The sequence below is a fragment of the Kitasatospora sp. NPDC094015 genome (assembly GCF_040304075.1).
Lineage (GTDB): Bacteria > Actinomycetota > Actinomycetes > Streptomycetales > Streptomycetaceae > Kitasatospora.
This window is the reverse complement of the sequence record NZ_JBEOUL010000008.1, coordinates 114,900-172,570: the sequence shown is the minus strand read 5'-3', so window position 1 is coordinate 172,570 and position 57,671 is coordinate 114,900. Positions and strand designations below refer to the sequence as shown.

Genomic DNA, 57,671 nt, shown 5'->3' with positions numbered 1-57,671 from the left:
GGAGTTCCCCGGCCTCGGCCAGGCCGGTCTGCCGTTCCCCGGCAGCCTGAGCACCGGCGGCTTGGGCGGCGCGGGCATGCCGTTCCCGCCCGGTCTGGGCGGCGGGGCGCAGCCCACCGCCACGGGCAGCGGCGAACGCAGCGACGCCAGCGGCCTGCTGGAGCAGAACGCCGAACCCTGGGCCGGCACCTCCGACCTCGGCGACGACCTCGGCAGCCGGCTCGGCACGGTCGCGGGTGGCGAAGGCCTCACCCTGCCCGGCGCGCACGAGCCCTTGGCCGCCGGCTTGGGCGGCGCGGGCATGCCGTTCCCACCTGGTCTGGGCGGCGGGGCGCAGCCCACCGCCACCGGCGGCGGCGAACGCAGCGACGCCAGCGGCCTGCTGGAGCAGAACGCCGAACCCTGGACCGGCACCACCGACACCGGCGACGACCTCGACAGCCGGCTCGGCACCCTCACCGGTGGCGAAGGCCTCACCCTGCCCGGCGCGCACGAGCCCCTGGCCGCCGACCTCGCCGGCGCGGGCATGCCGTTCCCACCTGGCCTGGGCGGCGGGGCGCAGCCCACCGCCACCGGCAACGGCGAACGCAGCGACGCCAGCGGCCTGCTGGAGCAGAACGCCGAACCCTGGACCGCCGAGGCCGACAGCGGGACCTCGGAGGCGGGCACCGCAGCCGGCGGCGAGGGCCTCACGTTGCCCACCGAGCACGAGCCCGCCGCCCTGGACGGTGCCGGCACGCCGTACCTCCCCAGCAGCGGCACCGGCGCGCAGCCCACCGCCACGGGCAGCGGCGAACGCAGCGACGCCAGCGGCCTGCTGGAGGAGAACGCCGAACCGTGGACCGCCGAGGCCGACGGCGGGACCTCGGAGGCGGGCACCGTGACGGGCGGCGAGGGCCTCACCCTGCCCTTCCTCCCTGCCCAGACAGCACCCGCCCAGGCAGCACCCGCGCACGAGCGGGAGCGGGACCGCCGGGAGACCGCCGCCCTCGTCCTGCCGGTCGCGGAGGCGGCGGCCCTCTGGGGCGCGGACGCCGCCGCGGCCGACCCCGGGGACACTCCCGAGGAGGTACCGGCCTCGGGCGGCGAGCCCGAACCGGTCGCCGTCCAGATGGCCGGCCCGGTCGCGGTCCTGCCGGTCGTCGGCGAGGAGGATCCGGGCGCGGCCTGGGACGTCGCGGGCGCCGCCTTCGCGCCGCTGCTCTGGGCGGCCTCGGCCGAGGAGGAGGCGGACGTCACGGCCGAGGGTCCGGCCACCGCGGACGAGGGCACCTGGGGCGCGGCCGCGACGGCGGAGCCCTCGTTCGCCACCTGGCAGCCCAACCGCACCGGCGAGGCCGCCGCCACCCCGGCGTCCGTCGCGCTCGCCGGAGCCGCGCTGGCCTGCTCGACCGAGGACATCGCGCCCGACCCCGAGCCGGAGCCCGCCGAGGCGGAGGAGGAAGCACCCGTACGCGGCGCCGCCGACCTGCTCGTCCAGGAACGCGACCTGTGGGGCGCCTCGGACACCCGCGGGCTCGACGCGTTCAGCTGAACCCCCGACCGACCGTCCGACCGCCTGACCGCCCGCCACCTGACCGCAGCCGGGAGAGGAACCATGAGCTCGACGTACGACCAGGAGATCGAGGAACTCCTCGCCCTCTACCAACGGCAGCGCGCGGGCGCCGCCGAGACGCGCCGACGGATCAACGCGACCACCGGCACCGCGACCGCGCCCCGGCAGTCCGTCAAGGTGACGGTCACCGCCCAGGGGGACGTCACCGGGATCGAGTTCCCCACCGGCGCCTACCGGCGGCTGACCCCGAAGGAGCTGTCGGAGGCCCTGCTGACCACCATCGCCGACGCCCGCCACGACGCGCTGGAGCAGGTCGCCCGGCTGGCCGAGCTCCAACTGCCCACGGGCGGCGACATCACCGCCCTGCTCCGGGGCACCGGCGACCCCGGGGCGCTGCTCCCCGAGGCGCCGGGCATGCCGGACCAGGTCCGGGACTACATCGACAACGGACTCGACGCCGGGAGCGCCCGTGGCTGACCACACCTTCTCCGTCGACCCCGAAGGACTGCGCGAACCGCTCGACCGGGTGCGGGAGATCGCTTCGGACTTCCACGGCATCGGGGCCGGTCTCACCGCCAGGCTCGCGGCCATCGGGCCCTGCTGGGGCGACGACGAGTCCGGCCGGCAGTTCGTCGAGGTCTACCGCGGGCCGCGCGACCAACTCCTGCACGGCTTCTCGTCGATGGCCGAGGTGGTGAAGCAGACGGCCGACGGCATCGACACCATGGCCAAGAACTTCCGCAAGCTGGAGGACCACAACATCGCCCACGCCCAGACCCTGAACGGCGGCGGCCACGCCCCCGCCGTCGGCGGCTCCGAGGCCGGCGGCCACCCGACGAAGCCGGGGAAGCGGTGAGCATCGAACTGCCCCCCGCGCTGTCCTGGGTCGCCTCGCTGGCGGTCGGCTCGCGCTGGCCCAAGGGCGACGAGGACGCGATGGCCGTCCTCGGCCACGCCTGGGAGGACACCGAGCGGCGGCTGCTGGGCACCGTCGAACGTCTCGGCACGGCCGGCAGCGCCGTCCTCCAGCACGTCGGCGGTCAGGTGGCCGACCAGTTCCACCAGTTCGTCCAGAGCCTGCGGAGCAGCATCCCCGAGGTCGCCGACGCCGCGGGCCGGCTCGGTCTCGCCGCACGGAACACCGGGGTCCAGGTCCAGCACGCCAAACTGATGATCCTCGGGCAGCTGGTCTGGCTCGCCAACGAGATCGTGGACCTCTCGTTCTGGGCGCCGGAGGCGATCGCGGCCGCGGTCACCTCCACCCAGGTGGCCGTCCTGATGATCCTGCGCCGGCTGCTGACCTCCATCATCAGCGGCGCGGCCCTGTTGGCCGGCATGGACCTCGGGATCCAGGCGATCCAGCGGCTCATGCACGACCGCACCTCCTGGGACTGGGCCTCGGTGGGCTCCTCGACCGCGAGCGGCGCGGTCGGCGGCGGGGTCGGGGGAATCATCGGCGAGGGCGCACGCGGCCTCGCCAAGGACGCCGCCAACACGGTGATCGGCAAGGGCATCGTCGGCGGGGCCAGCGGCATCGCCGGTGGCACGGTGCTGTCGGCCATCTTCGGCGGCCCCAACGACATCGGCATGGCGGCCGCCGGCGGGGTGGCCGGCGGGGTCCTGGGCGGCAGCGGCAAGCGTCGACGCGGGGGTGGTGCGGCGCCCAAGATCGACGGCGTCGCCGTCCACATCCCGCCGGCCCTCCACCTCCCCCCGGCCGAGGGCGGCACCACGGGCCCGCGCGGCAGCGGCGCGTCGTTCGACGGCAGTGCCGGGGCACCGACGGGCGGTCGTCCGGGCGGCACCGAGGACGCCCCGACCCGGCCGTCCGCCGGACCGGCAGGCGCCTCGGACACCACCGGTGGGGACCTTCCGTCCGAAGCGTCGGCCCCGCCCACCGAGCCGCCGACCGGCTCGGCGGCCCCGGCCGCCCCTGCGGCGCCGTCCGACGGACTGCCGGGCTTCGACACCACCTTCGACACCACGAGCGCCGGCGATCTGCCCGTCACCGGCCCCGCCACCGGGCAGTTCGGCCGCCCCGGAGCCGCCGGCCAAGGTACCGGTGCATCCCGCATCGGCCCGGACGGCGTGGCCCCGCCCGCCCCCGCCCGATCACCCGGCGAACCCTCGGCGGCACCGGCACCGCCCGCTGAGGCCCCGACCAGCACCGGCAACGCGACCGCACCGCCCAGCAGTTCGGCCGAGCCGGCCCGAACCGCACTCCCCGCCGCCGCGCCCGCCGTAGCGCCACCGACCACCCACCTTGCCGACACCCCTGCCCGCACCGAGCAGGGCGCCACGACTCCCCCCACCGCAGCCGCCGACCTGCCACCGACCACCCACCCTGCTGTCCCGGCGAACTCGGCTTCCCCACAGCACAGTTCCGCCGAGGCACCGCAGCCCCCGGTCGCCGCCGCCGCAAACCGGACGAACACCGGCAACCCCACCGCCTCGCAGAACGCACCCGCGGAGCCCGCGCGGGCCGCACCCCCCGCCAATTCGGCCATTCCACAGCGCAGTTCCGCCGGGCCGTCGGACCACCCCATCGCCGCCGCTCCCACCGAACCGGCCCGAACCGCACCCGCCATCACCACCACGGCCGAACAACCACGAACCAACCCGGGCACCACGGTTGCCCCCGCCGAACCCGCCCGGGCCCCGGCCAACTCTGGTACTCCGCAGCGCAGTTCCGCCGGGCCGCCGGACCACCCCATCGCCGCCGCTCCCACCGAACCGGCCCGAACCGCACCCGCCATCACCACGGCTGAACCACCACGGACCAACCCGGGCACCACGGTTGCCCCCGCCCCCGCCGAGCCGGCCCGACCCGCAGCCGCCGCTCCGCCCGCATCAGCCACCCCGCCCCCGGTCGCGCGCCCCGACGAGTCCGCCAACTCGGCTCCTTCCCATCCCATTTCCACCGAGCCTCCACCGCGCCCCGCCTCCGCCCCCGCCTCCCTCCCGGGTACGGCGGACGCCGGCGCGCGCCCCGCCGCAGCGGACACCCAGGCCTCCCGGTCCACACCGCATGAGCCTCCCCAAGGGCCGGGTGGTCCCGAACGACGGCCGGTCGACCGCAATCCGCGGTTCGTCCTCCAGTCCGGCTTCGACCAGCGCCGGTTCACCTTCGGGGGCACACCCTTCACCGATCTGACCGTCCGCGTCGAGTTCCAGGGCGGCGGCCCGAAGGACGTGGCCGAGACGGTCGACCGGCTCCAGCAGGGCATCCAGCAGCACTTCAACGACCCCGGACACCGCCTGCCCAACGGCGATCAGCTGCACGTCACGGTCGAACCCGTCGGCCCGGGAGGCCGGCCGCACGTCACGGTGGACCTGGTCGGGCACGACGGCCCGATGAACCAGTACTCCTGGCCGGTCGGGGCCCGACCGTCCGAGTACGCGCACGAGCTCGCCCACCAGCTGGGACTCCGGGACGAGCATCCGACCCCGTTCAACCCGCACCGCGCGGGCGTCCCCGGCAGCCTGCTCGGTGATCTCCACCAGCCGCCCGGCCATCCCGGCCTCGATCAGGGCGGCCTGCGGGAACGCCACCTGCAGCTCCTCGGTGCACTGACCGACGGCGCCGACAGCCTCTACCGCCCAGGTGTCCGGCCCCCGGGCGACGCTGCGGCCCCGAGCCGAACACCTGGCCGTCCCGACCCCGAGGCTCCGGTACCCACCCCGATCCCGGCGAAGCCCGAGCAACCGGCCGCGTCCCCGGGCACGTCCGTTCCGCCGCCACCCGTACGCCCGGCGCCCGACGGTCGGACCGCCGGGGAGCCTTCCTCCGCCGGAAACGCTCGACGGCCCGTCAGCACCGAGACCGGATGGCAGGACGCCCGGGCATCCGCACGCTGGGCACCTCGCTCGCACACCTGGGTCGACCCGGTGTCCACCCCCGGCCGGACCGAACGCCCCGCGGCCGTGGAGACCGCGCACCCGGCACCGACCGCCCAGGCCCCGGCCTCCCACGCCGCACCGCCGGACCCGAACGCCCGGCAGCAGGAGCAGCAGGAGCAGCAGGAGCAGCAGGACCAGCACCAGCAGGCCCAGCAGCAGCCCACCACCGTCGAGCCCGACACGGCAGCCACCACCCAGACGCCCCCACCCGCCACCACCCACGAACCTGCCACTCAGCAACCCACCACCCACGAACCCACCACTCGCGAACCTGCCGCTCAGGAGCCCGCCACCCACCAACCCGCCGCCGAACAACCTGCCGACCACCCGGCCCCCACCGACCCCGCCGACCCAGCCGCCGCCCCCGCCCAACCGCCCGCGCACGAAGCGCCACCCGCCCACGAGCCGCCCGCCGCCCCGGTCGACGCGCGGCACACGGCCTCCCTCGCCGGCCTGAAGATCACCGACGATCCCGGTCCCGCGGCCGTGCGCGGCCAGATCGAGGACATCCTCGGCGACCGCCGCCACGACACGACGGTCGTCCAGGGGCTCGACTCGCAGCTCACGCCCGGCAACTTCCGCGCCAACCACCCCCAGATGGTCGACGGCGGCTGGCGCTTCCCGATCAGGGTCGGCGGGCGCTGGCACGAGGCGCAGGTCACCGCAGCGCCGGGCGCCTGGCAGCCGGCCGCACACGTCCCCACCAAGGACCAGGCCGAGAAGGAGGGCAAGACCGACATCGAGGTGCCCGCCAAGTCCAGCTTCCAGCCCGAACCCCGCAAGACCCAGGCCTCCCGCACCGAGACCGGACTCAACCTCGCGCCGTCCGTGACCCGGCCGGTCAACCCGCAGCTGTTCGCGACCGGTTCGGCCTCCCTCAGCATCGGCGGGGCGAACCACGAGATCGAGACCACCGTCACCTCGACGACGGAGACGTCCAACAAGGTGACGCTGACCGGCCCGACCGCGCCGCACATCAGCCGCTTCGACTACCACGTCACCGTTCTGGATCCGCACGGACGGCCGCTGGGCCTGCGCGGCCCGTTCGACGGCCAGGTGACCGCCGAGATCCCGCTCCGCGGGACGCCCGGAGGGACCGAGCCACGGGCCTGGAACGGTTGGGACCCGGCGCCGGACGGAGCGGAGCGTCCGGCCGGCGGACCGGCCGCGCACCCGGAGGGGCAGCCGCTCACCGTCACCGGGCTCGGCGACGCCCGGGACGCGGTCTTCGCCGCCCTGCCGGAGGAGCGCCGCCCGGACGCACCCGCGCACCAGCCGATCAACGACTTCTTCGATCCGACCAACGTCGTCAACGAGTTCGAGCACGCGGCGAGTTGGGGCATGACCTCGCCCCCGATCCGGTTCTCCGACGGCAGCACGGGCCATCTGCACCTCACCCTGGAGCCGCGCGGCTCCACCGTGCTGGACACCGTCGAGCACAAGAGCGAGCTCGGTTCCAACACCTCGACCGAGCACAAGGGGAGCCAGGTGAGCAAGGCCTCGCGGAGCGCGGGGGCCAGCGGCGGGGCGGTCGGACAGGTCTGGCGGTCGACGAAACCCGGCGACCACGAGTCACGGTGGCTGGGCGGTTCGCTGGGCTACTCGTACACCTCCAACCGGGACCACGAGGACAAGAGCAACCACACCGTCAAGGTGGCGAGCAGTCAGGAGCACAAGGGCCAGGCCGATCTGGTGGCCACGGACGTGCGCTTCCACGTCAGCGTGACCAAGCAGCACTTCTCGCCGGGCGGCGACGGGTTCCACGACACGCGGCGGACCGAGGTCCCGGTCGCACCACGCGGGGCGCCGGCCGCACACCACGGCGGCGATGTGGTGATCGACGTCGACCCGCACGTCAGCCACCAGGCGATCCGCGTGGTCCCGCATCCCCCGAGCGAGCACACCCCCGCCGACACCCCTGCCGACACCCCCGACGCCTCCGCGCACGCGACCGACGCCTCCGGGCACGCCACCGACCCGGCCGGTCCGTCCGCCCCGGTGATCGCCGAGCCGACCCGACCGGCGCCGCCGGCGCCCCCGGACGCCGCCGGGCTGCGCGACCCGCTGAACAGCCACCGGATCACGTACCGCCACGTGCCGGGTTCGGCCGAGCTGGCGGACCACATCGTCACCCGGCTGCACGAGTCGCACCCCGGGATCCTGCCGCCACCGACCGGCGCGGCCGGGGACGGCCACACCCGGGTCCCCCCGAAGGCGATCGCGAACCTCGCCGACCTGCACCGGCAGATCGGCCCGTCCGCCCTGGCCCGCGGCGGCCCCGAGCTGATCGACGGCAGGTTCCGGATCACGCTGGACAGCTCGCACCTGCCCGGGTTCGGCGGCCGCACCGTCGAGATCCTGGTCAAGGCCGAGCCGGGCGCGGGCGGGCACGAAGGTTCGCAGACCGTCACCACGAAGCACAGCATCAGCCGCACCACCGGCGGGGATCTGGCCGTCACCGGCGGCGGCAAGCACACGGTCTCCGGCAACCTCAACCTCCGGTCCTCGCTCAACGAGCCCGACACCAGGCGCGTCTTCGTCAGCGGCAACCTCGACGGCTCCTCCAGCAGCAGCCACCAGAGCACCACGGCCTCGTCCACCGAGACCAAGCACGAATTCAGCGTGGAGTCGACGGCCGACAACTTCGGCTATCCGGTGACCTTCCACGTGATGGTCGGCCGCGAGGACGGTGACCACCCGACCACGGTGCTGGACACCGGCGCCGGGTCCGCACACGCCGCGCAGACCCGGACGGTGGTCCCGAACAGCGGGCAGCTGATCGTGGAACGGCAGCCGCCCGCGGCGCCGTCCGACAGTCCGCCGCCCGAGCACCCGGCGATCGACCACCTCCCGCAGGCGAACTTCATCCGGGACGTCGACAACCACGCCGAGTTCCGGGCGGGCGCCGAGAACGCGCTGCGCAGCGCGTTCGACCAGGGCCCGCTGCGGCGCGGTCCGGCCGACCTGACCAAGGTGCTGGACGCGCTCGCCGGCCCGGACCAGGTGCGCGGCGCGGTCACCGCGTCGCACAACGGGTGGGCGAACTCCGGCGACGAGCACGTGGGCAGCGGCTCCGGCCAGGGCACCACCGGCCTGTCCACGCGGGCCCGGTTGAGCGACTTCGAGTACCAGGAGACGCTCTCCGGCGAGGGCAAGCTCACCATCGAGAGCACCACCAAGACGTCCACCGCCGCGGAGGACAAGTGGAACCGCGCCGCGAAGGGCGGCGCCGGACCGGATGTCGGCAGGTTCCCCGAGGCTCCCACGAGCACCTTCGCGTCCAGCTACCAGCTCCGAGGCGGCGTCAAGGTCAAGGGTGGCACCACGGCGAGCGGCGGCGACGCGGTCAAGCACGAGATGTCGACCACCGGGTCGATGGCCACCCCCAAGGGCACCTGGCACGTCTACCGGGCGAGGGCGGAGATCACGACCGTCGGACGGGTCACCGACAACGCGGGCAACACCCGGTACGGCGCACCGGAACGGAGCGAGCACACCGTGCAGGTCCTGCTCTCCGACGCGGACGTGCGCGCGCTGGACGGCGGCGCCGAGGAGCCGGATCGGTCCGACGGCCGGACCGCCCCGCTGCTCGACCAGGGCATCGCCGGCGGCGCGTTCGTGCACATCCCGAGCAGTGACGAGATCGTGGCCGAGATCGACCGGCAGCTGCGCGGCCCGCGGCCGCCCGGCGAGATCCCGACGGCGGCGCTGCCCTTCGCCGACTTCTTCTCCCCGCACAACATGTCGGCCCATGGCGACGACCTGATGGTCAAGGGCATGCGCTCCGAGCACGAGGAGGAGGGCCGTGCGGGCCGGGTCACCACCACGGTGCTGGTCCGCGCCGTCCCGGGCGGTGCCTGGCGCTACGACCACCAGCAGTCGGCGGGCGAGATCAGCCGCAAGGTGACGGCCTCGCAGACCGTGACCGGCAGCGCCGGCGACGCGGGCTCGTACGGGGTGGAGGGCAACGTCCGTGCGTCGCTCCGCACCCCCGCGGCCGTCCGGCACCTCAACAACGTGAGCTACAACCCGGGCGGGGGCGTCGAGGGCTCCCAGACCCACTCCGCCAAGTCCGGGATCACCACCGAGGTCAGCCACAAGACCTCCGGCTTCGGCACCAACCACGGCTTCTCCAACGGCGGCGGGTTCGAGGTGTCGGTCAGCCGGCGCACCCACGAGGGGCGGTACGTGAACCTGCCCGCGCCCGCACCGGTCAACCCGACGTGGCGGACCACGGCCTGGGTGCCCGAGCCGCTGACCGGACGGCCCCCGGCGGCGGCCCAGCCACCGCCCGCGCCGCCGCAGCACGCCGCGCCGCAGCCGCCCCAGGCCGCCGGCGGGGCAGCCGGACCGGCGGGCGGCGGCGGGATCGCGCTCGCGCCGATCGGGCCGCACGGCGCCGACGTCAACGCGTGGCGCGGGCAACTCGCGGCCGGCCACGACATGGTCGGCTTCGACAACACCGGCGGGCTGACGGACAACGCCGTCCGGACGCTCACCACACCCCGGCCGTGGGGCGACGGTGTCCTCGGCCGGGCGGGCTCCGCGTTCACCACCGGCGCCGGGGCGGTCGGTTCGGCGATGAGTACGGCGGCGCACGCCGTCACCCCGAAGGCCACGATCGACCTGGCCAACCGGGTGGTCCAGTCCTTCGTCAGCGACCCGCGGCTGCCGGAGGGCAACGTGCTGAAGCAGGAGCAGCAGCAGCACCTGCCGCCGGACGTCAACCAGGCGGTCCGTCAGGTGTTCTCCCCGCAGTCCACCCCGGCCGTCTTCCACCAGCTGAACACCCCGGGATCCGCCTACCGGACCGTCCCGATCGGCGCGGACGGGCGGACCAGCCTGATCGTTACGATGGATCCGACCGGCCCGGCCGAGGAGTTCAGCACCCGCGAGGAGGGCAAGGACGAACTCACCAGCGGCGCGAAAGACGCCTCCAGCACCACGGCGACCGGCGGGTACACCTGGAGCGCCACCCCCGCGGACTTCTCGGTGCTGACCAACGACCCGCTGGTGAACATCCCGATCAACCTCGTCAACCTGGGCGGCCAGGGCACCGGCGACCGCACCACGCCGGTGACCCTCCCGCCCGGTGTCCCGAGCCGAGGCCTGCCGCTGCCCGAGGTCCCGCACGGCAAGGTGCCGACCGAGGCGGGGAAGGCCGAGCTCAAGGGCCCGCAGGCACTCATGCGCCAGCCGGTCCGGATCACCACGCAGAAGGCCGACCAGGACGGCCCGTACGGCGAGGCCGTCCCGACCGACGGCAACCTGTACTACTGGGCGGAGAAGCCCCCGGCGGCCGCCGACCCCCCGGCCGCCGAACCGGCCGCGGCACCGGCTGCGGCACCGGCTGCGGCACCGGCTGCGGCACCGGCTGCGGCACCGATGCCGATCAACTCCCCTGCCAACAGCCCCGGTTCCGACACGACGCCGGCGCCCGCACCACCCGCAGCCGCAGCACCCGCGCCACCTGCTGCCGCGAGCGCAGCCGCACCCGCAGCCGTAGCCGCAGCCGCCGCACCGAAGCCCGTCATCACCCTCGACACCTCACCGCACCCCGGCCCCCCGCCCCTGGCTCCCGCCGGGCCACGGCCGACCTCCGACGCGGCTTCCGAGGTCTCCAGCCTGCACGGCTCCGTGCTGTCGGACCTCGCCGGCCTGTCCCCGGTCTCCCCCGTCTCCCCGGTCTCGCCGTCCTCCCCCCACCTGCCCGGCGGCGGCTCGGTCCTCGCCGACCTCGCCGTTCCCGTTCCCGCCCCGTCCGCTCCGGCCGCCCCGGCTGCACCGGCTGCACCGCCCCCACCCCGCCCCGCCGGCCCCGCACCGGCGAGCACCCAAGCGACCACCGCCGCCGACGCGCCGCCCGACGCACCGATCCTCTCCGGATCGGGCGACCTCACCCTCGCCCCGGTGCCGGTCGCCCCGGTCCTGCTCGCCGGCCCGCTCGCCGCCGGCCCGGTCGGCACGCTGCCCGTACTCGCACCGCCGGGCGGCACGGCGGACCCCAACCGGGCAGCTCCCGCGCCCGTTCGGGCATCCGCGGACCCGGCAACCGAACAGGATGTCTCACAAACAGTCAAACACCGGTAAGAACTTCGAAAGATCCGGGCACGCCGCACGCCTCACCCAGCCGGTATAAATCTCGAAAAGACCACAAACGGGCCGGTCGAAGCCCGAACGGTCGGCTACGGAAATGGAGTTGAGGGGCCGTGATGCGCGGGGAAGAGCGGAAGCACCGGATCCTCTCACTGGCGCGCCAGCAGGGCCGGATCGAGGTCACCCGCATCGCGGACGACCTCGGTGTGGCGCAGGAAACCGTCCGCCGGGACCTGCGCGTCCTGGAGGACCGGGGCCTGCTCCACCGCACCCACGGCGGCGCGTACCCGGTCGAGAGCGCGGGGTTCGAGACCGACCTCGCGCGCCGCACCACCCTCAACGTCGACCAGAAGCGCCGGATCGCTGCCACCGCCGCCACCTTGCTCGGCGAGGCGGAGACGGTGTTCATCGACGAGGGCTACACCCCGCAGCTCCTGGCATCCCTGCTGCCGACCGACCGGCCGCTGACCGTGGTGACCGCCTCGCTGAGCACGGCCGCCGCGGTGGCGGACTCGTCCAACCTGACGGTCCTGCTCCTCGGCGGCCGGGTCCGCTCCCGCACGCTCGCCACGGTCGGCTCGTGGACCTGCACCATGCTGAGCGGGTTCGTGATCGACCTGGCGTTCATCGGCGCCAACGGCATCTCCCGGGAGATGGGCCTGACCACCCCGGATCCGGTCGTGGCCGACGTCAAGGCCAAGGCCCTCCAGGTCTCCCGCCGGCGGGTGTTCATGGGCGTGCACACCAAGTTCGGTGCCAGCAGCTTCTGCCGGTTCGCCGAGGTCGGCGACTTCGAGGCGATCGTCGCCGACACCGGCCTGCCCGCCGTCGAGGCCCACCGCTACGCCCAACTCGGCCCCAAGGTCATCCGGGTCTGACGCCCGCGCCACCCCCACCCATCCACCGAACCCCCACCGCTGCCGCGCGCCCACCGCCGGCCGGCCGACCGGCCGTGCCCGCATCCGCGCGGACGGAACAGCCCTGCCCGAACAGAGGAGCACCCATGAATCCCCAACGCCCGCTCGCGATCGGCGCCGCCCTGCTGGTCGCCCTCGGCCTCACCTCGTGCGGCGGCGCCGGCGGAGGTGGCGGCGCCCACTCGATCAACGTGCTGATGGTGAACAACCCGCAGATGGCCGACCTGCAGAAGTTGACGGCCGACCACTTCACCAAGGACACCGGCATCACGGTCAACTTCACGGTGCTGCCGGAGAACGACGTCCGCCACAAGATCACGCAGGACTTCTCCAGCCAGTCCGGCCAGTACGACGTGGCGACCATCAGCAACTACGAGACGCCGATCTTCACCAAGAACGGGTGGCTGGCACCGCTGACGCCGTACGCGGACGCCGACGCCTCCTTCGACCAGAACGACGTGCTGCCCACCATCCGCACCTCGCTCACGGTGGACGGCCGGATGTACGCCGAGCCCTTCTACGGCGAGTCCTCGTTCCTGATGTACCGCAAGGACGTGTTCGCGGCGGCGCAATTGACCATGCCCGACCGGCCCACCTGGCAGCAGGTCGCCGACCTGGCCGCGCGGGCGGACGGCGCCGCGCCGGGCATGAAGGGCATCTGCCTGCGGGGCCAGCCCGGTTGGGGCGAGCTCACGGCGCCGCTCACCACGGTGGTGAACACCATGGGCGGCACCTGGTTCGACAAGGACTGGCACGCCCAACTGACCGGCCCCGCCTTCCGGAAGGCCACCGCGTTCTACGTCGACCTGGTCCGCGCGCACGGCGAGGCGGGCGCGCCCGAGGCCGGCTTCACCGAGTGCCTCAACGACCTGGAGCAGGGCAAGACCGCCATGTGGTACGACGCGACCTCGGCCGCCGGCGCCCTGGAGGCAGCGGGTTCGCCGGTCGCCGGGAAGATCGGCTACGTGCCGGCCCCGGTGGAGCAGACGGCCGGTTCCGGCTGGCTCTACACCTGGGCCTGGGGTCTGCAGAAGGCGAGCCGGCACCAGGACGACGCCTGGAAGTTCATCTCCTGGGCCTCCGGCAAGCAGTACGAGCAACTGGTCGGCACCGAGTTGGGCTGGTCCCGGGTGCCCGCGGGCAAGCGGACCTCGACCTACGCCGTCCCGCAGTACCTGGAGTCGGCCGCCGCCTTCGCCAAGCCCACCCTCGCCGCCCTGCAGTCCGCCGACCCGGCCAACCCCGGCGTCCAGCCGCGGCCCGCGCCGGGGATCCAGTTCGTCGGCATCCCCGAGTTCGAGGACCTGGGGACCCAGGTGTCCCAGCAGATCAGCGCCGCCATCGCCGGCCGGGTCAGCGTGGACGAGGCGCTGAGCAGCGGTCAGGCCCTCGCCGAGAAGGCCGCCGCCGCGCACGCGAAGTGACACGCGCCCACCGTCCCCACCGACCCATCAGGGAAACCGAAATGAGCACAGCCTCCTTAACAGATCCCGTACCGGCCGCCGCGGCCGGTCGCGACCGCGCCGGGCCGACCGGCCGCCACCTGCGCGGCGCCTGGGCGCGCCGGGCCCCACTGCTCCCCGCCCTGGTCTTCATGATCGTGGTCACCCAACTGCCGTTCGTCGGCACGCTGGTGATCTCCTTCCTGCACTGGAACGCCCTCGACCCGGCCGGCCGCGGCTTCGGCGGTCTCGCCAACTACGCCCACGCGCTGGGCGATCCGGCACTGCGCGCGTCCCTGCTGACGACCGTCGAGCTGACGGTCACGGTGGTGGCCGTCAGCCTCCTGCTCGGGCTCGGCACCGCGCTGCTGCTCGACCGCCGCTTCCCCGGCCGCGGCCTGGTGCGGACGATGCTGATCACCCCGTTCCTGGTGGTGCCGGCCGCCTCGGCGCTGCTGTGGAAGCACGCGCTGTACAACGCCTCGTACGGGCTGCTCGACGGCCTGCTCACGGCGTTCGGCGGCAGCGGCGCCCCGCAGCCGGACTGGCTCTCCGCCGTCCCGCTGCTGGCGGTGGAGGCGTCGCTGGTGTGGCAGTGGACACCGTTCATGATGCTGATCGTGCTCGCCGGGCTGCAGAGCCGGCCGCTGGACGCCGTCGAGGCGGCCCGGGTCGACGGCGCCGACGCCTGGCAGATCTTCCGCCACCTCACCCTGCCGCACCTGCGCCGCTACCTGGAGCTGGCCGCGCTGCTCGGGAGCATCTACGTGGTGCAGAACTTCGACGCCGTCTTCACCCTCACCTCCGGCAGCCTGGGCACCGCCAACCTGCCGTACACCGTGTACCGGACGTTCTACGAGGGTCACGACTACGGCCAGGCCTCGGCGGAGGGCGTCATCGTGGTCGTGCTGACCACGGCCATCGCCACGCTCGCGCTGCGCACCGTCCTCGCCCTGTTCCGGGAGGAGACCCGGTGACCACCCCGACCCGCACCCGCCCTGCCCGTACCCGCCCTGCCCGCATCACCCGCCGTACCACCCGCCGCACCGACGGCCTGCTCGGCCTGGTCGCCTGGCTGGTCGGCCTGCTCTTCCTGCTCCCGTTCGCCTGGATGGTGCTCACCTCGCTGCACGGCGAGGCGGACGCCGCGACCAACCCGCCGCGCCCGCTCGCCCCGCTGACCCTGCAGGGCTACCGCGAGTTCTTCGGCGCCGGGACGGGCGTCAGTCCGTGGCCCCCGCTGCTCAACTCGCTGACCGCGAGCGTGCTGTCCACCTGCCTGGTGCTGGCGCTGGCCGTCCCGGCGGCGTACGCGCTGTCCGTGCGGCCGGTCCGGCGGTGGACCGATGCGATGTTCTTCTTCCTCAGCACCAAGATGCTCCCGGCGGTGGCCGGCCTGCTGCCGGTGTACCTGATCGCGCAGAACACCGGCCTGCTGGACAACATCTGGCTGCTCGTCGTCCTGTACACCTCGATGAACCTGCCGATCGCGGTGTGGATGATGCGGTCGTTCCTGGCCGAGGTGCCGGTGGAGATCCTGGAGGCGGCCGCGATCGACGGCGCCGGCCTCCCGGTGGTGCTGCTGCGGGTGCTGGGGCCGGTGGCCGCGCCCGGCATCGCCGCGACCGCGCTCATCTCCTTCATCTTCAGCTGGAACGAGCTGCTGTTCGCCCGGGTCCTGACCGGCGTGGTCGCCGGCACCGCCCCCGTCTTCCTCGCCGGCTTCGTGACCAGCCAGGGCCTCTTCCTGGCCAAGGTCTGCGCGGCCGCCGTCTGTGTCTCCCTGCCGGTGCTCGTCGCCGGATTCGCCGCCCAGGACAAGCTGGTCCAGGGCCTCTCCCTCGGAGCCGTCAAGTGAAGGCAGTCGTCATCTCCTCCCCCGGCGTGCTCGGCATCGAGACCGTGGACGACCCGACCCCCGGCCCCGGTGAGGTGGTGGTCGAGGTCGCGGCCTGCGGCCTGTGCGGGACCGATCTGCACATCCTGGAGGGCGAGTTCGCGCCCAGCCTGCCGCTGGTGCCGGGCCACGAGTTCGCCGGCGAGGTGGTCGCGCTCGGCGCCGGGGTCAGCGGGCTCGTGGTGGGCGACCGGGTCGCCGTCGACCCCTCGCTGTACTGCCACGAGTGCCACTACTGCCGGCTCGGCCGGGACAACCTCTGCGAGCGCTACGCCGCCATCGGCGTCACCGCGCCGGGCGCGGCGGCGCAGTACGCCCTCGCCCCCGCCGCCAACTGCGTCCGGCTGCCCGAGCACGTCGACGTCCGGGACGCCGCGCTGATCGAACCGCTGTCCTGCGCGGTACGCGGCTACGACGTGCTGCGCACCCGGATCGGGGCCAGCGTGCTCGTATACGGCTCCGGCACGATGGGCCTGATGATGCTGGAGCTCGCCAAGCGCACCGGGGCCGCCTCCGTCGACGTGGTCGACGTCAACGCGGAGCGGCTGGCCACGGCCGGCCGGCTGGGGTGCAGCCGTACGGCGGCGCGGGCCGAGGAGTTCGACCAACCGCGCGGCTGGGACGTGGTCATCGACGCCACCGGCAACGAGCAGGCGATCCAGGACGCGCTCGGCCGGGTCGGCCGGGGCGGCACGTTCCTGCAGTTCGGGGTCGCCCCGTACGCGGCGCGGGCGGTGATCGAGCCGTACCGGATCTACAACCAGGAGATCACCATCACCGGCTCGATGGCCGTGCTGCACAGCTTCGAGCGGGCGGCCGCGCTGTTCGCCACCGGGGTCCTGGACCCGGGCGTCTTCATCAGCGACCGGTTCCCGCTCGTCGACTACGGCACCGCGCTCGACCGCTTCCGGGCCGGCCTGGGCCGCAAGATCCTGGTGGCCCCGTGAGCGGCCGCACCCGCGCCGAGCCGGGCCCGGAGGTCCTGGTGGTGGGCGAGGCGGTGGCCGACCTGGTCGACTCCCCGGAGGGCCGGCGCGTGCACCCCGGCGGCAGCCCCGCCAACACCGCGCTGGGCCTGGCCCGGCTCGGCCACCGGGTCCGGCTGCTCACCCGGCTCGGCGACGACGGGTACGGGGCCACCATCCGCGACCACCTCGGCAGCGCGGGCGTGACCCTGGCCGACGGCTCGGCCGGCGCCCGCCGGACCTCCACCGCCACGGCCGTCCTCGACCGCGAGGGCCGGGCGAGCTACACCTTCGACGTCCACTGGGACCTCCCCGCGCGGAGCGTCTCCCGGATCGCCGCCGAGCGGGCCGGGCGGGCGTTCGGACACCTGCACACCGGGTCCGTGGCGGCGCTGCTCGAACCGGGCGCCGCGCGCGTGCTGGCCCTGGTCCGCGGCGCGCCGCCGGAGGTCACCGTCTCCTACGACCCCAACCTGCGGCCCGCCCTGCTGGGCGACCCGGCGCGGTACCGGGCCCGGGTCGAGGGGCTGGTGGCGCTGAGCGACCTGGTCAAGGTCAGCGACGAGGACCTGGCGCACCTGTACCCGGGAGCCGACGCCCACGAGGTCGCCGCCGGCTGGGCGGCCCGCGGCCCGTCCCTGGTGGTGCTGACCCGGGGAGCACGCGGGGCGACCGCGTACTGGCGGCACGGCCGGCACGAGGTGGCCGCCGCCCCGGTCGAGGTGGCGGACACCATCGGGGCCGGCGACGCCTTCATGTCCGCCCTGGTCGGCGGGCTGCTGACGGGCGGGCTGCTGGGCGCGGGGCAGGCCGCGCTGGTCCGCGCGACGAGCGGACGCCGGCCGGTGGCGGCCCTGGTGGCCGCCCTGGAGAGCGCCGCCCGCGCGGCGGCGTTCACCTGCGCCCGGTTCGGCGCGGACCCGCCGACCGTCACCCAGCTGGCCGCGTTCGCGGCCTGAACCGGCGGCGCGGGCCGGGAGTGCGCCCCGCCTGCGCCGCGCCCGGGCGGCGTCACCCGCCCGGGCGCGGCGGACAGGGTGATCCGGCCGCGCGCCGCCTGGCGCGCGCGCCCCCGCTCGCTACTGTGCTGCCCATGCCCACCCCCCACCCCCAGCGCGGCCCGAGCGCGCGGCGGCTCGCCGACCGCCTGACCGCCCAGTACCGCATCCCGATCGAGCCGCAGTACGACCCGGGCAGCCGCCGCTGGACGCTCCGCTGGTACGACGGCCCGCCGGTGTCCGCGGTGCGCGCCGCGCTCGGGAAGCTCGGCACCGAGGCGGCCCGGATGCTGGTGCGCCGCGACCTCACCACCCGCGCGCTCGCCCTGGCCGCGATCCGCGAGACCCGGGCGGGTGCCATGCACCGCTGGGTCGGCAGCTGGGGCCAGCGCTACCACCTGGAGCAGATCCTGGCCGACCGGCCGTTCCCCGACCGCACGGACGGCCCGCGCGAGGCCGCGATGCTGGAGCGCCTGCTCCAGGCCGCCACCGACGCGCACGGCCGCTGGCCGCACCCCGACGAGAACAAGGCCTTCGAGCTGGTGGCCAGGAACGGCGTCGCCTGGCTGCTCCCCGACGACCGGCTGGCCGGCCCCGAGGACCGCCAGGGGATCGCGCTCAGCCCGCTGGAGTACCTGACCGCCCGGTACGCCGCCGGCGTGCACCGCACGGCCTGGGAGACCGCGCTGGCCACCATGCCGCTGCGGGCCGCGGTGATCGCCGCCCGGGACGACACCGCCGCCACCCCGGACGCGGCCCGCGCCGCGCTGACCCTGCTGCCCGACCTGCGCACGGAGCTCACCGCCGACCTCGACCGCACCCAGGACCGGCTGAACCGGGTGGCCGCACCCGTCTGACCGGCGCCGGGCCCCGTCCCGTCCCGTTCCTAGAGCTCCGCGTCGCGGGCCAGCAGCGCGGCCTGGACCCGGTTGTCGCAGTCCAGCTTGGCGAGGATCCGGCTGACGTAGGTCTTCACGGTGGCCTCGCTCATGTGCAGCCGGGCGCCGGCGTCCGCGTTCGACAACCCCTCGCCGAGCAGCTCCACCACCTGGCGCTCCCGCTCGGAGAGCACGGCCAGCCGGCGCCGGGCGGCCTCGCCGCGGGTACCGGCCGGGCCGGCCGCCAGGCTGTCGACGATGTGCCGGGTGGCCGCCGGCGACAGGAAGGCGTGGCCGGTGGCGGCCGCCCGGACGGCCTGGATCAGCTCCGCGGGCGCGGTGTCCTTGAGCAGGAAGCCCGCCCCGCCGGCGCTGATCGCCCGCAGCACGTTCTCCCGCTCGCCGAAGGTGGTGAGCACCAGCGCCCGGGTGCCGGGGGCCACCCGCGGCAGCTCCGCGAGCGCGCTCAGCCCGTCCAGCACCGGCATCTGGATGTCCAGCAGCACGACGTCCACCGCGTGCGTGCGGGCCAGGTCGAGGGCCTGCCGGCCGTCGGCGGCCTCGGCCACCACCTCGATGTCCTCGGCCGAGCCGAGGATGAGGCGGATACCGGCCCGGATGAGCGGCTCGTCGTCGGCCACCAGCACCCTGATCACTGCGATCTCCCGTACGCCCCGGAACGCTGTCGCCTACACCTTCGCACGGTAGTGCTGCTTGTCGATCAGCAGGCCGTCCCGGAAGCAGAACCGGACCACGTCCTGGGTGTCGAGGCCGGAGTCGTCCTCGGTGCTGAACCAGCGGCACTGCGCGCCCTCCGGGACCGGCGGCCCGCTGTCCTTGAACCCGTTGGTCAGCCAGTCGCTGCCGGCCGGCAGCCGGTCGAGCGCCTCCGCCTCGGGGGTGCCCACCGGGATCGACTCGTACTGCGGGACGGGCACGGTGGACCGCTCCACGGAGTCGATCAGCGCCGCGCCGCCCCAGCCGATCACGACCACCGAGAGCAGCAGCACCGCCGTCGCCGTCACCGCGCACCCGAGCGCCGGGCCGCGCCGGGCGGCCGGCAGCGGCTCGGCCGGCGGCAGCCACGGGTCCACCGCCCCGACCGGCGCCCGGCCGCCGACGTACGGGAGCAGGCCCGCCAGCCGGTAGCCGCCGCCGGGGGTCGGGCCGGCGTGCACGATCCCGCCGAGCAGCCGGGCCCGCTCGCCCAGGCCGGTGAGGCCCTGCCCGCCGCTGACCGCGGCCGGGGACGGCGCGCCGGCCGGCCCGTTGACCACCTCGACCACCAGGGTGTCCGGCTCGTACCGCAGGGTGACGGTGATCGGGGCACCGGGTGCGTGCTTGTGGGCGTTGGTCAGGCCCTCCTGCACGATCCGGTACGCGGCGTGGCCGGCGGCGGCGCCGAGCGCGCGCGGCTCGCCCTCGCGGTGCAGGGTGACGGCCGTCCCGGCCGCCCGGGAGGCGTCGGTGAGGCGCTCCAGCGCGTCCAGCCCGCCCGCCTCCGGCAGCGAGTCGTCCCGGAGCAGGCCGACCACCTCGCGCAGCTCCCGCATCGCACCGGTGGCGGCCTGGCGCAGCACGCCGACCGCCTCCCGCTGGCCGCCGGTCAGCGTCCGGTCCACCTCCAGGGCGCCGGTGTGCACGGCGATCAGGGCGAGCTGGTGGCCGAGGCTGTCGTGCATGTCCTGGGCGATCCGGTGGCGCTCGCGCAGCCGGGCCTGGTGGGCGACCATGTGGCGCTCGCGCATCAGCTGCTCGTTGCGCTCGCGCAGCGCGCCCAGCAGGGTCATCCGCTGCGCCAGGTAGCGGCTGAACACCGCGGGCAGGACGGCCAGCATCAGGAAGCCGACCAGCACCAGCGCGGCCTGGGCCAGCAGCGGGAGGCCGTCGATGCCCAGCAGGACGGTGAGACCGCCCAGCACGGCGAGGGAGCCGGCGAAGTACGCGGTCAGCGGGCCCGGACGCACGATCCGCCGGCCGGCCGACCAGCCGGCGATCACCAGGCTGGGGACGAACCCGGCCGGCCCCGCGAGCCCGGCGGCCGACAGCAGCAGCACCGGGCCGGGCAGGCCGCGGCGCAGCACGTACAGCACGCCGGCGCCGAGCCCGGCGGCCAGTGCGAGCAGCGGTCGGGTGCCGTCCAGTCCGGTCAGCCCGGCGGCGACCACGGCGAGCGCGAGCGCGGCGACCCCCTCGCGGACCAGCACCCGGCGCGGCCACGGGCCGGGCAGGGCGCGGCGCAGCAGGGCCGCCGGGGTGGGCAGGGCGGCGAGGATCGGGGCCGGGAGCTTCGGTGTCACGGGGAGCGAGGGTAACGGGCTGCCCGGGACGGGCGCAGTCCCGTTTGGTCGCGACCGGCCACGACGAAAGTCGCGCGCGGCCGGCGCCGGGGGTGGCTCAGTCCCGGCTGGCGAGCAGCAGTGCGACGTCGTCGGCGCGGTGGGTGGTGCGGCGGGCGTCGGCGACCAGCCGCTCGGCCAGTGCGTCCAGGCTGCCGTCGGTGTTGTGCGCGAGCATGGTGCGCAGCCGGTCGATGCCGTCGCCGATCGGGGCGCCGGGCACCTCGACCAGGCCGTCGGTGTAGAGCGCGAGGATGGCGCCGGCCGGGATCCGGAAGTCGGTCACCGGGAAGCCGACGTCACTGTCGATGCCGAGCAGGGGGCCGCCCTCCAGCTCCATCAGCTCGGTGCGGCCGTCGGTGTGGCGCAGCAGCGGCGGCAGGTGGCCGGCCCGGGCGCCGCGGCCGTGCCCGTCGGCCGGATCGATCCGCAGCAGGCAGCAGCTGGCGAGCAGGCCGGCGTCGAGGTCGAGCAGCAGCTGGTTGGTCCGGCAGAGCACCTCGTCGGGTTCGGCGCCGCCGCTGGCGAAGGCCCGGACGGCGCTGCGCAGCTGGCCCATGGTGGCGGCGGCGCCGACGTTGTGGCCCTCGACGTCGCCGATCACCAGGTAGAGGCCGAGCGGGGTGCTCACCGCGTCGTACCAGTCACCGCCGATCTCCATGCCCTGGGTGCCGGCCAGGTAGCGGGTGGCGGTGGTCAGGCCGGGCACGGCCGGCAGCCGGTGCGGCAGGAGGGCCTGCTGGAGGCCGCGGGCGAGGGCGAACTCGGCGTCGTAGAGCCGGGCGCGTTCGAGCGCCTGGGCGATCAGGCCGCCGAGGGCGGTGAGCACCGAGCGTTCCTCGGTGGTGAACATCCGGCGGTGGTCGAAGCCGAGGATGGCGCTGCCGACGGGGTGGCCGGAGGCGATCAGCGGGAGGAACGCCCAGGCGCGCATCTCGTCCCTGGGGATGCCGGGGTAGGCGGCCACCAGTTCGTCCGGGGACTCGAAGAAGATCGGGGCGCCGCTGCTGAAGACCTCGGTGCCGGGGAGCCTGGCCCGGATCGGGATGCCTTCGAAGGAGTCCAGGAAGCCGGCCGGGTAGCCGTTCTGCGCGACCAGGTGCATCCGGCCGCTGCGGGCCAGGTAGAGGGCGAGCTCCTGGCCGCCGAAGCCGGGCAGGATCTCGTTGATCACGCAGTCGGCGACCTCGCGCACGGTGACCGCCTCGGTGAGCGCGCTGGCCAGCTGGAGCAGGTGGTAGAACGCGCCGGGGCGGGGCGGGGTGGCGGGCGGGGCCTCGGGCAGCGCGTCGAGGTGCTCGCCGCTCGGCGCGGCGGGCACCACCCGGCCGGTGACGCCGTAGGAGTCGGGGTAGAGCGAGAAGGCCAGCCAGTGGTCGGGCGGGCGGCGGGCGAGGAAGGCGGTGGGCTGCTGGGAGACCATCGCGGCCCGGTAGCGGTCCTCGTACACCGGGTCGGCCAGCCAGGCCAGCATCTCCCAGGGGTGGCGTCCGATCAGCTCGGCCCGGCGGGCGCCCAGGTGCAGTTCGGCGCTGCGGTTCAGGTAGGCCACCCGGCCGTCGGGGTGGAGGGCGAAGACACCGTCGCGCAGCCGCTCGACGGCGGCGGCCGCCGCGGAGCCGGCGGTGCTGTCCAGCACGGTGACCACCAGGTGCCGGGAGCCCTCCGGGACGCGGCCGCGCAGCTCGACCGAGCGGTAGCCGCCGCTGTGGTCGCGGACCTGGACCCGGCGGCTGAACGGTTCGCCGCGCAGCACGGCCGCGCGGGCCGCGGCCCGCAGCGGTCGGACGTCCTCCGGTGCCAGCCGCGCGACCAGGGTGGCCCACCGGCCGTCGAACTCGGCCGGGCCGAAGCCGAGGATCTGCGACAGCTCGGCGTCGGCGCGCAGCCGGCCGGTGGCCGGTTCCCAGTCCAGGCTGCCGATCAGGGTCGCCGGGTCGGTCGGCGGCGGCAGCCGCAGCACCTTGGGCTCCGGCCCGGCGGTGACCTCCCCGCCGTGCGCGGCCAGGCCCGAGGCCAGCCGGTTGGCGACGGTCCGCAGCTGGCGCCGCACCCCGGCCGGCGGGCCGCCGACCGAACCGGGCCACAGCAGGGTCAGCGCCCCGAAGCTCTGCCCGCCCGCGGCCAGCGGCACGGAGGCGCTGGCGTACGAGTACGGCATGCCGACCGCCAGACGGGGGAAGCGGCGCATCGTCTCGTCGGCGTCCGCGAGGATCACGGTGCGGCCGGTCCGGTGCGCCTCGGCGGCGGGCAGGGGTGCGCCGAGCGGGATCCGGCGGAAGGCGTCGAAGAGGTCGAGGGGGATGCCGACCACGGTGCTGATCGCCAGCGAGCGGTGGTCCGGGGAGCGCAGGTAGACCAGGCCGCCGTAGGCCGAGGTGCCGCGGACGGCCCGCAGCAGCGAGTCGGCCAGCAGCCGGTCGACCGCCTCCCGCGAGGGCGGGCGGGCGTCTGTTGCCCGGACCGCTCCGGTGTCGGCGGTGGAAGGCAGCGGGCCGTGCTGGTCCGCCGGCACACCCTGTCGCATGTTCTTCTCTGTACGCCGCGCCGAGGGGGGGTGTCAAACGGGAGGCCCTCCCGGAGCGGGACGCCGGGGGCGGCAGGCCGGTGCGGCGCTCGGCGGTACGGGCCGGTGCCGGCGGCGCGGGCGGGCGCCCGCAGGGGTCCCCGCCCGGCCGCCGTCGGCTCCGCAGGTCAGGGGGCGCCGGCGGCGAAGGCCTTGGCGGCCGCCAGGTCGGCGCCGTTCTGCTCGTGGACGGCCTCGAGGTACTGGTAGGCGTCGGCGCCGACCGGCATCCGCAGCGGGGTCCGGTCGGCGGCGACGATCCGCAGCACCAGGGCGGCGAAGTCCTCGGGGCGGCCCAGCTCGGGGTTGTCGGTCATGCCGCGCACGCCGTCGCGGGTGAAGTCCACGGCGGCGCCGCGGTAGGCGGGCAGGCGGCGGGCCGGCTCCGCGGCGGAGCTGCCGTAGCGGGTGGCGAAGCCGCCGGGCTCCATGGTGGTGACCTTGATCCCGAACGGCTCGACCTCGGGGGCCAGCGCCAGCGCCATGCCCTCCAGGGCGTGCTTGCCGGCCACGTAGGCGCCCATGCCGGGGAAGGAGAGCCGCCCGGCGATCGAGGAGACGTTGACGATGTGGCCGCCGCGCCGGGCCCGCATCCCGGGCAGCACCAGGCGGGTCAGCCGCCAGGGTGCCACCGCGAGCACCTCCAGCTGCTCGCGCAGCTCCTCGTCGGAGACCTCCTCCACCGCGCCCAGCAGCCCGGTGGCGGCGTTGTTGACCAGGACGTCGATGCCGCCGAGGCGGTCCTCCGCGATCCGCACCGCCTCGGCGCACTGCTCGGGGTCGCGGATGTCGAGGGCCGCGACGGTGACCCGGTCGGGGTGTGCGGCCACCAGCGCGTCCAGGGTCTCCGGCTTGCGCGCGGTCGCCAGCACGGTGTCACCGGCCGCCGCCACCGCCCGGGCCAGCGCGGCCCCGAGGCCGGACGAGCAGCCCGTCACCAGCCACCGTCGAGTCATGGTCTCTCCCCCTGTCGATCCATCTGTCGATCCGTCCGTCGTGATCAGGCCACCACGGTAGGGAGCGCGGGCCGGTCGGCGCAGGGTCTCGCGCACACCGCCGGGGCGCACGGTCGCGTACCGGCGCACTCGGCCCGGCGCACGCGCGGGGACGGCCCTCAGCCGGGCGGGGACGGGCGGCCGGTCCGCCATCCGGGCCACATGGGATCGGCAGCCGGTTGGCCGGTCGTCGCCCGGGAAATCATCGGCTGGTATGACAAGCAGATCATCCGTCAGATGCTCTCGGGTTGTGCTCCCCTGGGTCGCGCTGGTCCTCGCCGCCGGGGCGTGCGCCGCCCCGCCCGGCGCCGCACCGGCCGCCCCGCCCGAGCGGACCAGGAGCGGGGAGCCGGTGCCACCGCTCGCCCGCCCCGCGGCGCTCCCCGGCCGGGCGGTGCAGGAGGAGGACGACGCCCAGGCCGCCCGCGCCCGCCGGGCGACCGTCCAGCAGCAGGCCCTGGCCACCGCGCAGCGCTGGGGGCTCGCGGCCCTGCCGCTGGCGGCCCCGCCCCCGCCCGCGACCAAGCCGGAGCTGGTCGCCGGCTACCACGTGAAGACCGCCGCGGGGCTGCCTCCAGTCGTCCTGCGGGTCCCGACGGACCGGCCGGTGGTCTTCCTCACCATCGACGACGGCGCCGAGAAGGACCCCGAACTGGTCCGGATGCTGGCGGATCTGAAGGTCCCGGTCAGCGTCTTCCTCTCGGACTACCTGGCGCGTTCCGACTACGACTACTTCCGCGGCCTGCAGGCGCTCGGCATCAGCATCAACAACCACACCATCAACCACCCGGACCTGCGCCGGCTCGACGACGAGCAGCAGCGGCAGGAGATCTGCGGCCAGCAGGACCGGCTGGAGCGCGAGACCGGCACCCGCCCCACCCTGTTCCGGCCGCCGTTCGGCGAGTACACCGAGGCCAGCCTGCGGGTGGCGGCGAGCTGCGGGATCACCGCGGCCCCGCTGTGGAACGAGGAGGCCTTCCCCGACCGGATCGACTACCGGTACGAGGACCACCAGCTGCACGCGGGCGACATCATCCTCACCCACTTCCGCGGCGCCGCCGAGTGGCAGGGCACGATGGCCCAGATGCTCCGCCGGGTGATCGACACCGCCACCGCGCAGGGCTTCGCGCTGGCCCGCCTGGACGACTACCTGTGAGGTGACCGGCGCCGGGGCGGTCCAGCATCCGAACCGCCCCTGCCGCCCGGCCGTCCGGCGTGATCGACTGGTGCCTCCCCCACGCAAGGAGGCACCGGTGCTCCCCTCCGTCGACGGTCTGGTGTTCGCCCCGGTCGGCCGCGCCGACCACGGCGAGGTGGACACCGCGACCCGGTTCGCCTACCGCGAGCAGGACGGCCTGGTCTGGGCCGCGTACGCGGGCGGCGCCATCGTGCACGGGCGGCTGGTCGGCACCCGCGCGGGCGACACCCTCGACTTCCGCTACGTGCAGCTCAGCCAGGGCGGCGAGACCAGCAGCGGACACTGCGTCAGCGTGCTGTCCCGGCTGGCCGACGGCCGGCTGCGGATGGACGAGTCCTGGCGCTGGGAGTCCCGCCCGGGCAGCGGCACCAGCGCCGTCGAGGAGGTGCTGCCGCGGCCCGGGCGGGCGGGCGGCAGTACTGGTTGACCCGTCGGTAACTTCCTCCCTATGCTCGGCAGTCGCCGCGCGGTGTCACCGTCCGGACACCGCACGTACCGGCCCCGCCGGGCCCCGGAAGGACCTCCGATCAGCGTCCCGCCCGCGCCACGGACCGTCAGCCGCCGCCGGCTGCTCACCTACCTGGTCGCCGCACCCGCGCTTGCCGTCGGCACCCGGCTGGCCACCGATGTGCAGCCCGCCGAGGCGCTCCCGGGCGTCCCCGACGTGCTGGACCTCGGCGAGGCGCTGATCCTCGCCGGGCTGCCGACCGCGCACCTGCTGGTGCTGGAGGTCACCGAGGCCGGCCGGGTGGTGCTGGAGCTGCCCCGCGCGGAGGTCGGCCAGGGGCTGACCACCGCGATCGCGATGCTGGTCGCCGAGGAGCTGGACGCCCGCCTGGGCGATGTCGACGTCCCGCTCTCCAAGGCCCGGCCCGAGCTGCTGTTCAACCAGCTGACCGGCGCCTCCAACTCGGTCCGCTCGCTCTACGACCCGGTCCGGGCCGCCGCCGCGGCCGCCCGCGCCCGGCTGGTCACCGCCGCCGCCCACCGCTGGGGCCTGGCCGCCGGCACGCTGCGCACCGAGGACAGCGCGGTGCTCGCCCCCGACGGGCGCAGCGCCTCCTACGCCTCGCTGGCCGTCGCCGCCGCCGGGGTGCTGGTGCCCGAGGTGTCCACCGCCCCGAAGCCGGCCGACCAGCACCGGCTGGTCGGCCGCCCGACCGGGCGGATCGACGCCCGCGACATCGTCACCGGCAAGGCCCGGTACGCGGGCGACCTGGACGTGCCCGGCGCCGTACCCACCGTGATCGCCCGGCCGCCCACCATCAACGGCACCGTGGGCTCGTACGACGCCTCGGCCGCGCTGGCGATGCCGGGCGTGCTCGGCGCGGTGCGGGTGCCGAGCGGGATCGCGGTGCTCGCCGAGACCTTCGACCAGGCGCTCAAGGCCAAGGCGGCGCTGCGGATCGACTGGCGGCCCGGGCCGGTGGCCGCGCTCGGCGACCGGGAGATCAGGGCGAAGCTGAAGGCCGCCCAGCCGCCGTTCCTGGTGCCGCCGCTGCTCAGCCTGACGGTCGACGCCGAGTTCGACTTCGCGTTCGTCAGCCATGCGCCGATGGAGGTGCTGACGGCGATCGCGGACGTCCGGGCCGACCGCGCCGAGCTGTGGTTCGCCGCGCAGTCCCCGATCGTCGCCCAGCAGACCATCGCCGCCGAACTCGGCCTGCCGCAGGACGCGGTGACGGTGCACGTGGTGCGGGCCGGCGGCTCGTTCGGGCGGCGGCTGTTCTTCGACTGCGCCCTGGAGGCCGCCCAGGTCTCGAAGGCCACGGGCCGGCCGGTCAAGCTGATGTGGACCCGCAACGACGACACCCGGCACGGGCGGATGCGACCGGCCAGCCACCACCGGATCCGGGCCACCCACGCGCTCGGCCAGGTGCTCACCTACGAGCACCGGGTGGCCACCGTGCGGACCGACTTCCGGCACGGCCTCGGCGAGGCGCTCACCGCCGCCGGGTTCGACCTCCAGGTCGGCGGGCTCACCCTCTCGCAGGCCTTCTTCCTGCTCACCGAGAAGCTCCCCTACGAGCTCGGGGTGAGCACCCAGCTGCTCGCCGAGGTGCCGCTGGAGATGCACACCGGCAGCTGGCGCTCGGTCTACTCCGGGCTGGTCCGGGTCGCCGACGAGATCATGGTGGACGAGATCGCCCGCACCCTCGGGCAGGACCCGGTGGCCTTCCGGCGCGCCCGGCTCGCCGACGCCGCCGGGCGCGCGGTGCTCGACCGGGCGGCGCAGGCCGGTCCCTGGGGGCGGGCGATGCCGGCCGGGCACGCCCAGGGCTTCGCCTTCCACGACGAGCACGGGTCCAGCGCGGCCTGCCTGGTCGAGCTGGACGCCACCGACCGGGCCGCGCCCCGGGTCACCAAGGCCGTGATGGTCGCCGACGTCGGGCTGCCGGTCAACCCGCGCGGTCTGGAGGCCCAGTTGATGGGCGCGGTGACGGACGGCATCTCGGTCACCCTGCAGGCCGGGCTGCACATCGACGCCGGCGCCGTCCGCGAGGGCAGCTTCGCCGACTTCCGCTACGCCCGCCAGCGGCACAGCCCGACCGAACTGGAGGTGCACCTGATGCCACCCACCGGCGCCCCCGGCGGCGCGGGCGAACTCGGGGTGCCCGCCGCGGCGGCCGCCGTCGCCAACGCGTACGCCCGGGCCACCGGCACCTCGCCCCGCAGCTTCCCGATCACCTTCTGAGACCCGACTCACCCGCCGAGGGGTCAGCACCCGATGCCCAGCCACACCTTCGTCCTGAACGGCGCTCCCGTCACCGTCGAGGCACCCGCCGACATGCCCCTGCTGTGGGTGCTGCGCGACAAGCTCGGCGTCACCGGCCCCAAGTACGGCTGCGGGGTCGGCGTCTGCCGCGCCTGCACCAGCCACCTGGACGGCACCGAGATCCAGCCCTGCGTGGTGCCGGTCGCCGACTGCGCCGGCCGCGAGGTCACCACCATCGAGGGGCTGGCCGACGGCGACCGGCTGCACCCGGTGCAGCAGGCCTGGCTGGACTGCGACGTGGCGCAGTGCGGCTTCTGCCAGCCGGGCCAGATCATGACCGCGGTGGCGCTGCTGCGGCGCACCGCCCACCCCACCGACGCCGACATCGACCGGATCGAGAACGTCTGCCGCTGCGGCACCTACGTCCGGATCCGCGAGGCCATCAAGAAGGCCGCCGCCGCCGGCGCCTGAACCCCGCACGGTGGGCTGTGACAGGATCGCCCGACGCCGCCCGCACCACCGGAGGTCCACCCCGATGACCGCACCCGCCCCCGCCCGCCCGGTCGACCACCTGGTGCTGCCCGGGTACCAGGACTCCGGCCCCGCGCACTGGCAGAGCCTCTGGGTGCGCGCCGAGCCGGACTCCTTCCGCCGGGTCGAGCAGGCCGACTGGGACCACCCGCAGCCGGGCGACTGGGTGGCGACGCTGGACCGGGCGGTGGCCGCCGCGCGGGGGCCGGTGATCCTGGTGGCGCACAGTCTCGGCTGCGTGACGGTCGCGCACTGGGTCGCCGGCTCGCCCGCCGCGGCGACCCGGGTGGCCGGCGCCCTGCTGGTCGCACCCGCCGACATCGACACCACCGAGGTGCCGGAGCTGGTCGGCTTCCGGCCGGTACCGCTGCGGCGGCTGCCGTTCCCGAGCACGGTGGTGGCCGGCAGCGACGACCCCTGGTGCACCCCGGCCCGGGCGCAGTCCTTCGCCACCGCCTGGGGTGCGCGCTTCGTCGAGCTGGGCCCGTACGGGCACATCAACTCCGACTCCGGCCTCGGCTCCTGGCCCGAAGGCCGGGCCCTGCTCGCCGAACTGACCGCCCGGACACCTCAGGCGTAGGACGCGGCCGAGCGCGGCGCAGGGTGGGCGGGGGCCGGGCTGCCATGATGGGCCCGGTGAACGATCCCAAGTCCTACGACGCGCTGTCCGCGCTGGTGTTCGTGCTGGGCGTGTACGAGGGGGTGCTGCCGTTCCCCGCCCGTCTGTTCGACTGGCAGCCGCTGCTCTCGCTCACCGTCCGGCTCTCCTCGCCCGCCTGGTGGATCGTGTCCGGGCTGGTCGTGGTGGTGGCCACGGTGCTGCTGGCCCAGCTGGACCGGGCCAAGCGGCGGCGCTTCCCGGACGCCTGAGCCCGGCGACCGGCGGACGGGCTCAGACCGGCCAGGCGAGGCGGACCGCGAGGACGGCGACCACGCCGTACCCGAGCGCGTAGCTGGCCCGGCGGGCCCGCGCGCCCAGGCGGGCGACCCCGAAGGCGCCGGCGGCGGCGACCAGCTGCTGCCACAGCAGCGAGGCGACGAACACCCCGGCCACGAAGACGGCGCCGCCGGCGCCCCCGTGCAGGCTGTCGCCGCGGGCCGCGGTCAGGGCGGTGAAGTACAGCGCGGTGGCCGGGTTCACCAGGGTGAGCAGTCCGAAGCGCAGGAACGAACGGGCCGCCGAGCCGCCGGCGGCCGGCTGCTCGCCGGTCGGCAGGGCGCCCGCGCCGCGCAGCGAGAGCAGTCCGCGGATCGCGATCACCCCGAGCAGTGCGGCCGAGACCAGCCGCACCCAGCCGCCGGTACCGGCCAGCAGCCGGGCCACCTGCGGACCGACGAGCACGGCGACCGCCGCGTAGAGCATGTCCACGGCGGCGACCGCCAGCGCGCCGCCCGCCGCCGGGCGCCAGCCGCGCCCGCCCTCCTGGAGCAGCAGCACACCGATCGCACCGACCGGCATCGCCACACCCAGGCCGGCCGCAGCGCCCTCGGCGGCCGTCGTCATCAAGGAACCCGTCATCGCGCCAGGGTGGCGCACGCCCCTGACCGGCGCACCTGGTTTTCCGGCGGCCCGGCGGCGGCCTCGCGTAGGGTCCTTCCCGGGCCGGACACGGACGCGCTGCGGCGGGTTCGAAGAAGTTCCGGAATCTTCTGCCGGTTTTCCGTTATCCGCGGGCGGCGGGTGGATCTCCCAGTACGTGAGGGAAACACCGGGAAGGCTGGCACAGAGGGTGAACAGAGCAGTGGACAGCGACCACGCCCTGGTCGAACGCGCGCGCGGCGGTGACCGGCAGGCGACCGCCGAGCTGCTCACCGGGCACCTCCCGCTGGTCTACAACATCGTCGGCCGCGCGCTGTCCGGCCATGCCGACACCGACGACGTGGTGCAGGAGACCATGCTCCGGGCGGTGGACGGCCTGTCCGGCCTACGGGATCCGGGCGGGTTCCGCTCCTGGCTGGTGGCGATCGCGATGAACCAGGTCCGCCGCCGCTACCGGGACGCGCTGCCCGCCGGCCCGGACGAGGGCCTGCACTCCGCGTACGAGGTCCCCGACCCGGGCGCGGACTTCGTCGGCCTGACGATCGTCCGGCTCGGCCTGTCGGAGCAGCGGCGGGAGGTCGCCGAGGCCACCCGCTGGCTGGACGAGTCCGAGCGGGAGCTGCTGGCGCTGTGGTGGCAGGAGGCCGCCGGCGAGCTGACCCGGGCCGAGCTGGCCGCGGCGGCGGGGCTCTCCCCGCAGCACGCGGCGGTGCGGGTGCAGCGGGTCAAGGAGCAGCTGGAGACCGCCCGCCTGGTGGTCCGGGCGCTGGCCGTCTCGCCGCGCTGCTGGCAGCTGGCCGAGCTGACCTCGCACTGGGACGGCATACCGAGCGCGCTGTGGCGCAAGCGGATCACCCGGCACCTGCGGGAGTGCGGGTTCTGCGCGCAGGCCCAGCACGGGCTGATGCCGGCCGAGGGCCTGCTCGCCGGCATGGCGATGGTGCCGCTGCCGAACGGCTACGGCGACTACCTGGGGCTGGACCGGCTGGCCGACCTCGCGAGCAGCGGCGGCAACAGCAGCAGCGGCCACGGCGACGGCAGCGACGGCGGCAGCCACGGGGGCCAGGGCGGCGGGTCCGGCGGGGCCCATCGCGGGCGGCGCCGGCCCAAGCCCACCAAGGGCCGTACCGCGCTCAAGGTGCTCGGCGCGGCCGTGCTGACCGCCACCGTGGCCGGGGTGACGGCCCACCTGCTGCCCGCCTACCCGCCGCGCCAGGACTCCACCGGCGAGGCCGCCTCGGCCACCCAGCTCGACCTGGCGAACGCCCCCGGACCGGCCGCCGACCCGTCGACGGCGGCGCCCTCCTCGGCCGCGCCGTCCGCGAGCACCGCCGGCCCGTCCGCGGACCCCTCCGCGAGCCCGTCCGCCGCCCCGAGCAGCAAGCCGGCGGCGCCCCCGGCCTCGCCGAGCAGCAAGCCGGCCGCACCGAGCACCGCGGCCCCCAAGCCCCCGTCCGGGGACACCGTGCAGCAGGTGCTCGACCTGGTGAACACCGAGCGCTCCAAGGCGGGCTGCGGGGCGGTCAAGGCCAACGCGCAGCTGGCGTCGGCGGCCCAGAAGCACTCGGACGACATGGCGGCCCGCGGGTTCTTCGACCACACCAACCCGGACGGCGCCGGACCGCAGCCGCGGATCGAGGCGGCCGGCTACAAGTGGAGCACCTGGGGCGAGAACATCGCCCGCGGCCAGCAGGACGCGGCCGCCGTGATGGACGCCTGGATGCACAGCGACGGCCACCGCGCCAACATCCTCAACTGCGCGTTCACCGAGCTCGGGGTGGGCGTGCACACCGGCAAGGGCGGCCCCTGGTGGACCCAGGACTTCGGGGCGCCGCCGCGCTGAGCGCGGTGGGCGGCACGGACCGGTGCTCCGGTCCGTGCCGCCGGGCCGTCAGGCGGCCCTGGCCTCCAGCACCATCGGCAGGTGGTCCGGGTGCGGCATCGCGGCCATCGCCTCCCCGGTGGCGTGCCCGGCGACCGGGCGCAGCCGCCACCGGCTCAGCACGGTCGCCAGGGTGATGGTCATCTCGGCCTTGGCGAAGGCGTCCCCGATGCACTGCCGGGAGCCCGCGCCGAACGGGATGAACGCCTCCCGGGGCTGCCCGGCCCGCCGCTCCGGCAGCCAGCGGTCCGGGTCGAACCGCTCCGGGTCCGGGTAGAGCGCCGGGTCCTGGTGGACGGCGTAGAGGCTGAACGCGACCTCGGTCCCGGCGGGGATGGTCACCCCGTTCAGCCGGACGGGGGCGACGGCCCGGCGCATCAGCAGGGTGACGCCGTGCAGCCGGACCACCTCGTCCAGCACCTGCCGGGTGAAGGTGAGCCTCGGCACGTCCTCGTGGCCGACCGGACGCCGGCCCACCACCGCGTCGATCTCGGCCAGCAGCCGGGCCTCGGTCGCCGGGCTCCGGGCGATCTCGTGGAAGGCCCAGCTGAGGGTGGAGCCGACCGTCTCGGTGCCGGCGAACAGGATGGTGACCAGTTCGTCGCGGACCTCGGCGTCGCTGAGCGCGGCGCCGGTGTCGGCGTCCCGGGCGGCGAGCAGCGTGGACAGCAGGTCGGGCTGCTCGTCGTGGTCGGCGCCGGAGCCGCGGGTCGCGGTGACCACCTCGTCGATGACCTGCCGCAGCCGGGCGGCGGCGGCGTCGAAGCGGCGGTTCGGCGGGATCGGCAGCCGGTCCAGGAACTTCGGCGAGACCGCCCGCAGCAGCATGGTCTTCAGGATGATCGGGACGTCCCGGCGCACCGCGGTCACCGCGGGGCCGCCGAATTCGGCCGAGAACATGGTGGCGGCGAGGGTGGCCACCGAGAACTCGCCCATCACCTCCTCCACCGCGATCCGACGGCCGTCCTCCCAGCCGTCGACCAGCTGCTGGGCCTGCTCGCTGATGGTCTCGCAGTAGCCGGCGATCCGCCGGTGGTGGAACGAGGGCTGCATCAGCCTGCGGTGCGGCCGGTGGACGGCGCTGGGCGCGGTGGCCAGGCCGTCGCCGACCATCGGCCGCATCCGGTCGAACAGGCGGCCCTTCTCGAAGCTGGTGCCGTGGGTGACCATGACGGCGTGGGCGAGCCGCGCGCTGGTGGCGAAGACCACCGGCAGGGTGCCCAGGTCGACCCGGACGAGCTCGCCGGTGCGCCGCAGGGACTTCACGAATCCGAGCGGGTCGCGGGACAGCGACAGGACGTGGCCGAGCAGCGGGAGCCGGCCCGGGGCACGCGGGATCGACTGCAGTGCGGGTGCCATCGCGGCACTCCCTTTCTTCTACTGCCTAGGCGGTGCGGAGGGCGGCGGCGGGACGCAGGGTGAACACCGGTGAGCGGTGCCCGGTGGTGCGTGCCGTACGGTCCGCGTCCTCGCGCGGCAGCAGGTCCCACCACCAGGCCACGGCCGGGATGTCCAGCGGCTCCTGGCTGTCGTCGGTGGGGGCGTCGCGGAAGGCGACCGGGAGGTCGGCCGGGTCGTCCGGGGTGGTGTAGCGGCGGGAGGAGATGCCCCAGTCCTGGGCCCCGCGGATGAACGACTCCAGGCTGGTGAGGTACTGCCGCAGCTGCGGGCTGCCCTGACGGCGCAGTCGGGCGCACAGCCGCACGAACAGGCAGAGCACGCGGTCGCGTTGGGCGATCGCCAGGGTGACCGCCTGGTCGGTGCCGATCCCGAGCCCCTGCTCCAGGACCCTGATCACGTTCAGGTAGTACCGGCCGGTCCGGCTCTCCTTGTGGTGCGAGAAGAGGTCGTTGTCCCAGCAGATGACGAAGTAGGCCATCTCGGCGGCGGCCCGCACGTCGGTCCGGTCGCGCTCGTACGGCTGGAGTTCGTAGCCGTGGCCCATCTCCAGCAGCGGCAGCACGACCGAGGTGGCGCCGTCGTAGATCCGCATCAGGGTGTAGTCGTTGAGGTCGGGGACGCTGCCCTGGCTGCGGAACTCGGCCTCCCAGACCACGGAGAGGAAGTACTCGCGCAGCGCGTCCACCCAGCGGGCCACCTGTCCGGCGGTGCCGTGGGTTGATATTCGGGCGTGCAGGTCGCGTACGCCGCGGGCGAGGGGGTCGTCCAGCAGCATCGGGGCCTCGGGGTTCTGGGCCACCCTCAGCAACCGGGAGAGGGCGCCGAGGAGTGCTCCCGGGCGTCTGCCGAGGTCGCCCTCCTCGCAGTAGCCGTCGTCGACGCCGAAGAGCCACAGCACGAAGTCGGACAGGATTTCGACCACTTCCTCCCGCCCTTCGGGGAGGATCCGCGCCGCGAATGTGCCAATATTGTGAGTCACCAGGCTGGCTCGCAGCTCCGGTGAGCCGATGCCGAAACTGCCTGCCCAGACGGCGGTGTGCCGGTCCACGGCCTCGTGCCGGGGGTGGATGGCGGCGCGGTAGGGGGAGAAGATCGGCGGGACTGCCGTCAGCCCGTGCGCCATCGATATCTCGCTCAAGTCCTGGTTCTCCCAGTCCGTTCGGGTGCCGGGCGCCCCCCGTACGGCCGGCCGAAATGGATCACGCGCAAGAACATCGGCATCCGCGCCGCCCGTCAAGGGGCGGCCCGGACCGGTGGCCGAAACCGGTAGGCATCAGGCCGGTTCGCGGCCCCCGGCCGGAAGGGCACGGGGGCCGCGGAACGAGCGACGGTCGGCCGGGGCTACTGGCCGCGCAGCTTCGCGACCAGCACGCTCCACCAGTGCCTGCGCGGCTGCTGCGGTGCGGCCGGCTGCGGCGTGGGCGCGGCCGGGAGCGGCTCCTCGACGGGAGGCCGCGCGGGGGCCGGGGCCGGTCCGTCGATCTCCACCGGCGGCTGCACGGCCTTGGCGCGGCGCGGCGTGAACTCGACCGGGAGCTCGGCCAGGTGACGCGAGAGCCAGGCCGAGTTCCAGCGCAACTCGTCCTCGGCGACGGCGAGTCGAAGGTCCGGGAGACGGACCATCAGGGTGTCGATCCCGGCCTCGGCGATCGCCCGGCCGACGTCCTGGCCGGGGCACTCGTGCGGCCCGCTGCTGAACGCCAGGTGGGAGCGGTTGCCGTAGAGCGGCTCGTCCAGGTCGGGCCGGATCTGCGGGTCGACGTTGCCGGCCGCCAGGCCCAGCAGCAGCATGTCGCCGGCCCGGATCTGCCGGCCGCCGAGCTCGGTGTCGCCGGTGGCCCACCGGCCGGGCACCGCGGACAGCGGCGGGGAGTCCCACAGCACCTGGTCCAGCGCGTCGGGCAGGGTCATGTGACCGCCCGACAGGTTGGCGCGGAACCGACGGTCGGTGAGCACCATCCGGAGGGTGTCCGCGATCAGGTTGACGGTGGTCTCGTTGGCGGCGACCAGGATCAGCCGCAGATGCTCCATCACCTCCTCGTCGTCCAGACCGGCCTGGTGCTGGAGCAGCCAGGACGGCAGGTCGGCGCCGGGGGCGGTGCGCTTGCGCTCGACCAGCTGGCGCAGCGTCGCCACCACGTACTCGTTGCTGGCGACGGCGGTCTCGGTGCCCTTCATGAGGTCCCGGGCCGCCTCCACCAGGCGCGGGCCGTACTCCTCGGGCATGCCCAGCAGCTGGGTCATCACCAGCATCGGCAGGTGCTCGGCGAACTGGGAGACCAGGTCGGCGGTGCCGGTGGCGGCGAAGCCGTCGATCAGCTGGCCGGCGTAGCGGGTGACGTGGCGGCGCACGCCCCGGCGGTCGAAGAGGTCCAGGCTGTCGGTGACCGCGCCGCGCAGGCGCTTGTGCTCGGCGCCGTCCGCGAAGACGCACAGCGGCTGCCAGGCGACCATCGGCATCAGCGGCGAGTCGGGCGCCACCTGGTCGTGCTGGAACGCCGTCCAGCGGCGGGAGTCCCGGGAGAACCGGGACGGGGTGCGGGCCACGTCCAGGTTCTCGCGGTGGCCCAGCACCAGCCAGGCCGGCAGGTCGCCGTGGAGCAGCACGGGGGCGACCGACCCGTGCTCGGCGCGCAGCTTCTCGTAGAGGCCGGTCGGGTCCGCCTCCGCCTCGGGCCCGTAGAGCCTGCGTATGCCCTCCGGGCCGAGGCCGTGCGCCGGGCAGCCGGGAGGCGGGGTGAGGCCGTCGCCGGCGGGAACAGGGGTGGTCACGGTCTCTCCGGGTTGGTGAGCGAGTAGAGGTAGCGCATCAGCGACATCAGGACGTCGCGGCCGGACTCGCGTCTGCGGGCGTCGCAGCCGACTATCGGCACCTCGTCCGGCAGGTCGAGGGCCGCGCGGAGCTCGTCGAGCGGGTAGGAGGGCGACTCCGGGAAGGTGTTGACGGCCACCACGAAGGGCACGCCGCGCTCCTCCAGGCGCCCGATCACGTCGAAGCTGACCTCCAGCCGCCGGGTGTCGACCAGCACGACGGCGCCGAGCGCACCCTCGAACAGGCCGTTCCACAGGAACCAGAAGCGCTGCTGGCCGGGGGTGCCGAACAGGTAGAGCACCAGCTCGTCGTTGATGCTGATCCGGCCGAAGTCCATCGCGACCGTGGTCGCGGTCTTGCGCTCGACGCCCGCGTTGTCGTCGACGTCGGCGCCGGCCTGGGTCATCGTCTCCTCGGTGGTCAGCGGACGGATCTCGCTGACGGCACCGACCAGGGTCGTCTTGCCGACCCCGAATCCACCGACGATCACCACCTTGACGGCGGTGGCGGCCGAGGACGGCAGAACGTCCTCGCTCCGCGGCCCGACGATCGTGTCAGAGCCTTTGAAGTCCATGCATCACCGCCTCAATCAGGGCACGGTCGGGAAGTAGGGCCTTGGGGACGGGGGCTCGCGCCTCCACCCGCTTGTCCGCCAGCAGGTCCGCGATCAGCACGGTGGTGGCGGACATCGGCAGCCGCAGGTAGGCGGAGATCTCCGCCACCGAGAGCGGCGAGTGGCACATCCGGAGGATCGCGGCGTGCTCGGGCTGCATCGAGGGCTGCGCCTCGGCGCGGGCGACGATGAGGGTGACCAGGTCGAGCACGGTCCGCTCGGATAACCCGCTGCGGCCGCGGGTGATCACGTACAGGCGCTCCGGGTCACCCTCGTCCCAGTCCTGGTCAGGGCCACTCATGCGTCCTGCTCGCCGTTGCGCGGCGGGGTGCTCAGGTGACCGCCGATCCGGGCCACCAGGTCACGCATCCGCTGACCCATCAGCCCCGCGTCCACGCCTTCGTCGGCCAGCACCGCGAGGTAGGCGCGGGCGCCGGCCGCCATCAGGTAGAAGAAGCCGCCGCCCATCTCGATCACCACCAGCCGCATCCGGCCGTCCCCGTGCGGGAATTCGGTGGCGACCGCGCCGGCCAGGCTCTGCAGCCCGGCGCAGGCCGCGGCGAGGCGGTCGGCGGTGTCGGTGTCCGTCCCGTACTGCGCCATCCGAAGGCCGTCGGAGGACAGCACCACCACGTGGCGGGTCTGCGGGACGCTGTCCGCCAGATCCTTGAGCATCCAGTCCATGTTGGCCCGCTGCTGAATCACTGCTCACCCTTACCTGACGACTCGTCACTTGCTCGACCGGTCGAAGCGGTGTCCGGCGCCTGGCCGTTGACCCCGCTCTGGAAGGCGGCCAGCCACATCCCGGGCTGCACCGGCCCGGCCACCTGCTGCTCGACCTGGACCGGCGCCGTGCGGACGGCCGCGGGGGCCGGCGGTGCCACGGCGGCCGGCATCGCCGGAACGGCCCCGGCGGCGGCGCGGCGGCGGCGCTGCGGCAGCCCGTTCGGGGTCCGCTCGCTCACCTCCGCGAACTCCTCCTCGTCCGCCACGGCGGTCCGGGGGCCGGCCACGGCCCGGGTGGGTGCGGGGACCGCCGCCGCGGTCGGGCGGGGGCCCGAGGCGGCGCCGATGCCGTGCGCCCGGCCGGTGGCGGGCGCGGTGGTGAGGAGTTCCTGCGGCACGATCAGCACCGCGCGCACGCCGCCGTACGCGGAGGGGCGCAGCGAGACCTGCAGGCCGTACGCCTGCGCGAGGCGGCCGACGACCGCGAGGCCGAGCCGCGGGGTCTCGCCGAGGTCGTTGAGGTCGATGCCGGCCTGGGCCTCCTTGAGCATCCGCTCGGCGCGGGCCCGGCCCTCCTCGCTCAGGCTGAGGCCGCCGTCCTCGATCTCGACGGCGATGCCGGTCTGCACCTCGACGGCGGTCAGGTGGACCCGGGTCTGCGGCGGCGAGTAGCGGGTGGCGTTGTCGAGCAGCTCGGCGAGGGCGTGGATCAGCGGTTCGACGGCGGGGCCGACGACCGCGACCTCGGAGACCGGGTGCAGCTCGACCCGCTGGTAGTCCAGGATCCGCGAGATGGCGCCGCGCAGCACGCTGTAGAGCGGCACCGGGCGGCTCCACTGGCGGCCGGGGCGGGCGCCGCCGAGCACCGCGATGGAGTCGGCGAGCCGACCCACCAGCGCGTTGCCGTGGTCGAGTTGGAGCAGGTCCTCGAAGACCGCCGGGTCGTTGCCGTGCCGGTCCTCCATCTCCCGCAGGTCCTGGGCCTGGCGGTGGACGATGGCCTGCACCCGGCGGGCGATGTTGACGAACGCGCGCTGCGCGGACTCGCGCAGGCCCTCCTCGGCGTCGACCGCCTCCAGGACGGAGCGCAGCACGGCCTGCCGGGCGGCCTGGAACTCCGGGGTGACGGAGCCGTCGTAGGACTCGGCGCCGCGCAGCACGTCCTCGACGAACTCGCCCTGCTGGAGCCGCGCGACGGCCTGCGGGAGCAGGCTGACGGCCAGCTCGGCGGTCTGCGCCTCCTGCTGGGCGAGCCGGCGGCGCAGCTCCGCCTCCTGGCGCCCGGCGGCCTCGCGCAGCGCGTCCAGGGCGCGGCCGCGGCGGGCCGCCTCGGCGGCGAGCAGCGCGACCACGAGGGTGGCGACGGCGCCGCAGACGGCGACCGCCGTCCGCGCGCCGGGGGCCACCAGCGGGACGGCAACGGCCCCGGCGGCCGCGACTACCGCGGTGGGAAGCAGCCACCCGAGAACTGGAGCGGAGCGCCGGTCTCCGGGTTGCGATCCAGCACGAAGCATCAGCGTCCTCAAACGATCGAAAGGTCATGGAACGACGAGCGGTCAGGGCATCAGCGGAAGGTCCGGCGGACGGTGTCGCCATGGCCCGGTTCCCGGCTGCGACCCCGCCGACCTGGTGCCATTGGTGCAGCACGCTGGGCCGGGAGCAGCATAGCCGGTTCTTCGGATCATCCTGACACTGTCTCAACAAGGCCTTTGATCGGCGGCCTTGTGGTGATTCGGCCCGCCCGGCGGTGCGGCGGGCCGTCGATCGACGGCCCTGTCATGAACCCGTCGATCGATGCGGTCCATTATGGCCCATCGAAGATCCTCCGTGCCCCGCTTCGAGATGAACGCCCATCCGGCCACTCCGGGTTCAACCCGGCGACGGTCTCCGGACACTCTTTCCACCCACATCGCCGCAGACCACCCGGTTCACCGACAGCGAACGACCGGTCACCGAAAGAACACACACCGTTCGAAACATGGGTCGGAATCCGGCCATCGGCGCACCGCACCGCCACAACTCCACCCGGAGCCCGCCCTCGCCCACCGGCGCCCACCCGCGACCGCACGCCTCAACACGCGCCCGGCGCAGGCCCCCTGACACCCGGTCGCCCGGGCCGGCCAGGCCCTCGATAGGGTGAACGCCGGGGAGGCACCGTGAGCGATCTGGGCCCGCTGCTCATCGCGGCGGTGGGGGTGGTGGGGACACTGCTGTCCCCGGTGGTCACCACCCGGCTGTCGGCACGGCTGCAACGCGACCAGTTCGCGCAGCAGCGGGCGCTGGCCGGGAACGCCCGCCAGGAGGAGGAGCGCCGAACCGCGCGGGCCGAGAAGCGCGCCTGCTACGTGGCGCTCAACTCGGCCTCCCGCCGGTACCGGGTGGTGCAGCTGAACTACCTGCACGCACTGGAGGACGGCCTGCTGACCGAGGACGGCCGGCGGGACATGGAGGACGCCAGGCGGGCGCACGGCGCCGCCGTGGCGGAGGCGCAGATGACGGCCGCAGCGCGGGTGCTGGACGAGCTGGAGGGCGTCACCACGGCCCTGTCGCGCAGCTACCGCAGGATCCGCGCCGTGGAGTCCGGACACCCCGAGCCGGACGGCTCGTACCCGCAGCTGCGCGCCGAACTGCTGGCGATGTGGGACGACTGGACGGCACTGCGGGCCGAGATGCGGTCGGACCTGGGCGTCGACTGACCCCTGAGGGCGACTCTCCGGCCACCGTGCCCCACGCAGCCCCGGGTGCTCAGGCCGTCCGGGTGTCCGGGGTGTGGACCCAGGCCAGCAGGAGGACCGCGGCGACCGCCGCCAGGGCGCACCAGGTCGACACGAAGGCCAGCCGCCACACCAGCGCGCAGATCACCGCGCCGGCGCCGACCAGGACGCCGAGCAGCCGCAGCAGGCGGTCCCCGCCGCACAGCAGCGCGCCGACCGTGGCCACCAGGTAGCCCGCCAGCAGCGGCGCGGCGCCCGGTACGCCGATGCTGTACGTCAGGGCGTGCCCGTGCGCGTGCGCCGTGACCGGGTTGACGGCGACCGCCACGGCGAGCGGGACGGCCACCGCGACGCCCAGCGCCAGGAAGGCCACCTGCGCCCGGGTGCGGGGCCGGGCCGCGCACCACACGCCGAACGGCACCAGGACCGGCAGCACCGGCAGCGCGATCACCGCCCACGCCGTCCTGGCCGCCCCGGCCGCAGCCGTCCCGATCCGGCCGTCGACGCCCAGCCAGACGGCCGCCTCGATCAGCTGGTGCAGGCCGAGCAGCAGCGGGAGCGCCGCGAGCGGCAGTTGCTCCACCCGGCGGACCCTGGCCAGGCAGGCCACCCCGAGCACGGCGACCGCGCCGCCCACCGCGGCGTCCGCCTCAGCGCTCCAGCACATCGACCGCTCCCCGGGTACCGTCCGCCGCGCCCTGCGACCCGGCCCGCCAGCGTAGGCGTCCGCCCGCCCGTCGCGGCGGCGCCCCGCCGCGACGACGGGAAAGCGGACATCGCGCCCTCATGTTCACTGATGTGACTCCATGCTGATGATCCGTCAGCTAACGTGAAGACTCGGTCCGTGCCTGGGGGTGGAGCGAGGATGGCGGTCATCAACGGTGTACCCGCCGCGGTGCGCAGGCTGGCCCGGCGGCCCGGGGCGGGGGCCCGCACCGGCTCCCCGCCCCAGCTGCGGACGCCCGGCAGGCTGCGCCACGCGGCCGTGGCGCTCGTCCTGTGCACCGCCGCCAGCTGGGGCGCGATCAGCCTCGCCGTCGGCCAGGGCCAGGCCGTCGTGGGCGCGGCGGGCAGCCGAACCATCCCCGCGGTCATGGACACCGGCGAGGCCGCGTACCGCCTCGCCGACGCCGACCGGGTGGCGTCCGCCGGGTTCGCCTCCGGGGCGGCCGCCCTGACCGGTCCGGGCCGGCAGTACCAGGACGATCTCAAGTCGGCGCACCAGGCGCTCGCCCGGGTCGCCGAGCACGGCACCCCCGGCGCGGGCGGCGGTGCGCAGCTGGAGACCGTGGCGGGGCTGCTCGTGGAGTACAGCGGTCTGATCGCGCAGGCGCACGCCACCGAGGGCAGCGAGGGGCTGAGCAGCGCCTACCTCGGGTACGCCTCACAGCTGATGCACCGGCCCGGCGACGGGATCCTGGCCCGGATCGAGCAGCTCCGGGCCGGCGAGCGGGAACAGTTGGCGCGGCAGCGGCGCAGCGCGTGGACGGCTCCGCTCCTGCTGGTCGCGGTCCTCGCGCCGGCCGTGCTCGGGCTGCTCCTGCTGGTGCGCACCCAGCTGTTCCTGCGCCGGCACTTCAACCGGCGGATCAACCCCTGCCTGCTGGCCGCCACCGTCCTGCTGGCCACGCTGGCCGGCTGGACGGCGACCTCCCTGCTCGGGGTCGACAGCGCCTTCGCCAGGACCGGCGACCGGGAGGTGCCCCGGCTGGCCGCCGCCTGGCAGGTCCGCACCGCGGTGGCCGCGGCGGCCGGCAACGACACGGCGGCGGTGGTCCGCGGGGAGCCCGCCGCGAAGGTCGCCGCCGGTTTCTACCAGTACTCGGGCACCCTCACCGACCGGGAGATCACCTCCGAGCTGGTGGACCGCGCGCTCACCCGGCAGCCGGACTTCCGGGGTGCGCTCGCCGACCTGCTGCTCCCGGACCTGGCCGTCCCGGTCGGCCCGGGTGTCGCGGCCGACCGGGAGACCGCACTGCACACGCTCCGGGACTACCGCGCGTTCGTCGGCGCCCACAACGCGCTCCAGCTCGGCGCCGCCACCGGCCGCCCCGGCCTGGCGCAGGCCGCAGCGGGCGCGTCGCCCGAGCAGCTCGGCGGCGCGCACGACGCGCTGGACCTCGACCTGGCCGCGATCACCGACCTCGGGAAGCGCCGGCTGGCCGAGGGCGCCGCGGCGGCGAGGCCGGGCTTCGGGCTGCCGGTCGCGGTGCCCGTGCTGTGCGCGGCGATCGCCGTCCTGTGCGGGCTCGGGCTGTGGCCGAGGATCGAGGAGTACCGGGCGGTGACCCGGTGACCGCCGGGCGCGGGCCGGTCCGGGCGGGCGCCGCCTCGGCGCTGGCCCTGCTCCTGGTCGCGCTGTCCGTGCTGTGCGGATGCTCGGCCGGGAGCGCCCGGCAGGTGGTGCACGTCCTCGGGCCGTGGACGGGAGCGGCCGAGGAGACCTTCCGCGCGGTGGTCGCGCCGTTCGAGCGGCAGACCGGCATCACCGTGGAGTACCAGGGCTCCGCGGAGTCGGACTCGGTGCTGGCCGACCGCGTCGCCGGCGGTGCGCCGCCCGAGCTGGCGGTGTTCGACAGTCCGCGGAAGGTGGCGACGTACGCCCGGGCGGGCCGGTTGACCGCCCTGGACGGCCTGCTCGCCGCGTCCGACGGCGGGTCGGACTACGGACCGGGCTGGGCGGAGCTGGGCGCCGTGGACGGCACGCCGTACGCAGTGCCGGTCACGGCCACCGTGAAGAGCCTGGTCTGGTACTCCCCGAGGTCGCTCGACGACCAGGGCCGGCAGCCACCGCGGGACTGGGCCCGGCTGACGGCGCTGAGCGGGGAGGCCGCCGCCGCCGGCATCGCGCCGTGGTGCGTGGGGTTGGCCGACGGCTCCGCCTCCGGCCGGCCGGGCACGGACTGGCTGGAGGACATCGTGCTGACCCAGTCCGGCCTGGAGGTGTACGACGGCTGGGCGTCCGGGCGGATCGCCTGGGCCTCGCCGCAGATCCGGCTGGCCTGGCAGACCTGGGGGGCGACGATCGCCGAGGACCGGCTGCGCGGCGGCCGGCGCGGCGCGCTGAACGGCCGGTTCGGCGACAACGGCGCGTTCCTGCTGGCGCACAACCCGCAGTGCCTCCTCGAGCACGCCGACTCCGCCGCCATCGGGAACTACCGGCAGTACAACCCGCCGCCGAAGCCCGGACAGGACATCGACTTCACCCGCTTCCCCGCCGTGGACCCGCGCTACGACGGGGACCTGGAGGTGGCCGGGGACCTGGTGGCGATGGTCCACGGGACGCCCGGCGCACGACGCCTGCTCACCTTCCTGACCTCGGCCGATGCGCAGTCCCGCTGGGTCGCCGGCGGCACCGTGCTCAGCCCGGACCGCGCGGTGCCGCCGGCCGCCTACCCGGACGAGCTGTCCCGCCGGCTGGCCCGCACCCTGCTGGAGGCCCGGGCCGTGCGCTTCGACGCCTCGGACCAGATGCCGCAGGAGCTGCAGGACGCCTTCTACCGGGCCGTGCTGACCTTCGTCGACGATCCGTCCCGGCTGGACGAGCTGCTGGCCGGCCTGGACCGGATCGCGGCGAGCCTCGGGCGCTGAGCGGGCCGGCACCGCCGTCCATCCGAGGCCATTGGGCATGTACACGGTCGGCTACAGTAGGTGGCGTCAGCCCCTGCCAGAAGTGGCATCTGTCGACAAGGACGGGACCTCCGTGGACGAACAGCGAGCGCGGCCGCAGCGGATCTCCACCAGCACCACCTTCGTCACCGACCCGGAGGAGGACCCGGGCGCGGCGGCGTCCGCCGGCTGCCGCCGGGCCTGCTGCCAGGACACCGCCCCCGTCGACCCGCCGCCCTCCCCCGGCTACTGGGGCTGGCGGCCGGCCGACTGAGCGCCGGAACACCCCGGGCCCGCGCCGCGGACGGACCGGAGCGCGGGCCCGGCACCCGGCGTCGCAGCCGTGCGGCCTGCACGCCCGCTGGATAGACTGGCCGAGATTTTTCCCGGTACCGGGAACTCCCCCGGCCCCGGGCCTCGTCCCAGCGAGCAGGACCGGCCGACCGCAGCGGCCGCGTGCGGCCGTGGGCAGCGGCCCATCCGCACCACGAGCCCCACCGGTGCGGGTCCCGCGCCACCATCCCCCGGGGAGCGCCATGGCGGAACGTACCGCGTCCTCCTGGAAGGGCTATGACCCGCGCGCCCCCCGCGCCGCGCCGGGCACCGCCGTGACCCAGCCGGGCGACGGGGTACCGACCGCCGCCACCGACCGGCTCGCCCTCAACGGCATGGGCAGCTTCGACTGGGATCTCGACGCCGGCCTGTACCGGCTCGACGAGGTGGGCCTCCAACTGTTCGGGCTGGACCCGGAGGAGTTCGACGGCCGGCCCGACACGCTCTCCGCCAAGGTGCCGGCCGAGGACAGCGCCCGGCTGGACGAGATCGTCTCGCGCGCCCTGCGCGAGGGCGACCTCACCTTCGCCTCCTACTTCCGCCTGATCCGGCAGGACGGCACCCTGTGCTGGGCGCACACCCAGGGCCGAATCCTGCGCGACGAGCAGGCGCACCCGTTCCGGATCGTCGGCATCGTCCGCGACGCCGAGGAGGAGCTCGCGCACGCCGCGGCGATGCGCACCCTCGCGGCCGACCGCCGCCGCCAGACCGACTCGGTGCGCAGCACCACCGAGGCGCTCTCGCGCGCGCTGACCGTCCGGGACGTCACCAACGTGCTCACCGACAGCGAGGGACTGCGCCGGTTCGGCGCCGACGGGCTGGCGCTCGGCCTGGTGGACGGCGACATCCTGCGGCTGGTGGGCGTGACCAAGCAGCCCTCCGCCGAACTGCGGGCGCTGGACGACCTCTCGGTCACCCGCCTGGAGGACCGGCTCGGGCTGGCCGAGGCCGTGCGCGGCCGGCGGCCGCTGTTCATCGGCTCCGAGCAGGAGCTGGTCGAGCGCTACCCCCGGCTGCTGCCGTACGTGGAGCAGATGGGCATCCGCGCCGCCGCCTTCCTGCCGCTGGCCGCCCAGGCCCGCACGATCGGCGCGCTCGGGCTCTACTACGACCGGCCGCGGCGGTTCAGCACCGAGGACCGCAACATCTGCATCGCGCTGGGCAGCGCCGTCGCCCAGTCGCTGCAACGGGCGATGCTCTTCGACCAGGAGCGGGAGTTCGCCACCACCCTGCAGAACACCATGCTGCCGCGCCGGCTGCCGAAGATCGGCGGCGGCGCGGTCGCGGCCCGCTACCGGGCCGGGCGGATCGGCCGCGAGGTGGGCGGCGACTGGTACGACATGGTGCCGCTGCCGCGCCGCCGGGTCGCGGTGGTGGTCGGCGACGTGGAGGGGCACGACAGCCACGCGGCCGCCATCATGGGCCAGCTGCGGATCGCGCTGCGCGCCTACGCCGCCGAGGGCCACACCCCGGCGACCGTGATGGCCCGGGTCTCCCGGTTCCTCGCCGACCTGGACACCGAACGGTCGGCCACCTGCATCTACGCCGAGGCGGACCTGGAGACCGGCACCCTGCGGCTGGTCCGGGCCGGTCACCTGGAGCCGCTGATCCGGCACCGCAGCGGCCGCACCAGCTGGCCGGCGGTGCGCGGCGGCCTGCCGCTCGGGGTGGCCACCGCGCTCGGCCACGACGAGTACCCGGAGACCCGGCTCGACCTGAACCCCGGCGACACCCTGCTGATGTGCACCGACGGGCTGGTCGAGCACCGCGGCCAGGACATCTCCGAGGGCTTGCAGGCGCTGGCGGCGGCCGTGCACTCGGGGCCGTCCGAGATCGAGGAGCTGGCCGACCACCTCTCCTCCGAACTGCTGCAGCGCACCGGGCAGGACGACGACATGGCGGTGCTCCTGCTGCACCGCGCCGCGGTCGCCGGTACGCACGCCGAACGGCAGATGGTGCAGCACGTGCACCAGGCCGACCCGGAGGGGCTGGTGGAGACCCGCACGATGCTCCGGCAGGCGCTCGCCGCCTGGGGCGCCGGCGGGCTGAGCGGGGACATCGAGCTGGCCGCCGACGAGCTGCTGACCAACGCGCTGGTGCACACCGACGGCGGCGCGATGCTCACCGTGGAGCTGCTGACCCGCCCGGTGCGGCGGATCCGGCTGGAGATCCAGGACCGCTCCAGCGACCTGCCACGCCGCCGGGCCCCGGGCGAGACGGCCACCTCCGGCCGCGGCCTGATGCTGGTGGAGGCGCTGGCCGCGAGCTGGGGCGTGGAGCCGCGCGGCACCGGCAAGAGCGTCTGGTGCGAGTTCGGCCTGCCCAGGGACGGCCACCGCGCGCCGTAGCGCCCGGTGCGGGGCCCGCACCCGACGACGCCCGCCGGCCGGCGGGGCCCGCGGCCGGCGGGGCGCCGGCCGCGGGCGTGGAGCACGGCCGGGCTCAGGACTCCTGGTGCAGGAACGAGCGCACCATCCGGCAGGTCGCCGCGGACGGCCGGTGGATGTCGATCCGCACGGCGAGCGAGCGTATCCGGCGGTTGGTGGCCTGCTGCGGGAGGTAGACCCCCGAGTCGAGCAGCACGACGGCCAGCCGCATCGCCTTCAGGCGGCGGTTGTGCTCGATGTACCAGGCCCGCGGCAGGCCGGCCGGCAGCGGGCGGACGGCGGGCGGACCGGAACGGCGGGCGCGGGCGGCGGGACGGAGGGCGGGACGGGCGGCGGACTTCGGAGCGCGGTTCTTCGGGGCCTGCTGCGTGAGCACGGCGACGGACATCGGCGACCTCCCGGTGCGTTGGTGGAGCACTCGCTGACTGTTCCCAATTTTAATTCCGGGCACTGACAGTCCGGGCGGGGCCGAGCAGGCCCCCACCTGGTGGGCCCGGAGCGGCTGCCGGACGCCCGCGACGCACCCCCGCCGCGCTGTCCCAGCTCTTGGCCTCGGGCGACCAGGAGGGGTACACATGGGCATATGGCCCGAATCCCGGGTCGGTCCCGGGCCCCGTCGGCCCCGCCGTCGAGCGACCGGCGCCCGCAGGACCGGCGTGAGCGCCCCACCCCGGAGCGTCGACACGGCCGGCACGGGCAGCCGCGGCCGAAGCGGCGCCCGTGGTCCGCGCTGGGCACCCGCAGCGTCGCGGGCCAGGTGTTCGTGCTGCAGGTCGTCATCGTGCTGCTGCTGGTGCTCGCCGTGGGCGTGGAGACCGTGCTCCAGGCGCGCAACGACACCGCGACCGAGGCGCGCAACCGCTCGCTCGCGGTGGCCGAGACGTACGCCAACTCCCCCGGCATCGTCCCCGCGCTGCGCTCGCCCGATCCGACCGCGCTGCTCCAGCCGAGCGCCGAGGCGGCCCGGGTGAAGGCGGGCGTGGACTTCATCGTGGTGCTCAGCACCGACAGCATCCGCTACACCCACCCGATGCCGGACCGGATCGGCAAGAAGTTCGTCGGCACGACCGCGCCCGCGCTCGCCGGGCAGTCCATCACCGAGGAGGTCGACGGCACCATCGGCCACCTGGTGCAGGCCGTCGTCCCGGTCACCGACAGCGACGGCACCGTGGTCGGGATGGTCTCGGCCGGGATCAGGACCAGCCGGGTCAGCGACACCACGCAGCGCCAGCTGCCGATCCTGCTCGGCGCCGCCGCCGGCGCCCTGGTGCTCGCCACCGCCGGTTCCGCGCTGGTCAGCCGCCGGCTGCGACGGCAGACCCGGGGCCTCGGCCCGGCCGCGATGACCAGCCTGTACGAGCACCACGACGCGGTGCTGCACGCCGTCCGCGAGGGCGTGCTGATCCTGGACGGCGACGGCCGGCTGCTGCTCGCCAACGACGAGGCCGGGCGGCTGCTGGAGCTGCCGCCGGACGCCGAGGGCCGCCAGCTCACCGACCTGGGGCTGGACCGCCGGACCGTCGAGCTGCTCGCCTCCACCCAGCCGGTCACCGACGAGGTGCTGGCCGCCGGCGAACGGCTGCTCGTGGTCAACATCCGCCCCACCGACCGCAACGGCGGGCCGCCCGGAACGGTCGCCACCCTGCGCGACTCCACCGAGCTGCGCGCCCTCTCCGGCAAGGCCGACCTCGCCCGGCGCCGGCTCAAGCTGCTCTACGAGGCCGGCCTGGCGATCGGCACCACGCTGGACGTCACCCGTACCGCCCAGGAACTCGCCGACGCCGCCGTCCCCGGCTTCGCCGACTACGTCACGGTCGACCTCGCCGAGCCGGTGCTGCGCGGCGACGAGCCCGAGCCCACCCCGACCATGCGCCGGGTCGGACTCAGCAGCATCCACCCCGACCCGCCGTTCTACCCGCCGGGCGGGGACGTGCCGCTGATCCTGGGCACCCCGCGGGCCCGGGCGATGGAACTCGGCGAGCCGGTCGCCGAGTCCGACCTGAGCGACGCGCTCACCGCCTGGCTGGACCACGACCCGCACCGGGTCGGCGCGATCCGCCGGCAGGGTGTGCACGCGCTGCTGGCGGTGCCGCTGCGGGCCCGCGGCGTGGTGCTCGGCATCGCCACCTTCTGGCGCTCGGAGCGCCCGGAGCCGTTCGGCCAGGACGACGTCTGGCTCGGCGAGGAGCTGGTCGCCCGGGCCGCCGTCTGCATCGACAACGCCCGCCGGTACACCCGCGAGCACACCATGGCCGTCACCCTCCAGCACAGCCTGCTGCCCGGCGGGCTGCCCGAGCAGGACGCGCTGGACGTCGCCTACCGCTACCTGCCCGCGCAGGCCGGCGTCGGCGGCGACTGGTTCGACGTCATCCCGCTGCCCGGCGCCCGGGTCGCCCTGGTGGTTGGCGACGTGGTCGGGCACGGGGTGCACGCCGCCGCCACGATGGGCCGGTTGCGCACCGCCGTGCACAACTTCGCCTCCCTGGACCTGCCGCCGGACGAACTGCTCGGCCTGATGGACGACCTGGTCAACCGGATCGACCAGGAGCAGGACGCGGCCACCGGGGAGGCCCCGATCACCGGCGCGACCTGCCTGTACGCGATCTACGACCCGGTGACGCTGCGCTGCACCGTGGCCCGGGCCGGCCACCTGCTGCCGGCCGTGGTGCGGCCGGACGGCGCCGTGGAGTTCCCCGAGGTGCCCGCCGGGCCGCCGCTCGGCCTGGTCGGGCTGCCGTTCGAGACCGCCGAACTGCAGCTCGCCGAGGGCAGCAAGCTGGTGCTGTACACCGACGGCCTGGTCGAGGACCGGGAGCGGGACATCGACGTCGGCCTGGAGCTGCTGCGGGTGGCGCTGGCCGGCGCCGACCGCACGCCCGAGCAGACCTGCGCGGACGTGCTGGCGACCCTCCTGCCCGCCAACCCCACCGACGACATCGCCCTGCTGGTGGCGATGGCCCGGGCGCTGCCGGCCGACCAGGTGGCCGAGTGGGAGGTGCCGCCGGACCCGGCGGCGGTCCGCGAGATCCGGGCCGGCGTCACCGCCCGGCTGGAGGCCTGGGGGCTGGACGAGCTGGCCTTCACCACCGAGCTGATCCTCTCCGAGCTGATCACCAACGCCATCCGGTACGGCCTCCCGCCGATCCGGGTGCGGCTGATCCGGGACCGCACGCTGATCTGCGAGGTCTCCGACGGCAGCAGCACCTCCCCGCACCTGCGGTACGCGGCCAGCACCGACGAGGGCGGCCGCGGGCTGTTCCTGGTCGCCCAGTTCGCCGAGCGCTGGGGCACCCGGTACACCGCCGCCGGGAAGGTGATCTGGGCCGAGCAGCGGCTGCCCTGAGCCGCGCCCCGCGGGGCCGCGGCGCGCACACTGGAAGGGTCCGGTCCGCGGCACCGAGGAGTCGGGTATGAGGAGCACGGACGTACTGGCCGACGCGTTCGGCAGGATCCGGGAGAGCGTCCACGCGGCGGTCGAGGGGCTCGGCCCGGAGGAACTGGCCCACCGGCCCGATCCGGGCGCCAACTCGATCGCCTGGCTGGTCTGGCACCTGACCAGGATCCAGGACGACCACGTGGCCGAGGCCGCCGGCACCGACCAGCTGTGGACCGGCGGCGGCTGGGCAGAGCGCTTCGGCCTCCCGTTCGCGCCGCGCGCCACCGGCTACGGCCACAGCCCCGAGCAGGTGGCGGCCGTCCGGGTCGACTCCCCCGCCCTGCTCACCGGCTACCACGACGCAGTCTACGAGCACACCCTCGGTTACCTGCGCGGACTCGGCGACGCGGCGCTCGACCAGGTGGTGGACGAGCGCTGGAGCCCGCCGGTGACGCTCGGGGTCCGCCTGGTCAGCGTGGTCGGCGACGACCTCCAGCACGCCGGGCAGGCCGCGTACGTCCGCGGCCTGGTGATCCGCCGGCGGACCTAGTCGCTTTCGGATCCCGCCGGGGCCCGCACCGATCGCGCCCGCCGACCGCGGCGCAGCAGGGAGCCAGTCATGCGCACCGGGTACACCGACGTGCACGCCCACCTCTGGAGCACGGCCTACCTGGACCGGCTGGAGTCCTACGGGCGCGGTGACACCGCCGGGCAGCGGGGCCTGGGGGCGGGCGACACCGAGCCGGAGCTGGCGGTCCGGTTCGCGGACAACGACGCGGCGGGCATCGCGCACCAGATCCTGTCCGTGTCGCCGCAGGTGCCGCACTTCGCCGAACTCGGCCACGCGGTGAGCGCCGCCCGGCACGCCAACGACCTGTACGCCGAGGTCGCCGACCGGTGCCCGGGCCGGTTCTCGGCCTTCGCCGCGCTGCCGCTGCCGCACGTGGACGCCGCCCTGGTGGAGCTGCACCGGGCGCTGGACGAGCTGGGCATGGTCGGGGTCGCCGTCACCACGGACGTGCTGGGCCGGGCACTGACCGATCCGGCCTTCCTGCCGCTGTTCGAGGAGCTGGACCGGCGCGGCAGCGTGCTCCAGCTCCACCCGTCGGGCCGGGCGGCGGGGGCTCCGCTGATCGCCGGGCACCGGATGCGCTGGATGGTCGGGGCGCCGGTCGAGGACACCGTCGCGGCGATGCAGCTGATCCTGGCGGGCCACCCGCGGCGCTTCGCGCGGCTGCGGATCCTCAACGCGCACCTGGGCGGGGCGCTGCCGATGCTGCTGCCGCGGGCGGACGAGCACCTGCGCTGGGAGGCGCCGGACGTGCTGGAGCCGCCCACCGTCGCGGCCCGCCGGATGTTCTACGACACGGTGGTGCACGGGCACGCCCCGGCGGTGCGCTGCGCCGCGGAGTCGGTGGGCGCCGACCGGCTGCTGCTGGGCACCGACTTCCCGTACCAGAGCGGCCCGCAGCTCGTCCGCGCGGTGGCCACGCTGCACGCCGCGCTGTCCCCCGCCGAGGCGCAGTCCGCGCTCAACGGCGGGGCGGCGCTGCTGGGTTGACCCCTTCCGGGCCGCCCCGGGGGCGGGCGGTCCCGGTGGTGGGGCAGGGGGTCGGTCAAGGGTGGGCAAAGGGGGGCCGGATTGCTGGCATGCCCCTTTCAATCGTTCGGTTTTGCTGCCACGCTTCTCGATGCTCCGTCCGACCGACAGGTGACGGTCCATCAACCTCCGGCAGGGCGGGTGACCCCCACACCCCGAGAGGATCCGATGAGAAGCAGGCTGATAGCCCTCGTCACCGGCGCCGTGCTCGTCGCGGCGGCCGGCACGGCCCAGCTGGCGGCGACCCCCACCGCTGCCGCGGCCGACTGCACCAGTGCCCAGGTCATCTCCAACGGCGGCTTCGAGTCCGGCACTTCGCCGTGGACCTCGTCGAGCGGGGTGATCACCAGCGGCGGCGGCCAGAGCGCCCACGGCGGGTCGTCCTTCGCCTGGCTGAACGGGTACGGCTCGACCCACTCCGACAGCCTGTCGCAGACCGTGACGCTGCCGGCCGCGTGCACCAAGGCGACGCTGTCGTTCTGGCTGCACGTGGACACCGCCGAGACCACCACCTCGACCGCGTACGACAAGCTGACCGCCAAGGTCGGCACCACCACCCTGGCCACGTACTCCAACCTGGACGCCAAGGCCGGGTACGTGCAGAAGTCCCTCGACGTGTCGGCGTTCGCCGGCCAGTCGGTGACGGTCTCCTTCGCCGGCACCGAGGACAGCAGCCTGCAGACCAGCTTCGTGCTGGACGACCTGGCGCTGGACGCCTCCGGCGGCGGCACCACCCCGCCCGACCCGCCGACCTCCGACGCCACCCGCACCCCGGCCGCGCCCACCTACACCGCCAGCCTGACCAGCGACGCCACCGGCGGCAGCTGGACCGGGTACGAGAGCGTCGCCTTCACCAACGCCTCGCCGGCCGCGTTGAGCGAGGTCTACCTGCGGCTGTGGGACAACTACCACGGCAGCTGCCCGAGCACCCCGATCACGGTGACCAACGTGACCGGCGGGACGGCGTCCGCGCTGTCGGTCAACTGCACGGCGCTGAAGGTCACCCTGCCGGCGCCGCTGGCCCAGGGCCAGAGCGGCACGGTCGGCTTCGACCTCGGGATCACCGTGCCCAGCGGCGCCGACCGGTTCGGCCGGGACGGCGCGTTCAACTTCATCGGCAACGCCCTGCCGGTGCTGGCGGTCCGGGACGGCGCCGGCTGGCACCTGGACCCGTACACCAACAACGGCGAGTCCTTCTACTCGCTGGCCGCCGACTTCAGCGTCACGCTGGACCACCCGACCAGCCTGCTGATCCCGGCGACCGGCACCTCGGTGGACACCCCCGGCGGCTCGGGGCGCACCGTCACCAAGGCGACCGCGAGCAAGGTGCGGGACTTCGCCTGGGGCGCCGGGCCGTTCAGCAAGATCTCCGGCACCTCGCCGGCCGGCGTCAAGGTCAACGTGTACTCGGTGAGCGGGATCAGCGCGGCGAACGCCCAGTCGATGCTGACCACCTCGATCTCGGCGGTCGACGCGCACGCCGGCCGGTTCGGCGCCTACCCGTACTCCGAGGTGGACGCCGTGATCGACAACAACTTCTGGTTCGGCGGCATGGAGTACCCGGGCTTCGTCCTGGACCTGGTCAGCACCACCGCGCTCACCCACGAGCTCGGCCACCAGTGGTTCTACGGGATCGTCGGCGACGACGAGTACACCAGCCCCTGGCTGGACGAGGCGTTCACCGACTACGCCACCGACCTGGCGCTCGGCATCAGCGGCACCAACTGCTGGAACAGCGTCTCCTGGGCGTCCTCCGCCGAGAAGATCACCAACTCGATGGCGTACTGGGACGCGCACTCCTCGCGCTACTCCACCGTCGTCTACACCTACGGCAAGTGCGCCCTGCACGACCTGCGGCGCCTGATCGGCGACACCGCGATGACCAAGCTGCTGCACGACTACGCGCAGTCGCACTGGTACGGGGTCTCCACCACGGCCGAGTTCAAGGCCGCGGCGCAGGCCGCCACCGCGACCGACCTCACCTCGTTCTGGACCCAGCACCGGATCGACGGCTGACGCCCCGCGCCCGGCCCGCCGCACGGCGGGCCGGGCGCACCCGCGCGCCGGGCGCGGGGGCCTCGGTCAGGCGCCGTGCGGGCGGTCGCGAACCAGCAGGACGGCCGTGCCCGCGGCCAGCAGGGCGCCGACGCCGGGGATCAGCACCGCCGTGTGCAGCGCGCCGGTGAAGGAGCCGGCCGCGGCGCCCGCGGTGAGGACCGTGCCGGTGATGCTCGACCCCAGGGTGCCGCCGACCTGGCGGAACAGGTTGAGCGTGCCGCCGGCCATGCCGCCCTCGGCGTGCGGCACGCTGATCACGGCGGCGGCCGTGCTCGGCGGCAGCACCAGGCCGGCGCCGGCGCCGAACAGGGCCATCCAGATCCCGACCGTCAGCGGCGAGGTGGTCGCGCTCTGGCCGGTCATCAGCAGCGCGCCGGAGGCGGCCAGCACCGACCCGACGCCGAGCGTCGCCTTGAAGCCGAACCGCCGCACCACCCGGCTGGCGAGCGGGCTGACCACCACGTACGAGGCCATCAGCCAGAGCATCAGCACCGCCGTGTCGAGGATCGACTCGTGCCGCACCCGCTCGAAGTAGAGCACCTGGGCGAAGGCCACCGCCACGAAGCCGTACTGGGTGACCAGAGCGACCAGGTTGGCGGCGCTGAAGGACGGGATCCGGAACAGCCGCAGGTGCAGCATCGGCGTGCGGGTGCGCGCCTCGATCAGCACGAAGGCGGCGATCGCGGCCGCGGCGAACGCGAACGCCCAGAGCGACTTCGGCTGCCCGTAGCCGTCGTGGCCGCCCTCGATCACCGCGTAGTTGAGCGCGCCGATCGCCAGCACGCCGACGACCAGGCCCGGCGGGTCCAGGTGGCGGCCCGGCTGGCGGCTCTCGGTGACGAAGAACGGGGTGAGCAGCAGGACCAGGACGCCCAGCACCACGTTGACCAGGAACACCGCGTGCCAGGAGAACTGCTCCAGGATCACGCCGGCGGACAGCGGGCCGATCGCCAGGCCGATGCCCGACACCGCGACCCAGATGCCGACGGCGGAGGTGCGCCGGTGCGGGTCGGTGAAGGAACTGGTCACGATCGACAGGCTGTTGGGCAGCACCATCGCACCGCCGACGCCCATCACGGCCTGGCCGACGATCACCCCGGTGCCGGAGTCGGCCAGGAAGACCAGCAGGCTGCCGAGCGCCAGCAGCCCCGCGCCGGCCGCGAAGACCCGGCGGCGGCCCAGGATGTCCCCGACCGTGCCGGCCGACAGCACCAGGCTGGCGACCACCATCGAGTAGATGCTCGCGGCCCAGACCAGGGCCGAGCCGGACAGGTGCAGGTCCTGCTGGATCGGGGCGAGCACGGTGGTGATCTGGGTGATGTTCACGAACATCGCCAGCTGCCCGAGGCAGACCACGACGAAGCCGGCCCACCGGCCCACCGCACGGCCCGCCGCACGGCCGGGCGCCGGACCGGCGACGAGCGGTCGATCGACGAGAGCGGTCATGAGAAATGTCCTTTCCGGACGGCGGCGACTGGGCCCGATTCAGCCGAGCACAACCGCCCCCACCTGCGGAAACCGTGGCACACCCGGCTCCGGCACGAGTTTTTCACAGACGCTAACACCGGGTGGAAACCGATCGGTACCGCAATACGCTGTGACGCAGCTCACAGCACCGTTTCACATATGCGGTACCACTCGGTACCATGGGTGCATGGAAAGCCTGAGGACGGCGGCGGACGCGCCGCGCGAGCGGATCCTGGCGGCGGCGGCCACGCTCTTCTACCGGCACGGCATCAACGCCACCGGGATCGGCGAGCTGGTCGAGGTGGCGGGCGTCTCGAAGCGGACGCTGTACCAGCAGTTCGCGAGCAAGGACGACCTGGTGGCGGCGTACCTCCAGCGGGCGACCCAGAGCGGACGACTGCTGGACCGCCGCCTGGAGCAGCCCGAACTCACCCCCCGGGAGCGGCTGCTGGCCCTCTTCGACCCGCCGCCGCCGACCTTCCGCGGCTGCCCGCTGCACAACGCCTCGGTCGAGCTCACCGAGCCCGGACACCCGGGCCGCGCGGTGATCGTCGCCTACAAGCGGCGGTTCCAGGAGCGGGTGACGGAGCAGGCACGGGCCGCCGGCGCCCGGGACCCGGAGGCGCTCGGCCGCCGGCTGTCCGTGCTCTTCGAGGGCGCAACGGCACTGGCCACCTCCCTCGACGACCGCGACGCAGCCTTCGACCACGCCCGCCCGCTGGCCCGGGCCGTGATCGAGGAAGCACTCCCGACCGACGGCTGACCGCATCCACGCTCTCGGACGGCGGACGCCGGCGGTGCGCTCAACCGCGCGGCCGAACCGCCGCCGTCCCCCCGCCCTGGTCGACCCCGACCCGGGCGATCAGGGCGTAGCGCTCGTCGGCGACCGGGCCGCCCCACAGCCGCACGTCCTCGCCGAGCGGTTCGATCCGCAGCTCGTCCACGAGCGGACGCAGCGCGGCGGCCAGGTCGGCCGCGCCGACCCCGCCGCCCCAGGGCAGCTGCTCCGCCCCGGCCACGTACGGCGCCGCGCCCTGCCCCGATTCGCGCCACCGGCCCTCGACCAGCACCAGCCGGCCGCCGGGCCGAAGGCGCTTCACCCATTCCCGCAAGGCGCTCTCGGGCTCGGGCAGCGTCCACACCAGGTGGCGGCAGAGCACGACCTCGAAGGTCTGCCCGCCGGTCGGCGGCAGCGCCGCGTCACCCACCAGGAACCGGCCCGGCAGGCCGGCCGCCGCGAACTTCTCGCGCGCCCGCCCGACCATCCCCGGCGCCAGGTCGACGCCGGTCACCCGGTGCCCGGCACCGGCCAGCAGCAGGGCGAGCGAACCGGTGCCGCAGCCCACGTCGAGGACATCGGCGGGCTCCCGCGGCACCCAGGCCGCCAGCCGGCGCGCCCAGGCGGCACGGGTGCTCGCATCCCGCAGCCCGTGGTCGGGCTCCTCGTCGAACGAGGAGGCGGCCGAGTCCCAGAAGGCGGCGATGGCGGCGGATCGGTCGGTCATGGCCGACATCCTCGCAGCCGGCACCGACAACCCCTGAGCGTGCCGCCCGCCCTCAGCCGGTATGGTCGGCCGCGCGGCGGGCGATGGCCAGGCCGCCCGGGGTGTCCCGGACCAGGCGGCCGAGCAGGTCGACCAGGGTCCGGGCCTGCTCCGGGTCGAGCCGCTCGGCCATGAACGCCGTCAGCGGGGCACCGGCCGCGCCCAGCCGGGCCAGTCGGGCGGCGCCCTCCGGGGCGAGCGCGAGGAGCACGGTGCGGCGGTCCTGCGCGCTCGGGGTCCGGGTGACCAGCTCGGCGCGGACCAGCGAGTCGACCAGGCGGCTCGGACTGCCGGCCTCGCAGACCAGCCGGCGGCCCAGCTCGGCGAGGGTCAGCTCGCCCGCGGCGTGCAGCACCTCGAGCACCTCGGCCTGCGCCGTGGTCAGCCCGACCTCGCGCAGCGAGGCGCCCAGCTGGCGGCTGCCCTCCCGCTGCGCGGCCAGGATCAGCAGGCGCGCCTCGGCCAACCACCCCGCGTGCTCGGGGCTCTCGGGCGAACTGTTCACGGGTGCTCCTGATCTCCCGCGCGGCCGGACGCGGGGTTGACAGCGGCTGCTCGGGTCCAGAATATTCAGTGACACGACATCGATGACACGACACTGATGACACTGCATCGA

General features: G+C 75.0%; 45 protein-coding genes (1 of these 45 only partly in view). 28 read left to right on the top strand and 17 right to left on the bottom strand.

Going from position 1 to position 57,671, the window contains the following annotated elements; translation table 11 throughout:
• The 11 genes from ABT014_RS13180 to ABT014_RS13130 form a co-directional block, all read left to right on the top strand.
• Positions 1–1,534: the end of a hypothetical protein gene (locus tag ABT014_RS13180; RefSeq protein ID WP_350638795.1), read on the top strand. 1,577 nt of this gene lie to the left of the window's left edge; only the last 1,534 of its 3,111 coding nucleotides appear in the window; its start codon lies off the left edge, out of view; its stop codon occupies positions 1,532–1,534.
• A gap of 63 nt (positions 1,535–1,597) precedes the next feature.
• Positions 1,598–2,032 (top strand): YbaB/EbfC family nucleoid-associated protein, encoded by a 435-nt coding sequence (locus ABT014_RS13175; protein ID WP_350638794.1) that lies wholly within the window; start codon positions 1,598–1,600, stop codon positions 2,030–2,032.
• Positions 2,025–2,411, top strand: coding sequence for a WXG100 family type VII secretion target (locus tag ABT014_RS13170; protein WP_350638793.1), 387 nt, complete (start codon positions 2,025–2,027; stop codon positions 2,409–2,411). Before ABT014_RS13175 ends, ABT014_RS13170 begins: the two co-directional genes overlap by 8 nt.
• Positions 2,408–11,545, top strand: coding sequence for a WXG100-like domain-containing protein (locus ABT014_RS13165; protein WP_350638792.1), 9,138 nt, complete (start codon positions 2,408–2,410; stop codon positions 11,543–11,545). Before ABT014_RS13170 ends, ABT014_RS13165 begins: the two co-directional genes overlap by 4 nt.
• A 122-nt stretch (positions 11,546–11,667) precedes the next feature.
• Positions 11,668–12,429 (top strand): DeoR/GlpR family DNA-binding transcription regulator, encoded by a 762-nt coding sequence (locus ABT014_RS13160; RefSeq protein ID WP_350638791.1) that lies wholly within the window; start codon positions 11,668–11,670, stop codon positions 12,427–12,429.
• Between the two features lie 125 nt (positions 12,430–12,554).
• Positions 12,555–13,892 (top strand): ABC transporter substrate-binding protein, encoded by a 1,338-nt coding sequence (locus ABT014_RS13155; protein ID WP_350638790.1) that lies wholly within the window; start codon positions 12,555–12,557, stop codon positions 13,890–13,892.
• 41 nt (positions 13,893–13,933) lie between these two features.
• On the top strand, positions 13,934–14,887 hold the full coding sequence (locus ABT014_RS13150; RefSeq protein WP_350638789.1) for a carbohydrate ABC transporter permease: 954 nt from the start codon (positions 13,934–13,936) through the stop codon (positions 14,885–14,887).
• Entirely contained in the window at positions 14,884–15,768 is an 885-nt protein-coding gene (locus ABT014_RS13145; RefSeq protein ID WP_502894956.1) for a carbohydrate ABC transporter permease, read from the top strand. Before ABT014_RS13150 ends, ABT014_RS13145 begins: the two co-directional genes overlap by 4 nt.
• Positions 15,765–16,754 (top strand): zinc-dependent alcohol dehydrogenase family protein, encoded by a 990-nt coding sequence (locus ABT014_RS13140; protein ID WP_350638788.1) that lies wholly within the window; start codon positions 15,765–15,767, stop codon positions 16,752–16,754. The genes ABT014_RS13145 and ABT014_RS13140 overlap by 4 nt, the downstream gene beginning before the upstream one ends.
• Positions 16,751–17,731, top strand: coding sequence for a carbohydrate kinase family protein (locus ABT014_RS13135; RefSeq protein WP_350638787.1), 981 nt, complete (start codon positions 16,751–16,753; stop codon positions 17,729–17,731). The genes ABT014_RS13140 and ABT014_RS13135 overlap by 4 nt, the downstream gene beginning before the upstream one ends.
• A 134-nt stretch (positions 17,732–17,865) precedes the next feature.
• Positions 17,866–18,627, top strand: coding sequence for a hypothetical protein (locus ABT014_RS13130; RefSeq protein WP_350638786.1), 762 nt, complete (start codon positions 17,866–17,868; stop codon positions 18,625–18,627).
• A 29-nt stretch (positions 18,628–18,656) separates the two neighbouring features.
• Here ABT014_RS13130 and ABT014_RS13125 read toward each other — a convergent pair whose 3' ends face one another.
• From ABT014_RS13125 to ABT014_RS13110, 4 genes are all read right to left on the bottom strand, one after another.
• Positions 18,657–19,304, bottom strand: a complete 648-nt coding sequence (locus tag ABT014_RS13125; RefSeq protein ID WP_350638785.1) for a response regulator transcription factor — start codon at positions 19,302–19,304, stop codon at positions 18,657–18,659.
• 33 nt (positions 19,305–19,337) lie between these two features.
• On the bottom strand, positions 19,338–20,948 hold the full coding sequence (locus ABT014_RS13120) for a sensor histidine kinase (protein WP_350638784.1): 1,611 nt from the start codon (positions 20,946–20,948) through the stop codon (positions 19,338–19,340).
• A 97-nt stretch (positions 20,949–21,045) separates the two neighbouring features.
• Complete coding sequence (locus tag ABT014_RS13115; protein ID WP_350638783.1) at positions 21,046–23,514, bottom strand: SpoIIE family protein phosphatase; 2,469 nt, start codon at positions 23,512–23,514, stop codon at positions 21,046–21,048.
• Between the two features lie 167 nt (positions 23,515–23,681).
• A complete protein-coding gene (locus ABT014_RS13110; protein ID WP_350638782.1) occupies positions 23,682–24,509 on the bottom strand; it encodes an SDR family oxidoreductase in 828 nt (275 codons plus the stop codon).
• Positions 24,510–24,798: 289 nt separating this feature from the next.
• Here ABT014_RS13110 and ABT014_RS13105 point away from each other — a divergent pair, with 289 nt between their 5' ends.
• From ABT014_RS13105 to ABT014_RS13080, 6 genes are all read left to right on the top strand, one after another.
• On the top strand, positions 24,799–25,704 hold the full coding sequence (locus ABT014_RS13105) for a polysaccharide deacetylase family protein (protein ID WP_350638781.1): 906 nt from the start codon (positions 24,799–24,801) through the stop codon (positions 25,702–25,704).
• Between the two features lie 97 nt (positions 25,705–25,801).
• Complete coding sequence (locus ABT014_RS13100) at positions 25,802–26,173, top strand: avidin-fold protein (protein WP_350638780.1); 372 nt, start codon at positions 25,802–25,804, stop codon at positions 26,171–26,173.
• A gap of 21 nt (positions 26,174–26,194) precedes the next feature.
• Complete coding sequence (locus ABT014_RS13095; protein WP_350638779.1) at positions 26,195–28,441, top strand: xanthine dehydrogenase family protein molybdopterin-binding subunit; 2,247 nt, start codon at positions 26,195–26,197, stop codon at positions 28,439–28,441.
• A 33-nt stretch (positions 28,442–28,474) separates the two neighbouring features.
• Entirely contained in the window at positions 28,475–28,933 is a 459-nt protein-coding gene (locus ABT014_RS13090; RefSeq protein WP_350638778.1) for a (2Fe-2S)-binding protein, read from the top strand.
• A gap of 64 nt (positions 28,934–28,997) precedes the next feature.
• Positions 28,998–29,573 carry an RBBP9/YdeN family alpha/beta hydrolase gene (locus ABT014_RS13085; protein WP_350638777.1) on the top strand — a complete coding sequence of 192 codons (576 nt, stop codon included), beginning with the start codon at positions 28,998–29,000 and terminating at the stop codon, positions 29,571–29,573.
• Between the two features lie 56 nt (positions 29,574–29,629).
• Positions 29,630–29,863: a hypothetical protein gene (locus ABT014_RS13080; RefSeq protein WP_350638776.1), complete on the top strand. Its 234-nt coding sequence runs from the start codon at positions 29,630–29,632 to the stop codon at positions 29,861–29,863.
• A gap of 22 nt (positions 29,864–29,885) precedes the next feature.
• Here the strand turns inward: ABT014_RS13080 and ABT014_RS13075 are convergent, their stop codons facing one another.
• A complete protein-coding gene (locus tag ABT014_RS13075) occupies positions 29,886–30,512 on the bottom strand; it encodes a LysE family transporter (protein WP_350638775.1) in 627 nt (208 codons plus the stop codon).
• A gap of 211 nt (positions 30,513–30,723) precedes the next feature.
• Here ABT014_RS13075 and ABT014_RS13070 point away from each other — a divergent pair, with 211 nt between their 5' ends.
• A complete protein-coding gene (locus ABT014_RS13070; protein WP_350638774.1) occupies positions 30,724–32,376 on the top strand; it encodes a sigma-70 family RNA polymerase sigma factor in 1,653 nt (550 codons plus the stop codon).
• 48 nt (positions 32,377–32,424) lie between these two features.
• Here ABT014_RS13070 and ABT014_RS13065 read toward each other — a convergent pair whose 3' ends face one another.
• From ABT014_RS13065 to ABT014_RS13035, 7 genes are all read right to left on the bottom strand, one after another.
• The gene (locus ABT014_RS13065) at positions 32,425–33,774 is read right to left on the bottom strand and encodes a cytochrome P450 (protein WP_350638773.1); all 1,350 of its coding nucleotides are present in this window, start codon (positions 33,772–33,774) and stop codon (positions 32,425–32,427) included.
• Positions 33,775–33,799: 25 nt separating this feature from the next.
• Positions 33,800–34,939 carry a selina-4(15),7(11)-diene synthase gene (locus tag ABT014_RS13060; RefSeq protein WP_350638926.1) on the bottom strand — a complete coding sequence of 380 codons (1,140 nt, stop codon included), beginning with the start codon at positions 34,937–34,939 and terminating at the stop codon, positions 33,800–33,802.
• 218 nt (positions 34,940–35,157) lie between these two features.
• Positions 35,158–36,588, bottom strand: coding sequence for a cytochrome P450 (locus ABT014_RS13055; protein ID WP_350638772.1), 1,431 nt, complete (start codon positions 36,586–36,588; stop codon positions 35,158–35,160).
• The gene (locus ABT014_RS13050; RefSeq protein ID WP_350638771.1) at positions 36,585–37,202 is read right to left on the bottom strand and encodes a GTP-binding protein; all 618 of its coding nucleotides are present in this window, start codon (positions 37,200–37,202) and stop codon (positions 36,585–36,587) included. The genes ABT014_RS13055 and ABT014_RS13050 overlap by 4 nt, the downstream gene beginning before the upstream one ends.
• Positions 37,183–37,542 (bottom strand): DUF742 domain-containing protein, encoded by a 360-nt coding sequence (locus ABT014_RS13045; protein ID WP_350638770.1) that lies wholly within the window; start codon positions 37,540–37,542, stop codon positions 37,183–37,185. Before ABT014_RS13045 ends, ABT014_RS13050 begins: the two co-directional genes overlap by 20 nt.
• Positions 37,539–37,946, bottom strand: a complete 408-nt coding sequence (locus ABT014_RS13040) for a roadblock/LC7 domain-containing protein (protein WP_033821528.1) — start codon at positions 37,944–37,946, stop codon at positions 37,539–37,541. Before ABT014_RS13040 ends, ABT014_RS13045 begins: the two co-directional genes overlap by 4 nt.
• Positions 37,943–39,481 (bottom strand): sensor histidine kinase, encoded by a 1,539-nt coding sequence (locus tag ABT014_RS13035; RefSeq protein ID WP_350638769.1) that lies wholly within the window; start codon positions 39,479–39,481, stop codon positions 37,943–37,945. The genes ABT014_RS13040 and ABT014_RS13035 overlap by 4 nt, the downstream gene beginning before the upstream one ends.
• A 642-nt stretch (positions 39,482–40,123) precedes the next feature.
• Between ABT014_RS13035 and ABT014_RS13030 the strand changes: the two genes are divergently transcribed.
• Positions 40,124–40,663, top strand: coding sequence for a hypothetical protein (locus tag ABT014_RS13030; RefSeq protein WP_350638768.1), 540 nt, complete (start codon positions 40,124–40,126; stop codon positions 40,661–40,663).
• 49 nt (positions 40,664–40,712) lie between these two features.
• Here ABT014_RS13030 and ABT014_RS13025 read toward each other — a convergent pair whose 3' ends face one another.
• Positions 40,713–41,348: a DUF6629 family protein gene (locus ABT014_RS13025; RefSeq protein WP_350638767.1), complete on the bottom strand. Its 636-nt coding sequence runs from the start codon at positions 41,346–41,348 to the stop codon at positions 40,713–40,715.
• A gap of 198 nt (positions 41,349–41,546) precedes the next feature.
• Here ABT014_RS13025 and ABT014_RS13020 point away from each other — a divergent pair, with 198 nt between their 5' ends.
• The 4 genes from ABT014_RS13020 (at position 41,547) to ABT014_RS13005 (ending at position 46,971) form a co-directional block, all read left to right on the top strand.
• Entirely contained in the window at positions 41,547–42,977 is a 1,431-nt protein-coding gene (locus ABT014_RS13020; RefSeq protein ID WP_350638766.1) for a GlnX family signal transduction membrane protein, read from the top strand.
• Complete coding sequence (locus tag ABT014_RS13015) at positions 42,974–44,272, top strand: ABC transporter substrate-binding protein (protein WP_350638765.1); 1,299 nt, start codon at positions 42,974–42,976, stop codon at positions 44,270–44,272. Before ABT014_RS13020 ends, ABT014_RS13015 begins: the two co-directional genes overlap by 4 nt.
• A gap of 112 nt (positions 44,273–44,384) precedes the next feature.
• Positions 44,385–44,564 carry a hypothetical protein gene (locus tag ABT014_RS13010; protein ID WP_350638764.1) on the top strand — a complete coding sequence of 60 codons (180 nt, stop codon included), beginning with the start codon at positions 44,385–44,387 and terminating at the stop codon, positions 44,562–44,564.
• A 262-nt stretch (positions 44,565–44,826) separates the two neighbouring features.
• Positions 44,827–46,971, top strand: coding sequence for a SpoIIE family protein phosphatase (locus ABT014_RS13005; RefSeq protein WP_350638763.1), 2,145 nt, complete (start codon positions 44,827–44,829; stop codon positions 46,969–46,971).
• Positions 46,972–47,065: 94 nt separating this feature from the next.
• On the opposite strand, the gene ABT014_RS13000 is transcribed toward ABT014_RS13005, so the two are convergent.
• A complete protein-coding gene (locus ABT014_RS13000; RefSeq protein WP_350638762.1) occupies positions 47,066–47,398 on the bottom strand; it encodes a hypothetical protein in 333 nt (110 codons plus the stop codon).
• A gap of 195 nt (positions 47,399–47,593) precedes the next feature.
• On the opposite strand from ABT014_RS13000, the gene ABT014_RS12995 reads away from it, so the two are divergent.
• The 4 genes from ABT014_RS12995 to ABT014_RS12980 all read left to right on the top strand — a co-directional run bounded on the left by ABT014_RS12995 (position 47,594) and on the right by ABT014_RS12980 (position 54,002).
• Positions 47,594–50,353, top strand: coding sequence for a SpoIIE family protein phosphatase (locus ABT014_RS12995; protein ID WP_350638761.1), 2,760 nt, complete (start codon positions 47,594–47,596; stop codon positions 50,351–50,353).
• A 67-nt stretch (positions 50,354–50,420) separates the two neighbouring features.
• Entirely contained in the window at positions 50,421–50,936 is a 516-nt protein-coding gene (locus tag ABT014_RS12990) for a mycothiol transferase (protein ID WP_350638760.1), read from the top strand.
• A 69-nt stretch (positions 50,937–51,005) separates the two neighbouring features.
• Positions 51,006–51,947, top strand: a complete 942-nt coding sequence (locus ABT014_RS12985; RefSeq protein WP_350638759.1) for an amidohydrolase family protein — start codon at positions 51,006–51,008, stop codon at positions 51,945–51,947.
• A gap of 207 nt (positions 51,948–52,154) precedes the next feature.
• Positions 52,155–54,002, top strand: a complete 1,848-nt coding sequence (locus ABT014_RS12980; protein ID WP_350638758.1) for a M1 family aminopeptidase — start codon at positions 52,155–52,157, stop codon at positions 54,000–54,002.
• 66 nt (positions 54,003–54,068) lie between these two features.
• On the opposite strand, the gene ABT014_RS12975 is transcribed toward ABT014_RS12980, so the two are convergent.
• A complete protein-coding gene (locus ABT014_RS12975; RefSeq protein WP_350638757.1) occupies positions 54,069–55,490 on the bottom strand; it encodes an MFS transporter in 1,422 nt (473 codons plus the stop codon).
• Positions 55,491–55,698: 208 nt separating this feature from the next.
• Here ABT014_RS12975 and ABT014_RS12970 point away from each other — a divergent pair, with 208 nt between their 5' ends.
• Complete coding sequence (locus ABT014_RS12970; RefSeq protein WP_350638756.1) at positions 55,699–56,274, top strand: TetR/AcrR family transcriptional regulator; 576 nt, start codon at positions 55,699–55,701, stop codon at positions 56,272–56,274.
• Between the two features lie 40 nt (positions 56,275–56,314).
• Here ABT014_RS12970 and ABT014_RS12965 read toward each other — a convergent pair whose 3' ends face one another.
• Positions 56,315–57,016, bottom strand: coding sequence for a class I SAM-dependent methyltransferase (locus ABT014_RS12965; protein ID WP_350638755.1), 702 nt, complete (start codon positions 57,014–57,016; stop codon positions 56,315–56,317).
• Positions 57,017–57,068: 52 nt separating this feature from the next.
• Entirely contained in the window at positions 57,069–57,560 is a 492-nt protein-coding gene (locus ABT014_RS12960) for a MarR family winged helix-turn-helix transcriptional regulator (protein WP_350638754.1), read from the bottom strand.
• Positions 57,561–57,671: the final 111 nt, after the last annotated feature.

Coding starts and splice junctions, on each gene's coding strand:
- ABT014_RS12985 (WP_350638759.1), top strand. CDS start 51,006: ATGCGCACCGGGTACACCGACGTGCACGCCCACCTCTGGAGCACGGCC.
- ABT014_RS13110 (WP_350638782.1), bottom strand. CDS start 24,509: ATGACTCGACGGTGGCTGGTGACGGGCTGCTCGTCCGGCCTCGGGGCC.
- ABT014_RS13020 (WP_350638766.1), top strand. CDS start 41,547: ATGGCGGTCATCAACGGTGTACCCGCCGCGGTGCGCAGGCTGGCCCGG.
- ABT014_RS12965 (WP_350638755.1), bottom strand. CDS start 57,016: ATGACCGACCGATCCGCCGCCATCGCCGCCTTCTGGGACTCGGCCGCC.
- ABT014_RS13035 (WP_350638769.1), bottom strand. CDS start 39,481: ATGCTTCGTGCTGGATCGCAACCCGGAGACCGGCGCTCCGCTCCAGTT.
- ABT014_RS13065 (WP_350638773.1), bottom strand. CDS start 33,774: ATGGCACCCGCACTGCAGTCGATCCCGCGTGCCCCGGGCCGGCTCCCG.
- ABT014_RS13175 (WP_350638794.1), top strand. CDS start 1,598: ATGAGCTCGACGTACGACCAGGAGATCGAGGAACTCCTCGCCCTCTAC.
- ABT014_RS13160 (WP_350638791.1), top strand. CDS start 11,668: ATGCGCGGGGAAGAGCGGAAGCACCGGATCCTCTCACTGGCGCGCCAG.
- ABT014_RS13150 (WP_350638789.1), top strand. CDS start 13,934: ATGAGCACAGCCTCCTTAACAGATCCCGTACCGGCCGCCGCGGCCGGT.
- ABT014_RS12970 (WP_350638756.1), top strand. CDS start 55,699: ATGGAAAGCCTGAGGACGGCGGCGGACGCGCCGCGCGAGCGGATCCTG.
- ABT014_RS12990 (WP_350638760.1), top strand. CDS start 50,421: ATGAGGAGCACGGACGTACTGGCCGACGCGTTCGGCAGGATCCGGGAG.
- ABT014_RS13130 (WP_350638786.1), top strand. CDS start 17,866: ATGCCCACCCCCCACCCCCAGCGCGGCCCGAGCGCGCGGCGGCTCGCC.
- ABT014_RS12995 (WP_350638761.1), top strand. CDS start 47,594: ATGGCCCGAATCCCGGGTCGGTCCCGGGCCCCGTCGGCCCCGCCGTCG.
- ABT014_RS13060 (WP_350638926.1), bottom strand. CDS start 34,939: ATGGCGCACGGGCTGACGGCAGTCCCGCCGATCTTCTCCCCCTACCGC.
- ABT014_RS13000 (WP_350638762.1), bottom strand. CDS start 47,398: ATGTCCGTCGCCGTGCTCACGCAGCAGGCCCCGAAGAACCGCGCTCCG.
- ABT014_RS13050 (WP_350638771.1), bottom strand. CDS start 37,202: ATGGACTTCAAAGGCTCTGACACGATCGTCGGGCCGCGGAGCGAGGAC.
- ABT014_RS13045 (WP_350638770.1), bottom strand. CDS start 37,542: ATGAGTGGCCCTGACCAGGACTGGGACGAGGGTGACCCGGAGCGCCTG.
- ABT014_RS13155 (WP_350638790.1), top strand. CDS start 12,555: ATGAATCCCCAACGCCCGCTCGCGATCGGCGCCGCCCTGCTGGTCGCC.
- ABT014_RS12980 (WP_350638758.1), top strand. CDS start 52,155: ATGAGAAGCAGGCTGATAGCCCTCGTCACCGGCGCCGTGCTCGTCGCG.
- ABT014_RS13095 (WP_350638779.1), top strand. CDS start 26,195: ATGCTCGGCAGTCGCCGCGCGGTGTCACCGTCCGGACACCGCACGTAC.
- ABT014_RS12975 (WP_350638757.1), bottom strand. CDS start 55,490: ATGACCGCTCTCGTCGATCGACCGCTCGTCGCCGGTCCGGCGCCCGGC.
- ABT014_RS13115 (WP_350638783.1), bottom strand. CDS start 23,514: ATGCGACAGGGTGTGCCGGCGGACCAGCACGGCCCGCTGCCTTCCACC.
- ABT014_RS13005 (WP_350638763.1), top strand. CDS start 44,827: ATGGCGGAACGTACCGCGTCCTCCTGGAAGGGCTATGACCCGCGCGCC.
- ABT014_RS13075 (WP_350638775.1), bottom strand. CDS start 30,512: ATGACGGGTTCCTTGATGACGACGGCCGCCGAGGGCGCTGCGGCCGGC.
- ABT014_RS13085 (WP_350638777.1), top strand. CDS start 28,998: ATGACCGCACCCGCCCCCGCCCGCCCGGTCGACCACCTGGTGCTGCCC.
- ABT014_RS13025 (WP_350638767.1), bottom strand. CDS start 41,348: ATGTGCTGGAGCGCTGAGGCGGACGCCGCGGTGGGCGGCGCGGTCGCC.
- ABT014_RS13090 (WP_350638778.1), top strand. CDS start 28,475: ATGCCCAGCCACACCTTCGTCCTGAACGGCGCTCCCGTCACCGTCGAG.